Source organism: Bacillus sp. F9_6S_D1_P_5, assembly GCF_054823925.1.
This window is the reverse complement of sequence record NZ_JBTREW010000015.1, coordinates 1-57671: the sequence shown is the minus strand read 5'-3', so window position 1 is coordinate 57671 and position 57671 is coordinate 1. Positions and strand designations below refer to the sequence as shown.

Genomic DNA, 57671 nt, shown 5'->3' with positions numbered 1-57671 from the left:
GAAAACGACATTTGGCCGCCGTACATTTGCAATTGGTGGAAATGAAGAAGCAGCAGCACTATCAGGTATTAATGTTACGAGAATTAAAGTAATGATTTACGGTCTTTCCGGAATTTTGGCAGCGCTTGCAGGTATTGTCTTAACATCACGACTAGATTCTGCACAGCCAACTGCAGGTACTTCTTACGAATTAGATGCAATTGCAGCAGTTGTATTAGGTGGAACAAGTCTTTCTGGGGGAAGAGGCTGGATCGTTGGTACATTCATCGGTGTACTTATTATCGGTGTACTAAATAACGGTTTAAATTTATTAGGCGTATCTTCTTTCTTCCAACAAGTTGTAAAAGGACTTGTAATCTTACTAGCTGTATTAATTGATCGTCGAAAAGAAGCGTAATGGAGGGAAAGTTCATGAAGAAATGGTTACTTATACTCGTTGCATGTATTATGGTCATTACTGCTGGTTGTTCAATGGAACCACCAGAATGGGCAAAGGATTCTGGCGATAAAGGTCGAAATAAAACTATTAAAGTTGGATTCTCTGTTTCAACTTTAAACAATCCATTTTTTGTGACTTTGAAAAAAGGGGCAGAAAAGAAAGCGAAAGAAAGCGGCATTGAATTGATTGCTGTTGATGCGCAAAATGATGCAGCAAAGCAAACGAACGATGTTGAAGATTTAATTCAAAAAGGTGTCGATGTAGTTGTTATTAATCCAACCGATTCAGATGCGGTTGCTTCAGCGGTAAGTGCGGCAAATGCAGCGAATGTCCCTGTTATTACTGTAGACCGCGTTGCAAATTCGGGTAAAGTTGTTTCTCACATTGCCTCTAATAATATTGAAGGTGGTCAAATGGCTAGTGATTACATTCGTGAATTAGTTGGCGAGGGAGCAAATGTTGCTGAATTAGAAGGAATTCCTGGCTCTTCTGCTGCTCGTGAGCGCGGGAAAGGATTCCATAACGTAGCGGATAAGTCTTTGAAAATAGTTGCAAAACAAGCAGCTGATTTTGATAGAGCAAAAGGATTATCTGTTATGGAAAACATTTTGCAAGCAAATGGTGATATTAAAGCCGTGTTTGCGCATAACGATGAAATGGCATTAGGTGCACTTGAAGCATTGAAGTCTGCTGGGAAAACGGATGTAGTCGTTGTTGGGTTTGATGCAACAGAAGATGCTGTAAAAGCGGTTAAAGATGGGCGTATGACTGCAACAGTTGCTCAAAAACCGGAATTAATCGGGGAGAAGGCGATGCAAACAGCAAAAGAGATAACGCAAGGTAAAAAAGTAGACAAATCTATTCCGATTGAATTAGAGCTTATTAAGAAAAACAAATAAATATAAAATGAAAATTAGGAAGGAAGAATAACAAATGAAATTCTTTATTGATACAGCAAACATTAATGAAATTAAAGAGGCAAATGCATTAGGCGTAGTAGCTGGAGTAACGACAAACCCATCACTTGTAGCAAAAGAAGGCGTAGATTTCCATGAGCGTATTCGTGAAATTTGCAGCTTTATAGAAGGACCTGTAAGCGCAGAAGTAATTAGCTTAGAAGCTGATAAAATGATTGAAGAAGGAAAAGAGTTAGCGAAAATTGCTCCAAACGTTGTTGTAAAAGTTCCGATGACAACAGAAGGTTTAAAAGCAGTAAAAGCATTCTCTGACTTAGGAATTCGTACAAACGTTACATTAGTATTCTCTGCAGTTCAAGCATTACTTGCAGCTCGCGCTGGTGCAACATACGTTTCACCATTCTTAGGTCGCTTAGATGATATCGGTCATAACGGCATGGACTTAATTCGCCAAATTGCAGAGATCTTTGCAATTCACGGCATTGAGACAGAAATCATTGCAGCATCTGTACGTCACAGTGTTCACGTAACTGATGCAGCATTAAACGGTGCACATATTGCAACAATCCCAGCAAACGTAATTGCTTCATTAGTTAAGCATCCATTAACAGATCAAGGAATTGAGAAATTCTTAGCTGATTGGGAAAAAACACAAGAGAAATAATAGAAAATCAAGAATCCTAGTTTAATTGACTAGGATTCTTTTTTATTTAAAAGAATTTTCATGCAATTTTGCATATTGTCTTTTAAATTTGTTATATAAACTATTTAATATATACAAATCACTCTTTATTTTTCATATTTTGATATAAGGAGATAGAGGGTCTGACCAGAAAACTGGAGGGCATGATTCTATAACAGAAAGCTAATGTTTATAGAATTATGCCTTTTTTTCCCGCATTAACGGCCAGTAAGATTCCCACCTCAAAATTCAGCTAGAACAAAGAAGTGAGGTGGGAAATCAACTGCCCGTAAATGCCCGATTGGTTCAACTAATAATCAGTGGGGATGGACAAACTCCCCACTGATTAAAGTTTCACTTTATATAGGGAGGGAAGAAAGTAGAGCATTTGATTTAAATGCAATTATTTATCTGAATTTTAAGTTTTATAAAAGGAGAGAAATAGAATGAGAAGAAAAGCGCCATTTAAAGTGTTATCATCATTAGCAATTGCGGCAATTATCGGATGCACATCTGTAATGAGTACTCCGCTAGCGTACGCAGAAACACCAGCAACAGAGAAAGACAATGTATCTACAACACCAATTGATTACAATTTAATTCAAGAAGATCGCTTAGCGGAAGCGCTGAAGGAAAGAGGAACAATAAATCCAGCCTCTTCTAAAGAAGAGACGAAAAAGGCTGTAGAAAAGTATATTGAAAAGAAACAAGGCGATCAGGCAAATAAAGAAATTCTACCAGCGGATAATGCTAAAGAGGCATCTGATTTTGTAAAAAAAGTAAAAGAGAAGAAAATGGAAGAAAAGGAGAAAGTAAAGAAACCTGAAAAAAATGTGAGTCCTGAGCAAAAGCCAGAACCAAATAAAAAGCAATTGAATGGACAAGTCCCAACTTCTAAAGCAAAGCAAGCGCCTTATAAGGGATCTGTTCGAACTGATAAAGTATTAGTATTACTCGTTGAATTTAGTGATTATAAACATAATAATATTGATCAAACGCCAGGGTATATGTATTCGAATGACTTTAGTAGAGAGCATTATCAAAAAATGTTATTTGGTAATGAACCGTACACGCTATTTGATGGTTCGAAAGTAAAAACGTTTAAACAATATTATGAAGAGCAATCAGGCGGAAGTTATACGACGGATGGATATGTAACGGAGTGGCTAACCGTTCCGGGGAAAGCGGCTGACTACGGTGCTGATGGTAGTAGTGGGCACGATAATAAAGGACCAAAAGGTGCACGTGATTTAGTGAAAGAAGCTTTACATGCAGCCGCTGAGAAAGGATTAGATTTATCTCAGTTTGACCAATTTGATAGATATGATACAAATGGTGATGGGAATCAAAATGAACCTGACGGTGTAATTGATCATTTAATGGTAATCCATGCAGGTGTTGGTCAAGAAGCTGGTGGCGGTAAATTAGGTGATGATGCAATTTGGTCACATCGTTCAAAATTAGCAATAGATCCAGTAGCGATTGAAGGTACAAAATCAAAGGTAGATTACTTTGGTGGAAAAGTAGCAGCGCATGATTACACAATTGAACCAGAAGATGGAGCAGTAGGTGTATTTGCGCATGAATTTGGACATGACCTTGGCTTACCGGATGAATATGACACGAAATATACTGGAATGGGTTCACCTGTTGAAGCGTGGTCATTAATGAGTGGAGGTAGCTGGACAGGGAAAATTGCAGGAACAGAGCCAACTAGTTTCTCACCACAAAATAAAGACTTCTTACAAAAGAATATGGGTGGCAACTGGGCAAAAATTTTAGAAGTAGATTACGATAAAATTAAGCGTGGTGTAGGAGTTCCTACATATATTGATCAAAGTGTTACGAAATCCAGTCGTCCAGGCGTTGTACGTGTTAACTTGCCAGGTAAAAGTGTTGAAACGATTAAACCGGAGTTTGGAAAGCATGCATATTATAGTACAAGAGGCGATGATATGCATACAACATTAGAAACACCATTCATTGATTTAACAAAAGGAACAAATGCAAAATTCGATTATAAAGCAAATTATGAGTTAGAAGCAGAGTGCGATTTTGTCGAAGTGCATGCAGTAACAGAAGATGGAACGAAAACATTAATTGATAGACTTGGAGAAAAAATAGTCCAAGAAGATAAAGATACAACAGGTGGAAAATGGATTGATAAATCATATGATTTAAGTCAATTTAAAGGGAAAAAAGTGAAACTGCAATTCGATTATATTACAGATCCGGCTGTAACATATAAAGGTTTTGCGATGGATAATGTAAATGTAACTGTTGATGGACAAGTTGTATTTTCTGATGATGCAGAAGGACAGTCTAAAATGAATGTAAATGGTTTTGTTGTTTCTGATGGAACAGAGAAGAAAGCTCATTATTATTACTTAGAGTGGAGAAACTATGCGGGATCAGATAATGGATTAAAAGCAGGGAAAGGTCCAGTTTATAATACAGGCCTTGTCGTTTGGTATGCAGATGATAGCTTCAAAGATAACTGGGTTGGGGTGCATCCAGGTGAAGGGTTCCTTGGTGTTGTAGACTCGCATCCAGAGGCATTTGTTGGCAATTTAAACGGAAGACCAACTTACGGTAATACAGGTATGCAAATTGCAGATGCTGCCTTTTCATTTGATCAAACACCAGCATGGAGTGCAAATTCATTAACACGTGGCCAATTTAACTATTCTGGATTACAAGGTGTGACAACTTTTGATGATTCAAAAGTGTATAGCAACAAACAAATTGCAGACGCAGGAAGAAAAGTTCCAAACCTTGGACTTAAATTCCAAGTTGTTGGACAAGCAGAGGATAAATCAGCAGGCGCTGTTTGGATTAAACGTTAATAACATAAAAGCACATTCTTCATATAAAGAATGTGCTTTGCAATTTGTACAGTAAGTTATTATTTTAGCTTATGTAATACAAGTGTCTGTTCATGTGTAGTGTATCAAATTATGTGGGGAAAGGAAATATTTCCGAGGAAATTGTCGAAGTATCGTCGGTATTTATACACTTTTTTTGTAAAAGAAGAAATGTAGTATTGTCTTTATACATAAGTTTATTTACAGTATTACTTGGTTATATGCAAAAGTAATATATATTAGGTGAAAAAAAGACAATGATGGAGTTATCCCATCATTGTCTTTTTTACTTTGCTTTTTGCTTTACTTTTTACTTTGCTTCTTACATAAATCATTCCAGCAAATGTTAATAAGAATGCAGTTCCAATAACGAAGCTGACGCTAGGGGATGCCCCGATTGCTCCAACTGTAAAGGATCCAGCAACAACTCCTAATGAGAAGAAAGCATAAAACAATCCGAATGCTTTTCCGCGTTTATCATCTGTCGTATTTTCAACAAGTAATGCATTTATTGATGGGAAAAGGATAGCGAATCCAATGCCATAAATCATCATAACGATAAAGAGCATACCTTTTGTTGCGAATAATCCAAGTAAAGATAATGCTAATGCCATTACTGCAATACCAATTAACATTAATTTTGAACGATTAAATCGATCGTAAATACGGTTTGTTGGCAGCAAGAAGAAGAGGATAGCAGTAATGCCGAATACACTTAACATCATACCTGTTGTAGATGCTTTAAGGGCTAATGCCTCAACTTTCACTGGTAACATATAAGTGACAATTCCTTGTGAAAACATTAGTGTGAAAGCACCAATATATGCTTGTAATAACGGTTCTGATTTCAATAGTTCAAACATATCCTCTTTGTTCATCATTTGTGTTCTTGAAGTATCTTTTCTTGATACGTTATTTGGTAAGAAGAAGAGAGATACGATTGTACCAAGAACCATTAAAATAGAAATGGTAATGAACACCCACTCTATACCAGCAGTTGCTTTCATAATCCCGCTGAAAGCAGGTCCTACAATTGCTGCTGTTCCAACAGCAGCACCAGATAGAGCCATTGCCTTACCTTGTCTTGCTGCATTTGTTTGTTTTGATAAAAACGTAAAGGCAGCAGGAATTAAAAATCCGTCACTAAAGCCATGCATAAAGCGCACAACTAATAGTTGTTCACCACTTTGAACAACAGTGTATAACAAGACTATGAAACTCGTAAGTCCCATGCTTATATAAAGTATTTTTTTTGCACCAAATTTATCGACAGCAGCGCCAGCAATAATATTACCAATCATATTAGCGAATGAGTACATGCCGACAACTAGCCCAATAATAAGAGGAGATCCTCCAAGACTTTGAGCGAACGTACTCATAATAGGTAATTGTGAAAATGTATCTAGAAACGCTACGATAACAATAAAGTAAATAAAATATTTCAAGCGATATTCACCTCTCCTATGTTATTATGGCATAATGCTAATTTCAACCGCAATGAAATTGAATTAACAGATGTGGAAAAAAGTACAAAGTGACAAAATATTGAACGTTATTTGTTAAAAATTAGTGGAAATGAGATTGTTTTTTTGAAATATATGGATAGAAGTATTATAATAGATTTGTAAACTTCACCAGGTTAAGTATATACATAGAGAGGGATGTATAAAATGAAAGCATTACTTTGGCATAATCAACGTGATGTACGAGTAGAAGAAGTACCAGAACCAACTGTAAAACCAGGAGCAGTTAAGATTAAAGTGAAATGGTGTGGTATCTGCGGGACAGACTTGCATGAATATTTAGCAGGACCTATTTTTATTCCGACAGAAGAGCATCCATTAACACACGTAAAAGCACCGGTTATTTTAGGTCATGAGTTTAGTGGTGAGGTAGTTGAAATCGGTGAAGGCGTTACTTCTCATAAAGTGGGAGATCGCGTCGTTGTAGAACCAATTTATTCTTGTGGTAAATGTGAAGCTTGTAAACATGGACATTACAATGTTTGTGAACAACTTGTTTTCCACGGTCTTGGCGGAGAAGGCGGCGGTTTCTCTGAATATACAGTAGTACCAGAAGATATGGTTCACCATATTCCTGATGAAATGACGTATGAACAAGGTGCACTTGTAGAACCAGCAGCAGTAGCCGTTCATGCAGTACGTCAAAGTAAATTAAAAGAAGGGGAAGCTGTAGCAGTATTTGGTTGTGGTCCAATTGGACTTCTCGTTATTCAAGCAGCTAAAGCAGCGGGCGCAACTCCTGTTATTGCAGTAGAACTTTCTAAAGAACGTCAAGAGTTAGCAAAATTAGCAGGTGCGGATTACGTATTAAATCCAGCTACTCAAGATGTACTAGCAGAAATTCGTAACTTAACAAATGGTTTAGGTGTAAATGTGAGCTTTGAAGTAACAGGTGTTGAAGTAGTACTTCGTCAAGCGATTGAAAGTACAAGCTTTGAAGGACAAACTGTAATTGTGAGTGTATGGGAAAAAGACGCAACAATTACGCCAAACAACCTTGTACTAAAAGAAAAAGAAGTTATCGGTATTCTTGGATACCGTCATATCTTCCCAGCTGTTATTAAATTAATTAGCTCTGGCCAAATTCAAGCAGAGAAATTAATTACGAAAAAAATCACAGTGGATCAAGTTGTTGAAGAAGGATTTGAAGCACTTGTAAAAGATAAAACACAAGTGAAAATTCTTGTTTCACCTAAATAATAGAGAATAGTAAAAAGTAGCCCTCTTCTAAAAATAGAAGAGGGCTACTTTTTTTCTATACTGAAAGGTGATAGACTTTCCTTTAACTACAGGTATTTTGTTTGGAAGGGGAAGTCTAATGCTTTCATTTATGTTGACATTGAAACGGATGTTAAAAGCTTGTTTACGAGCGTGGAAAGATAAAGAATTTCAAGTATTATTCGTATTAACATTTTTAACATTAACGTCTGGTACGATTTTTTATAGTACAGTTGAAGGATTACGTCCTCTTGACGCTTTATATTTTAGTGTGGTCACGTTGACGACTGTCGGTGATGGGAATTTTAGTCCGCAAACTGATTTCGGAAAGATATTTACAATCTTATACATATTTATTGGGATTGGATTAGTGTTTGGATTTATTCATAAGTTGGCAGTGAATGTACAACTGCCAAGTATATTATCGAGTAGAAAAAAAGAGTAAAGCATGTGGATGCTTTACTCTTTTAAAAATATACAACTAATTTTATTAATAAAACTTTCAATTATTAATAGTTATCATAGCTCTAAGATTTTATTTACTATCTGTTGGAGCACTTTGTCTGCTGTATTTCGAAAAAGCTCTGTTGAAAATTCTTTACATCTTTTTCTAATAGTTGATTCAAAAAGATCTCTATCTTCCGCCTTGCTAGCATGAAGAGCTTCAATACTGGCTTCTTTTACATCAGAATCAATTTTAATAGCTTCTATTACTTTATCCAACTCTGAACCAAGTTCTTTCCAGTCATAGTTATCTACTTTATTAGTTTTAAGGTTATTATTATTACCAAAATTCGCCCCATTTATTGAAGAATCTTTAATATCTCGAATTTTTATGGAATTATCTTCATTTCTCTTATTAAAACTATCTTTATTATGAGAGTTCACATTGGCTCCCTCTTGAATAGTAGTATTAATAACATTGTTTTCTCCATTTACCTTGTAATCATTTCCATAAACTATTTTCTGCTCTTCTATCTTCACTATATATTCCATATTTTTATTATTAAAAGAATTTTCTACAATAGATTTAGCCTTTTCTAGAAAGGACTTATCTGAAAAGTAAATTCGATAGTACTGACCTGAATTCATTTGAAAATTCAAATACAAATTATTACTTAAATACGATTTATAAACTGACCAAATATATAGCCCCGATCCAATCCCTCCAATGAACCCAGCCAATGGAATTTGGAACATAAAGAAGCAAGATATTAAAAAGATAACTATCGCAAGATAAGGGATTCTTAATTTCTTTTTACCCGTGTATACAACTGCTATATTACTTAAATGTAAAGTAATATCATTAAACTTCAAAATATTATTCTTAATCATAATCGTCTCAGTGACTATTTCTTTATCGTCTGAAGCAATTAAATTTGAAAAACTCTTCTCCATATTAATTCACTCTCTCCTAAAATAGTACTTCTGTCTCTAATAGTAAAAAACTACTAAAATAAAACTGTGTATATTAATATTAAAATATAAATGGTTTTATTTCAATATCCTAATATACCTTTTTGAATTCTGTATATCTATGCTAAAAATGAAGCAATACTTACTTTTTGATGAAAAATGAATCTTAGGAAAAGTGAACATTCTTCAATATAGAAAAGTGATAGACTTTCCTTTAACTACAGGTATTTTGTTTGGAAGGGGAAGTCGAATGCTTTCATTTATGTTGACATTGAAATGGATGTTAAAAGCTTGTTTACGAGCGTGGAAAGATAAAGAATTTCAAGTATTATTCGTATTAACATTTTTAACATTAACATCCGGTACGATTTTTTATAGTACAGTTGAAGGATTACGTCCTCTTGACGCTTTATATTTTAGTGTGGTCACGTTGACGACTGTCGGTGATGGGAATTTTAGTCCGCAAACTGATTTCGGAAAGATATTTACAATCTTATACATATTTGTTGGGATTGGATTAGTGTTTGGATTTATTCATATGTTGGCAGTTAATGTACAACTGCCAAGTATATTATCGTATAGAAAAAAAGAGTAAAGCATGTGTATGCTTTACTCTTTTTTACATTAGTTTAGACAAGTATTTGCAGTAGCTTAACAATACTTTATTACAATATAATTGCATTCATTCATTATATTCACTATGTATAAAGTTATAATGATATGAACATTTGCATATTTTAATTTAGTGATAGAAATTTCATGAAAGGTGGGATATTCTAGTCATAGGTTAACCGGACGACATCATAGGATCCTAACAAAAAAGTTTACAATAATTCAATTATAAAATGGAGGATTTCAGATGAAAAAGAAAGTACTTGCTTTAGCAGCAGCTATTACATTAGTAGCTCCGTTACAAAGTGTTGCATTTGCTCATGAAAATGATGGGGGAAGTAAAATAAAAATAGTTCATCGCTGGTCTGCTGAAGATAAACATAAAGAAGGCGTAAACTCTCATTTATGGATTGTAAACCGTGCGATTGATATTATGTCTCGCAATACAACACTTGTAAAACAAGATCGAGTTGCACAATTAAATGAATGGCGTACGGAGTTAGAGAACGGTATTTATGCTGCTGACTATGAAAATCCTTATTATGATAATAGCACATTTGCTTCACATTTCTATGATCCAGACAATGGAAAAACATATATTCCATTTGCAAAGCAGGCAAAAGAAACTGGAGCTAAATATTTTAAATTAGCTGGTGAGTCATACAAAAACAAAGATATGAAACAAGCATTCTTCTATTTAGGATTATCCCTTCATTATTTAGGAGATGTAAACCAACCAATGCATGCGGCAAACTTTACAAATCTTTCGTACCCACAAGGATTCCATTCTAAATATGAAAACTTTGTAGATACGATAAAAGATAATTATAAAGTAACGGATGGAAATGGATATTGGAACTGGAAAGGTACAAATCCAGAAGAGTGGATTCATGGGGCTGCAGTAGCAGCGAAACAAGATTACTCTGGAATTGTAAATGATAATACGAAAGATTGGTTCGTAAAAGCGGCTGTATCACAAGAATATGCAGATAAATGGCGCGCTGAAGTTACACCAATGACAGGTAAGCGATTAATGGATGCACAACGTGTCACTGCTGGATACATTCAGCTTTGGTTTGATACGTACGGAGATCGTTAAGTATTTAAAAAAGGTCAAATCTCACAATAGAGTATTTGGCCTTTTTTATCACTATACAATACATGGAGGTATGAATCGTGAAAAGTAAATTGCTAAAAAGTATACTTAGCGTTGGAATTGGTCTAGCGGCTTTATATAGTGGATCCTCGGCTCAAGCGGAAGTGTCTACAAATAAAAACGATACATTAAAAGTGATGACACATAATGTGTACATGCTATCAACAAACTTATATCCGAACTGGGGACAAAGCGAGCGTGCTGATTTAATTGGGGCAGCGGATTATATTAAGAATCAGGATGTAGTTATATTAAATGAAGTGTTTGATAATAGCGCATCAGATCGTTTGTTAGGGAATTTGAAGCAAGAATACCCAAATCAAACAGCGGTATTAGGTCGTAGTAACGGCAATGAATGGGATAAAACGTTAGGTAGCTATTCATCTTCAACTCCTGAAGATGGGGGCGTTGCAATCGTAAGTAAATGGCCGATCGTTGAAAAGATTCAATATGTATTTTCAAAAGGATGCGGACCAGATAATTTATCAAATAAAGGGTTTGTATACACGAAAATTAAGAAAAATGATCGTTTCGTTCATGTGATTGGGACACACTTGCAGGCTGAAGATAGTATGTGCGGAAAAACTTCACCTGCATCTGTACGAACAAATCAGTTAAAAGAAATTCAAGATTTTATAAAAAATAAGAATATACCAAATGATGAGTACGTCTTATTTGGTGGCGATATGAACGTGAATAAAATAAATGCAGAGAACAATAGTGATTCAGAGTACGCATCCATGTTCAAAACATTGCACGCTTCTATTCCATCTTATACGGGACATACAGCGACTTGGGATGCGACGACAAACAGTATTGCGAAATATAATTTCCCTGATAGTCCTGCCGAGTATTTAGATTATATTATTGTAAGTAACGACCATGCGAATCCGTCATTTATAGAGAATAAAGTATTACAACCGAAATCTCCACAGTGGACTGTTACATCATGGCTCACAAAATATACGTATGATGATTATTCTGATCATTATCCAGTAGCCGCAACTATTTCTATGAAGTAGTCCTAAAAAAGTTTCTTCTTAAATAGGAAGAAACTTTTTTATTTTGTAGAGGAAATTTCAACTTTCTTTCCAATATGTATAAGACATATAGAGAAGAGGAGAGAAAAATGTGGATCGAGGAATTTTTAAAGAAGTTCCATTACCGTGTGCATTTTTGGATGAAGTGGCTTTAGATAGAAATATTCAATCGATTATAGAATTAAGTGGAAATAAGAAGATTCGTATAGCGAGTAAATCGTTACGTTCTGTTCCGGTTATGCAAAAGATTTTATCTGCAAATGATCGATTTCAAGGTATTATGTGTTTTTCACCTAGGGAAGTTTTGTTTTTAATTGAACAAGGATTCAATGATTTATTGCTCGGATATCCTGCTTATGATGAAAGAGCGTTACATGAAATAAGTTTACTAACAAAGCAAGGGCTCATTATAACTTGTATGGTGGATTGTGAAGACCACATTGTTTATTTAGAAAAAATTGCAGAGAAGTCTAAAGGGTGTTTTCGTGTTTGTTTGGATATTGATATGAGTAGTCGTTTTGCAAAATTTCATTTTGGGGTCAAAAGATCACCGGTAAAAGATGTGCAGGGTGCTTTGAAAATAGTAAAAAGATTGAAGGAATCATCATTTTTAATACTAGATGGCGTAATGGGATATGAAGCTCAAATTGCTGGGGTAGGAGATCACATACCGAATCAACGAGTGAAAAGTAAAGTGATCTCATATTTAAAGAAAAAATCGGTGTTAAAAATTAAAGAAAGAAGAGGACATATCGTAAAAGAAATACAAAACTTAGGTATTGAACTAAGGTTTGTAAACGGGGGAGGCACAGGAAGTATAAAAACAACTGAGCAAGATAATTCAGTTTCAGAGATTACAATAGGCTCTGCTTTTTATGCCCCGAAGCTGTTTGATTATTATAAAGAGGTGCAATTTCATCCAGCTGCTGGATTTGCTTTATCGGTTGTGCGTAAACCCGCCCCGTTTATTTACACTTGTCTTGGTGGGGGATATATTGCCTCAGGTGCAATTGGGAAAGATAAAGAACCTGAGGTTTGGAGGCCAAATGGTGCCAAACTATTAGCTTTAGAAGGTGCTGGCGAAGTGCAAACACCGATTTTTTATAACGGTGAGGAACGAGTAGAGATAGGAGATTCTATCTTGTTTCGCCATAGTAAAGCTGGAGAGTTATGTGAGCGGTTTCCGTTTTTATATCGTGTGAAAGAGGGAGAAATTGTTGGGGAGTATGCAACATATCGGGGGGATGGCCAATGCTTTCTATAAAGGGACAGAAATGGAGAAATTGGACAGGGAATGTAGAAGGAACGCCGCACTATACGATGTATCCAGAAAGTATACAAGATGTAGTAGAAGTTGTAGAACTTGCACGGAAAGAAGGGAAGAAAATTCGTGTTGTCGGTTCTGGACACTCGTTTACACCTCTTGTGCAAACGGAAGAAATTTTAATTTCTTTAGACGAATTGAAAGGTATTGTGAATATTGATGCAGAGAAGATGGTTGCCGAAGTATGGGCAGGAACAAAGTTACATGATTTAGGGAAGTTACTTGCAGAAAAAGGTTATGCGCAAGAAAATTTAGGGGATATTGATTCACAATCTATTGCAGGAGCGATTAGTACAGGGACTCATGGGACGGGTATTACCTTTGGGAGTTTATCAACACAAGTTATAGAGATTACGGCAGTTTTATCTACAGGTGAGAGTATAGTTTGTTCGGAAACTGAGAATATGGAATATTGGAGAGCCTTTCAGTTATCACTTGGAATGTTAGGTATCATTGTAAAAATAAAATTGAAGGTTATTCCAGCCTATTCACTCGTTTATAAAAGTGAAAAACAGTCATTATCTACTGTAATGAACAAGCTAGAAGAATATAAAAAAAATCGGCATTTTGAATTTTTCGTTTTTCCTTATTCAGATGAAGTACAAGTGAAATTTACAAATGAAACAACGGATAAAAAAAGTGATTTGAAATGGCATAAACTAAAGGTAGAGTTGCTTGAAAATAAGATGTTCTCTTTGTTATCTAAAGGATGTAAATGGTTTCCTTCTATAAGTAAAGGAGTAAGTCGATTATCAGCTAAAGCTGTACCGAATACAAAAATAATTGGTCCGAGTTATGAAGTATTTGCTACATCTCGCGCGGTTCCATTTTATGAAATGGAGTATAGTGTTCCTTCAAAATATATGCGGATCGTTGTAGAAGAAATATCAAATCTTATTGAAAAGAAAAAGTATAAAGTGCACTTCCCAATTGAATGCCGTTATGTGAAAAGTGATGATATATGGCTCAGTCCAGCGTACGGAAGAGATTCAGCGTACATTGCTGTTCATATGTATAAAGGTATGAAGTATGCAGCTTATTTTGGTGAGGTGGAGAAAATTTTTCTAAAGTATGAAGGACGCCCGCATTGGGGAAAAATGCATACGTTAACGTACGAAAAATTACAAAATATATATCCGGAAATGCATTCGTTTCTAAAGGTGAGAAAGTTACTAGATGAAGCAGAAGTGTTTTCAAATCCTTATACAGAAAAATTATTTACGATTATGAAAAAAAGCTGACAAAGTATTACTTGTCAGCCTTTTTTAGTATGATCGCATTTCTTGTTTGACTAATGCGCTCGTAAAATAGTAACTTATCACGACTAAATACATGTAATAAAACATGAATAATAAATAGACCGTTAATGCCAATTTGGAATAATAGTATAACTAGTAATACTAAAGGCTCTGTATGATTTAAGATAGAGCTACTAGAAAGAATATAATTGATTCCGCCTAAAATGAAATAGAATATACCGTAACGAATGAATAATTCTTTTAGTGTAATACGCTCTGCTTGGCCTTTAATGTAAATTCGAAGCAATGCTTTTCCTATTGTTCTTCCATTTGTAAAGTATGGAATGATAATAAAGTAAATGAAGACTGAACATGTAATGAAAAGGAGTTCGTATACATTTGTATAAGATTGGATGTTAGCAATCAATAGTGAATTTCCTTTGTTTTTAATGAAAGGTACAACGATAGATAGGAAAATCCAATCAATTTGCATAGCGATGAGACGACGAATAAATCCAACTGGTTTCGTTTCTAAATCAATATGAATATCTAATTCGCTTGTTTTTGGAAGGAAGTACGTAAATATTGGTGCAATGATAAAACCAATTACGCCGCCTAGTGTGTTTAAAAACAAATCGTCAATATCAAATAAGCGATAGGCACAATTATAAATACCATATAATCCAGTTACTTGTGTTAATTCAAAGAACAGTGAAAGGCAAAAAGAAATGCACACTGTTTGTAAGAAGCTACGTCGGAAATAATAACGTAAGTACATACCAAATGGAACGGTTAGTAGAACGTTAAAAGCAACTTGTAAAAACGCAGATTCCTTTAATAAATAGAAGTACGTAGCTGGCTGCGTTAAAATTGCCGATGTATGATTACGAATCTCCTGTATGAAATAAAATGGCGAGAGTTGCATATGTTGTGTGTTAGCCGGTTGTAGGCTACATGTATCATATGTTTGTGGCAAAGGTAAGATAACAAGAAAATAGGCATTTAATACATAGAGTAATAGTGAATATAAAATAAATGAACGCCACTTATTCAAATAACCGTATTTGCGATAATTAAATATTAAAAAAGGGATTAATAGAAACATCGCTAAAATAGGGAATAAAATAAATGCTGTTTTTATTGGAAATAAATATGCAGTCAAAATGAAGCTCCTTTCAATGAAAATTCGTTTATCATTATAACGTTAAAAGAACCGTAAAACAAAATTAAAATATTTCGAAATAGAAAAAATTACAAATTTCTACGAAATTAAGTTATACTAAATTTAATATAAGGATATTATGATTATTATAAGTTGAGAGAGGGTACAAGATATGCGATATGAGCTTTTTTCAGTAAGTGGAGATCATATTATAACTTTTGAAAGTGCATGGCGTTTTCAGGAGGGAGAACAGATTTTTGTTCATGATGATCAAACAAAACGAAATTTTATTATTATCCGCCTAACGCATGATGTATTTCAACAAAATAAACATGTTATTCGTTTGTATTGTCAAGAAAAGAAAGTATACGCATAAAAGGGCCCCTCTTACTGCACAAAAAAGTAAGAGGGGTTTTATCATTATAAAGGTATAAAAAAAGCGAGTCTTCCTAGTTTAATAGAATGACGCGCTTTTCGCTTTGTAAGTTTCATTTTATAAGAAAATAAGAGTAAGTACACCTACGATAATACAATAGAAAGAGAAATATTTTAAATTTCCTTTTGCCATAATGTTCATAAACCATTTTAACGAAATATACGTCATGATAAATGTCGCGATAAATGCAACGATATATGGTACGAATAATGTGTCTAGATTTGGATCTTTTGCAATGTCTGTAATACTTAGTAATAAACCACCTAAGCTAACAGGGATGTATAGTAAGAATGAGAAACGAAGAGCTGTTTCTTGCTTCATACCAAGTAACATAGCTGCTACGATTGTTGCACCTGATCGGCTTATTCCAGGAATTAATGCGCAAGCTTGTGCTAATCCGACAATGATTGCATCTTTCATAGAAAGATCACCATCATTTTTACGTCCACGCAAGTTTCTAATAATCCAAAGGCCAACAGCGGTAATAAGAAGGGAAATCCCAACCATTTTCACACCTTTTAAGTACTGGTCGATGTAATCTTTAAATAAAACACCAATAACACCTGCTGGAATGGTCGCAATAACAAGGTAAATAATAAAGAAGAAATCTGATTTTGCGTCTTCTGCTCTTGTAAATATATAAGATAGACCATTCTTAGTTAGACGAATTAAATCATTTCTATAAATAAGTAATACAGCTAATAATGAAGCTGAATTAACAAGTAGTTCGAAGCTAAACCCTTCTATTTTTAGTCCTAGCAAGTGCTGTGCTAAAACGAGGTGACCACTTGAAGAAATTGGAATGGGTTCTGTTAGCCCTTGGAACAGACCAAGAATTAAATATTTTAAAATGTAGTGAAATTGTTCCATAATAACCTCCTTGTTTAATAGTCGAAAGAAACAACTTGTCCATTATAACAAAGATACAGATGAATATTGAGAAGAAATAAATATTCAAAATATAATAAAAATCCCTTATAACGGTATAAGGGATTTTTATTATTAATGAGAAACTACTGTTTCTTCAAGGCTGTTCGTTAATTGAACATCGACTTTCTCTGCATCATGAATGTGATTCATAATAGTAGTATTTAACTTTTGGAACATTTGTTGTGTATTAGCAAATTCTCGTAATATATCATCATTACAAGATTTTTGGTTTTCGATAGCTTTAATAACATTTGTAGCACCGCTTTGTAGCGTTTGAATCATAATTAAAATGTTTTCAATTCTAGCGTTTGTATCGGCACTCATTTCTACACCTTCATCGACTAAATGCAAATTATCTTTTGTGTTATCGTATGCTTTTTCAATTTCTTCTTGAATTTTTTTCGTTAAGTTACCGATGTTTTTTGTACTTTCGGCTGTACTTTCCGCTAGTTTTCTTACTTCATTGGCAACGACAGCGAATCCTTTACCGTGCTCTCCAGCACGCGCAGCTTCAATACTCGCATTTAAAGCAAGTAAATTTGTTTGTGCTGCAATGTTTTGAATGACTTCTACAATTTGCTCGATTTCTTTTGAGCGTTCACTTAAGTGATTCATACTATTAGACGTGCGCTGAGATTGTTCACCTAATTTGTTAATTACAATAAGTAAACGATGAACAGATTCTTTTCCTTCATTAGAACAGTCAATAATTTCTTCAATTGATTGAATTAAGCTTTGTTCCTTTTGTAACATTTCATTATTCAATTCATTGGAATGTGTTGTACGCGTTGAAACATTTTCGAAACATGAGCTTAATTGTTGAACTAAATTTTGGAGTGTATTGTGCTGGTTATTTACAAGTTTATGTTCTTGAACAACGCTTTGTACACGATCGTGGATAGAAGAAATAGTCTCTTGTTGTTCGATATCCTTTTGTTTTAATTCTGCTTCTAGTTCTTGTATACGACTTTCTAATTGATCAATTTTATGTTGGAGTGATTTCTTTTGAGTAAACATATATTTATTTCAACCGCCTTTAGAAGTTATATTTTCTCTATATTTGGATTTTAGCATCTTTTATAATTTTTAAATATAGGAATTGTTAAATATTTAAGAATCTATTACATTTTATGCATAATTCCCTTTTTTTCGTCATGAAAAATAAACTGTATTTAATGGTATTGTAAACAAACTGTAAAATAAATCATGTATAACTGTATAAGAAGGGAGTCGGATTATGAACTATTTTAAGCGAATCAGTAGTCTAGTATTAGCAGGAATTATAGGTCTTTCTAGTACAGTCGCTGTTAAAGCAGAGTCAAACGACGAGAAACTTAACAACATGCAACAGCAATTGCAGCAAAACGATGCAGAAATGCAAAAGAAAGAGCAAGAGAAGCAAGCTGTTAGTAAAGAAATTCAAGGTATCGAAAACGAACTACATAATTTAAATAATACAATTGCAAAAAATAAAGAGGATCAAGCTGCTATTCAACGTAAAATCGATGAAACACATAAGCAGATTGAGCAAAAAAAGAACGAAATTGTCGTTTTAGAGGATAAAGTCCTTGCTCGTAAGGATATTATGAGAAAACGTATGGTTTCTGTTCAAAACAGTTCAAATACGAGTTTAGTAGTAGAAGTTGTAGTAGAGTCAAAGAACTTTGCAGACTTCTTACAACGTATGAATGCAGTTTCTACTATTTTAGAAGCTGATAAAGAAATTTTACGTCTACAAGAACAAGATCTTCGTCAAATTGAAGAGGATAAGAAAACAATTGATGAAAAAGAAGCATCTTTAGTAGTAGACAAACAAAAATTAGCAAAAGCACAAGCTGAGTTGCAAGATAACTTGAAAAAACGTCAAGCTAACTTACAAACAGTTCAAGCTAAATATAATCAGGTTGCAAGCCAACTTAATTTAGCAGCAGAAGAAAAAGCTAAAATTGAGTCAAATATGAAGGCAGTACAAGAAACAATTGCTCGTGAGCAAGAGGCAGCAAGAATTGCAGCAGAAGAGCGTGCGAAAGCAGAAGCAGCTGCAAAGGCTGAGCAGGAAGCTTTAGCGAAAGCACAAGCGGAAATTGCTGAAAAACAAAAGCAAGAAAAAGCTAATAAACCAGCTGAATCTGTTGCTAATAATAATTCGAAGGTAGAACCTGCGCAACCTTCTAAGCCAACTGCTGGCGGAAGAGAAATTTATGTAGAAGCTACAGCTTATACAGCAGATCCAGCTGAAAATGGTTATAAAGCAGGAGAGCATGTTAAATCAGCAATGGGACATGATTTAACTGGGAATCCAGGTATGAAATTAATTGCAGTAGATCCTAAGGTTATTAGACTGGGATCACGCGTATATGTTGAAGGATATGGTGAAGCTATTGCTGGGGACACTGGTGGAGCTATTAAAGGTCACAGAATTGATGTTTTAATGCCAGATAAAGGTTCATCAAGTGCTTGGGGCAGAAGAACAGTTAAAGTTACAATTTTAAACTAATACGTAATCCAACTTTACAATACGTAAAGTTGGATTTTTTTTACAAAAATAATGTTAAGTTGAGTTTACATTTTGTTAAGGGTAGCATACAATATAATTGAGAGGTGGTAAATTTGACCATTTTAAACAAAGTGAAGGAACTAAGAGCTCGCTTTAATTTTTCGCAAAGTGTATTAGCAGAAAAGGTTGGAGTGACGAGACAAACAATCGCTGCAATTGAAAAAGGGGATTATGTTCCTTCCTTGTTATTAGCACTTACAATTTGCGATGTATTCCAGTTAAAGATGGAAGATGTGTTTGTTTTAAATAAGGAGGGGAAAAAGGATGAATAGACTTTTATTTTCCTATATGTTAAATGTACTCTTAATGGTATTAGCAGGTTGGGCGTTTATTGAGTTGTATTATTTTACTATCGAAGTTGCTAATTTTATTCAAACGGAGAGAGTACCCTTTGAAGTTTCGGTGAGTGTAATGCCACTAGTATTGCTTTTAATATTTGGTATTGTATCGACTGTTCTTTATAAAATTCAAAAGAAAAAATATAAAAAGCTCTCGTATTGGATGTTTCCACTATTATTTCCTCAAGAAGATGAGCGGGAAAAGGCAATTACAGAAAAGGCTTGTCGTACTACATTTATGTCATTATGGTACGTGTTGCCTTGCGCGGTTGGTTTTTTAACTCTTTCACCAATTGTTAATCTATATGTTCCTGCATATCCGGTATATATTGCATTTAGTATTTTCTTTATTCAAATGACGATTTTCCACGTATCCTTATATCGAAATAAAATCGCTTAAAAAGAAACCTTCTTGTATCGGCAAGAAGGTTTCTTTTTAGCTTATACTTGTACATATAGCAATATTATCTTATCATTTTATATAGAGTAAGATTTTGTAAGGGAAAGGAATTGTATATGAATAAGCAAAGAATTTATAGTATAGTAGCAATCCTTCTATTTGTTGTAGGTGGTGTGTTAATTGGAAAGCCATTTTATGATGGATATCAGGCTGAAAAGAAACAGACTGAAAATGTACAGGCTGTTCAAAAAATGGATTATGAAAAACATGAGACAGAATTTGTAGATGCTTCGAAAATTGATCAACCAGACTTGGCAGAAGTAGCGAATGCATCATTAGATAAGAAGCAAGTAATTGGTCGTATTTCGATCCCGAGTGTTTCATTAGAACTTCCTGTTTTAAAATCTTCTACTGAGAAAAACCTATTATCTGGTGCAACAACAGTAAAAGAAAATCAAGTAATGGGAAAAGGGAACTATGCATTAGCAGGACATAACATGTCTAAAAAAGGTGTTTTATTTAGTGATGTAGCCTCTTTAAAAAAAGGCGACAAAATTTATTTGTATGATAATGAAAACGAATATGAATATGCGGTTACTGGTGTATCTGAAGTAACTCCTGATAAGTGGGAAGTTGTTGAGGATCATGGGAAAGATGAAATAACGCTTATTACATGTGTATCTGTGAAAGATAATTCTAAGCGTTACGTTGTTGCTGGTGATTTAGTAGGAACGAAGGCGAAGAAGTAAAAAGAAGGTCAACTCTTTAAAGAGTTGACCTTCTTTTTTACTAATGTTGAGAAATAATAGAATATTTTGGTGGGCATTTAAGTATTTATCTATTCGTGTATAATAAAGTTAGAATTCAAGATTTTGGGAGGAACAAGAGTGAAACAACAGGTGAAGAAACTTCTTTTAACAACAGGCGTAGCGTTATTGGTAGCTCCGATTTCAGCTTATGCGCATCCGGGACGTACAGATGCTAATGGGGGGCATACGTGTCGTACAAATTGTGAGAAATGGGGATTACAGTACGGGGAGTATCATTATCACAATAAACCAGCTTCTAGTAGCGGTGCAACAAGTCCAGCTACTAGCACTAATAATAATGGTGCTGTAGAAGCTGAAAGACAAGCAGAAGCGCAGCGCAATGCTGAGGCTGAAAAACAACGTGCCGCAGAGGCGCAGCGTAAAGCTGAAGAAGAGAGACAACGTGTAGCGGAGGAACAAAGAAAGGCAGAGGAAGAGAGACAACGTGTAGCTGAAGAGCAAAGAAAAGCAGAAGAGGCACGTAAGCGAGAGGAAGCACAGCGTCAAGCTGATATGGAAAAAGGGCAGCTTGAGGGACAAAAGAGTGGAGAGACTGATTTTAAAGCAGGGAAAAATGATGTGGAATCACATTTAGCTGGAAAATCAGATACATATAAAGAAGCATTCAAAATTGCTTATGCTGCATCTTGGTCTTTAGAAGAGCAGAAGAAAACGCATTTTGAAAAAGGAAAAGAGCAAGGTTTAGCACAAGAGACGATGGAAGAAAGTCAAATTGCTCCGGAGTTTAAGCCGAAATTTGCAGAAGGTTTCCAAGTAGGGAATAAAGAAAGAACAGAAAAAATTGAAAAAGAGCAAGCTGAACTAGGGGAAAAGGCAGGTAAGGAACTAGCTGGAAAGAATCCTGGAAATAGAGAGAAAGGTGTGTACGTGAAGGCGTATGAAACAGCTTATGAAAAGGGTTATAAGTCTACAAAAAAAGCAGTAGAAAAGGCTGGCTATAAGTATGCATTTGAAAACTATGATTTGAAAGTTCCTGCTAAGTATGAAAAAAATGAATCGTTAAAGAAATGGTTTATTGAAGGATTTAAGTCAAATAAAAAAGCAGCAGAAATTAGAGAAGAAGGATATAAAAAAGGTGACAGTTGGCTTGCATTCTTCTATAAGAATTTTGTGCCAAGTGAATATAAAGAACATAAAGAGCTGTACGAACAAGCGATAGAAAAAGGTAAGAATGCATAAAAAAGATGAGGGAGATCCCTCATCTTTTTTTTAATCCATCCATTTCACTAATTTTTTAGAAATTAATAATAAAACACAACCTAATACAATTGCTACAGCTCCGATTACGGTGAATACTTCAGCATATCCAAGTGAAGTTGTAAAGCTTGCAAGTTGTCCGCCTAAAATGTTAGCGATACCTGAGCTCGCTAGCCATACTCCCATTAATAAAGAAGCAAGTTTTACTGGGGCAAGTGCACTAACCATTGATAGTCCAACAGGTGATAAGAATAGCTCACCTAACGTATGGAAAAGATACGTAAAGACGATAAATAGTAAGTTTGCTTTTTCTGTAATGTTATGTTCATCACTACCTGTTTTTAATGTAGCGATAACGAGAATGATATAACCGATACCGAGCAAGATCATACCAAGTCCCATTTTAGTTGGGATTTTTAAATCCCCGCGCTTGCGAGTTGCAAGTTTTGCCCATAATGCCGAAATGACTGGAGCAAGTAAAATAATAAATAATGGATTGACCGATTGGAACCAAGATGTTGGAACTTCCCATCCGAACACAGATCGGTCTACAAATTTGTTTGTATATAATGTTAATGAGCTACCAGCTTGTTCAAAGCCAGCCCAGAAGAAGACAACGAAGCATGTTAAAATGACGATAACTGCGGTACGTTGTTTTTCTTTTTTTGTTAACGGTGTATCTCCTACTGATGGTTGTCCAGCAGCTGCTTGCAAATCGCGAGTTGGTTTTTTACCGATATCACCAAGGAAGCGATTTGATAGTGTTGTAAATAAAATTTGTCCAATGATCATTCCGATTGAAGCGGCTAAGAAACCGTAACGGAATCCGTAATGTACAACGCCATCAACCGTTGTTTTAAATAAATTTTCTGATAAAAATCCGCAAACGAGTGGAGCTAAAAATGACCCGACGTTAATACCCATATAGAAAATGGTAAATGCACTATCACGTTTTGGATCGTTCTCTTCGTATAATTCTCCAACAAGTGTAGAGATATTCGGTTTGAAGAATCCGTTACCGATAATAATAAGCGCTAATCCGAGGTATAGGCCTAATTGGTTTTGCATGGCAAATAGTGTAAGGTTACCGATTGCCATTGTTATACCACCAATTGTGATCGCTTTTCGTCTACCTAGGAACCGGTCTGTTAAGTATCCACCAATCATTGGTGTGAAATAACAGGCTCCAGTATAAAATCCGTAAATGGAGAGTGCCCATGCGGGACTAAACCCAAGACCACCGCTTACTAAAGCTGTCGTTAAATATAATGTTAATAATCCTCGTAATCCATAGTAACTAAATCTTTCCCACATTTCTGTAAAGAAGAGTAAGTATAAACCTGGAGGATGTTTCTTTTTTCTTTGTTGTTCTCTTTCTAGTTGTATCGCTGATTCCATGTTATTTTCCTCCTGACACAAACAAAAACAAAGTTAATAATTTTGTATATTTAATATTTTACCTTATTAACTATTATAAGTCAATAAAGGTTGATTTTTCAGAAGAAATTGGAAAAGAGATATAGCTATAGAATGGGTGTTTCTTTTATGTTAGACTATGGACTATGTTTTCTTTGTAAGGATGCGGTTTATTGCACTTTTTTATATGTGAAATTGATTTCATAAAAGATGAAATTAAAGAAGGAGAAAGAAATGAAATTGTTACAGAAAAAAGAAATTTTACTTATTAGTCTTATGTTATTCTCGATGTTCTTTGGCGCGGGGAATCTTATATTCCCACCTTTCCTTGGGTATGAAGCAGGAGAACATGTGTGGATTTCATTAGTAGGGTTTATTATATCAGCAACAGGTCTGCCTATATTGGGAGTTATTGCGATTGCAAAAGCAGGAAGTTTTCAAGCGTTAGCGGGTAGGGTTCATTCTTCATTTGCCATTATTTTTCCGTGTATCGTGTATTTATTTATTGGACCAGGACTTGGTATACCACGTGCAGGAAGTTTAGCTTTTGAAATGGGGCCAGGTCAGTTCTTCCCAGAAGCAGGAAGCATAATTTTATTATGTTACACGGTTATTTTCTTTAGTATCGTGTACTGGTTAAGTTTATCACCATCTAAATTAATGGGGTTGTTCGGAAAGGTTTTAACACCGTTATTATTAGGTATGATTGCCCTTATCTTTATAAAGAGCATGTTTACATCAGTAGGTAATGTAAAAGAGGCTGCTGGAAACTATGGACAAGCCCCTATGTTCCAAGGGTTTTTAGATGGGTATTTAACGATGGATGCATTAGCAGCTTTAATTTTTGGGATTGTTATTGCAAATGCCCTTCGTACAAAAGGTATTGAAGATGATAAAGGTTTAGCGAAATATATGAGTATTGCTGGAATTGGGGCAGGACTATTACTATCTATTATTTATGTCATACTTGGATATGTTGGTTCAATTAGCGGTTCGTTAGGTCCATTTGATAATGGGGCGAACGTATTAGCACAAGTGATGACGACGTTATTTGGACAAGGTGGAGTCGTTTTATTAGGTCTTATTTTTACGATCGCTTGCTTATGTGTTTCAATTGGACTTGTTACATCTTGTAGTCAATTTTTCGCAAGTGCATTTCCGAAAGTGGCGTATAAAGTGTGGGCATTTATATTAAGTTGTATTAGTATGATTTTAGCTAATTTAGGATTAACACAAATTTTAAAAGTATCAGTACCGATTCTTGGATTTATTTATCCAGTTGCACTAACGCTTATTATTTTAGGGTTATTCCATAAGTATATTGGAAAGTATGCATACGTATATGCAGTGACAGTTGGGATTGTAGCCGTATTTAGTGCAATTGATATTTTCAATAAAAATGTGATGATGAATCAGTGGACATCAGTATTGAAATACATTCCGTTTTATATAGAAGGTGTAGGATGGATTGTTCCAGCTATTATAGGTGCTTGTATTGGCGTTATCATGAGTAGTGTTTTCAATAAGAAGAAATAAGTAAGAGGTGTTTTCCTATTTTGGAAAGCACCTTTCTTTTTTGGAAAAATGGTATTGAAAATGAATAGACTAATAGTATGATAAAGTTAATTGGTAATATATAGGTTTTGAATGAATGGTGAGGGGGGAGCGTATGAAGGAAGATTTAAATAAGAAAATAGAAGCGCTCGAAACGGCAATTGAAACAATTCAAGAAGCACTCTTTGAATTGAAAGCAAAACAAAAAGAAATAGAAGTAGAAAATGCTCAGCAACATGTTAGTAAGGAAAAGAAAGAATATATTGAAACGGTAACGGAAGAAAAACCAAAAGAAGAAGTAGTTACAATAAAAGAGCCCGTGCAAGAACGGGAGGTAAAACAAGTAGATATATCTGCTTTTAAACCAGAACCATTTAATATTATTCAGTTTTGCCAAACGTGGTTACCACGCATATTTGTCGGTATTATGTTACTTGGAGTAATCTGGTTATTTAAAGCAGGGGTAGATGCTGGATTATTAACGCCAGCAATACGAATTGTGTTTGGTATTGTCCTATCAATCGGTTTTTATTATATAGGGGATATTCAAATTAAACGAGAGCGGCAAGCGTTAGGGTTAGTATTAGCAGGAGGAAGTATTACGGGTATAGTTTTAACGACATTTGCGGCACATTATTTATATGGCTTTATTCCAGCAAGTGTTGCATTTGTATGTAATATTGCATGGGTCATTTTAGGTATTTATGTAGCGAAGAGGTATCAATCGGAATATCTTACTATTTTCGTAGCGGTAGGAGCTTTCTTCGTGCCATTCTTATTAAATAGTACGACTCCTAATCCGTATATTTTCTTTGGATATGAGACGATATTAACAATTAGCTTATTATGGTATGCGCTGAAAAATCGTTATCAGTATTTATATATGATTTCTTATGCTGTTGCCGCTATTGTTCTTTTTGTCTTCTTTGCTGTTATGTCAATGTTAGTAGAGGATTTACAAGTACAGTTAACAGTAGTTTATGGTTTAATTCACTTACTATTATTTTGGCATATGTTTACGGAGAGAAATTTTATAGTAGAACCACGCTTGGCAATATTTAGTGCGAATGCAGTTTTCTTTATATTAGCCATTTCAAAAATACCCGAATTTACAACATGGGGATTAATGATTAGTGCACTCGTACACGCTACTATGTTCGCGTTTGAATATAGGAAGAATCGACATTCTACGTTTACAAATCTTTTATTTGGTTTCGCAATGGGGGCATTTAGTTTAGCGATTTTATATGAGTATAGTTTAGTGAATGCAGCGATTGTACTATTATTACAAGGTTTCCTCGGCATGGTGACTTCTATTAAAGGAAAACAACAAATAAAATTGTATGTTAGTGCGACGGTTTACGCAATTGGAATGATACAGACTATTTTTAGCCTATTTGATCAATTTATTTCAGCAGGCTTTGTTGCTCATCTTATTTTAATAGGAACGTTCTATTATTGCATGAGACAAGCGAAAGAAGTATTAGCAAGCTTTGGCAAGTATGTGTATTCTATAGTACTCTATTGGTTTATGGTGATTGTATTTATTACAATTACTAGAATCGGTGAAGTTTTGTCCACAGATGGAAGTATAATAAGTGTATCTGTATCGTTATTATGGATGGTATATGCATTATTTGCAGTTTGGTTTGGACGGAATAAAAATATGAATGAAATATTGTATGCTGGCTTAGTCGTGTTAGTCGTAACGATAGGAAAGCTATTCCTTCTAGACTTACCAGAAGTTTCAATGATGATCAGGGCAGTGTTATTCTTAATAGTAGGTAGTATAGGTATCGTTATTTCAAGAATGTTTTTCTCAAAAGAAGAGAAGTAAAAAGAAGGCAATCCATATCCGGATTGCCTTTTTCATTATTTCTTATTAATCGTTACAGTCTCACTATATTTCGCTGTTGTATTTTGGCGTAGACGAAGTGTTGCTTGTCCAGTCGTATTTGGGTTGATTTGCACATTTACAATCTTCTCAGCAGAACCTAAGCTGTTTGTTGTGAAAGAAAATGCACTACTATATCCAAAAGTAGTTGGCCAAGTACCATTTGAATTTTGAACTTTTGCTACTTGTGTACCGCCAGTAGTGAATATACCTAAAGAATAATTATTGTATGTCGTGTTTGGTAATAAGTTATTTACTTGAATTTTCATTTGGAACACTTCATTGTTTGGTAGAATGCTAGGGTGTGTAACTACGTAGTCATTTGCTGTTACTGCACCGTTATAGCCATATGAACCAGGTTTAAAAGTATTTGTATTAAACCATTGATAACCTGCATTTGGCGCACTCCAAGGTTCAGGTTGTGGCTCAGTTGATAAGCTTGGTTGTTCAAATGTTTGTAAAGTTGTAGGTAAGTCAAGTTGTAAACCATTTACTTGATCTAAACTTGTAAATGTTTCTTTATTTGATAGCCAATTTACGATGTTTTCTAGTAAGATAGCATCGTTTTCTTCTTTATATCCATCGTAAGTTTTCTTTGTTTGGCCAGAATCTTCACGAACGTATTTTGGCGATGCATCTTCAACAGGAGAAGAGTCACCAATAAAGGCAGCTTTTCCAAGTCCTATTTTAGCGATAGCAGCATAAGGTCCCTCTGCAACACCACCGCCGTTATAAACACCGCTATCAACAGCATTATTCCACTTTGACGGGTTTTCTGGAAGATAAACAAGTCCTTTTGCTAGTTTTGGATTTGTAATTGCTAGAGTAGAACCAGCATGCATTGCTACAGATGAAACACCTTTTGTAATTCCAAATGATTGTTCAGGTGACACAATGTTTTTAGCTGAAACATCACCAATAGCATTATAGCGGAAGCGAATACCGAAGTTGTCAGATAGCCAATCAGAGCTTTCTACTCCTTGCATAGCTTGTGAGTTTACTTCCTCAGTAGACATTCCTTTTGCAGGATTATCCCAAGCGCCGCGTCTATATCCATTAAATACTTCAGAAGAGTCCCAGCGATTTTTATTACGATCTGCATTGTAATGATCGGCAATGAAGAAGATACTGCCGCCATTTTTCACGTATTGTAACATTGCATCTTGTTCAGATTTCTTGTAAGGAATGTTAGCTTCTGGAACGATAAATACATTGTAGTCTTTTAAATCTTCATACGTAATTGGTGTTGATTTACGTAGTTCTTTTACATGATAGCCGTTTTGAGCAATACCATTTCCGAAATCAGAAAAGCCACCATCAATAACCCAGTCAGCGGTTCCGGCAGTTTGACCGTGTGTATTATCGAATAATACTTTTTTCCCATTGTTTTGATTTACAACTTTTGCAGCAATTTCAGGAGCTGGGTCTACAGAGCTTTCTGCATAAGTAGACGGTATGAACGAAGCCCCTATACTTAGTGTAATTGCTGTTGCTAAAGAAAATGTAATCCATTTTTTATTCTTCATAGAAGAATCCCCCTAATAATAAATATATGTGCTTTAATAATGTAATTTATTTTTCTGTAAAAATAAAGACGGAAAACATAAAAAATATTAAAAAATTGTAAAAATAACGTGAATTTTGTTGAGAAATATTTATGTAGATTTAAAAACATCCCTTCCAAGTAATAAGGAAGGGATGTTTTGTTTAACTAATTTTTGAATTAGGCGTTTCATCAATCTTATGAAACCCTTTCATGTAGTACACGATAGCTAAGCCGATAAGCCAAATAGGACCGACGATTAATGCGATTCGTGTATCTTCTGAATACGCCATTATACCTAATACGAGTGCAAGGAAAGCGAGTGAGAAATATGAACTTAATGGGTGTAAAGGCATTTTATACGATAACTTTTGTTTGTTTTGCGTAGGCAAATTTTTACGGAACTTGATTTGAGCGACTAATATAATGCCCCAAGTCCAAATCGCGCCGAAAGTGGAAATACTAGTGAGCCATGTAAATACTTTTGCGGGCACAAGATAGTTTAATATAACACCAACGAGTAAGACGGTAGCTGTTGCTACAATTCCTTGACTTGGAATCCCGTTTTTATTTAAACGACCGAATCTTTCAGGAGCTTTTTTCTGCTGAGCTAATGTATACAGCATACGGCCTGTACTAAATAAACCACCGTTACAAGAAGAAAGAGCTGCTGTTAATACGACAAAGTTAATAATCCCTGCTGCTTTTGCAATACCGATTTGCTGGAATGTTAATACGAATGGACTGCCTTTCTCACCAAGTTCGTTCCATGGATAAATTGCCATCATAACGAATAGAGCCCCAACGTAGAACAGTAATATTCTCCAAAATACGTTATCGATTGCTTTTGCGATTGTTTTTTTCGGATTTTGCGCTTCACCCGCTGTAACCCCAATTAATTCAACGCCTAAATAAGCGAATAACACCATTTGCATGGAGAGTAGTAACCCAGAAAAACCATTCGGGAACCAGCCGCCATGTGACCAAAGATTGGAAATGCCGGTAGCGATACCGCCGTTTCCAAATCCGAATAAAATAATACCAGCTCCAACAATTATCATACAGATAATTGTGACAATTTTGATGAGAGCAAACCAAAATTCAAGTTCTCCAAATACTTTTACGGATAAAAAGTTGAAAGCACTCATTAATAATAGAGCGAGTAAAGCCCAAGTCCAGCGCGGAATATCTGGGAACCAGTATTGCATGTAAATGCCAGCTGCTGTAATTTCAGCCATACAAGTAACAACCCATAAGAACCAGTAGTTCCAACCGGTAATATAGCCAGCTAGTGGTCCAAGGTAATCATAAGCATATTTACTAAAAGAACCGGCAACAGGTTGTTCAATTGCCATTTCTCCGAGTGCTCGCATAATGAAAAAAATAACGAGTCCAGCAATCATATAGCCTAATAGAATAGAAGGGCCAGCTAGCTTAATAGCAGAAGCGGATCCTAGAAATAGTCCAACGCCAATAGCTGAACCGAGTGACATTAAAGTAATATGTCGTTCTTTTAAACCGCGGTTTAAAGTTCCAGATTTGTTTGTGTGCTGCATAAGAAGAATCCCCCTTGTAGAGTGAACGATATTTGAATGTGTTCGCTAAATGTTTAACTATTTCAAATTATAAAACATTTCTATCTGTTATGCTACAAAAATAATCACGATGAACTGTACTACATCTGTGCTTGTAAGACTTAAACTTAAAATTCGAACTATTATTGAATATATTGACTCTTCTTTTTATTGATTGTTAAGATTAAGTATTATATTTTCTTACATACTAGTAAGAAAAGAATGTGTGATAATAATTCAGATGTAGGAAGGGTACATAACCATGTTTCAATTACAAAAATATAACACTTCTGTGAAGCAAGAGCTTTTAGCTGGCATCACAACTTTTTTTACATTTGCGTATATTCTTGTCATCAATCCGAAAATATTATCTGATGCAGGTGTACCATTTGATCAAGCTTTTACGGCAACTATTATTGCGACGGTTGTAGGGACGCTATGTATGGCGTTTTTAGCTAACTATCCAATTGTTATTGCTCCAGCTATGGGAATGAATGCGTATTTTGCTTATTCTGTTGTTCAACAGGCAGAGGGGATTACATATGTCATTGCGTTTTCAGCAGTATTTGTAACAGGTATCATTTTTCTTTTATTATCATTCACTTCATTTAGGCAAAAGCTAATTGTCGCAATTCCTGACAGTTTAAAACATGCGATTGCAGGTGGGATTGGGTTATTTATTGCTTTTATTGGATTACGTCTATCTGGAATTATCGTTGATCATCCATCTAACTTAGTTACGATTGGTGACTTCCATTCTCCAGCCGTTATTTTAACTTTAATTGGTTTGATTTTAGCGGCGGTATTAATGGCATTGCGTGTGAGCGGTGCATTATTTATTAGTATGATTGTGACAGGAATTATCGCCTTCTTTACAGGGCAACTGAAGTTTACAGATAAAATTGTTGCGATGCCTCATTTACCAGAGGGGATTATCGTTTCAAATCCAATCAACGCCTTTTCAGATGTCATTGAATATGGATTATATGGCGTTGTATTTTCATTTTTACTTGTACTGTTATTTGATACAACAGGTGCATTACTCGGCTTAATTAAACAAGCAGGTTTAATTACAGATAATACAGAGAAGCGTTTTGGTAAAGCGTTTATTGCGGATGCAATTGGCGGGACTACAGGCTCTATCTTTGGGACAAGCCCAACAGCAGCGACGATTGAATCGTCAGCTGGTATTGCTGCAGGTGGTAAAACAGGATTAACAGGTATTGTAGTAGTTGGCCTAACGGTTATAACGGCATTCTTCAGCCCTGTTATTGCTTCTTTATCAAGCGTAGCCGCTATTACAGCTCCTTCATTAATTATTGTAGGTAGTTTAATGGCGCAAAGTCTTCGTGATATTAATTGGAATGAATTTGATGATGCATTACCAGCATTTTTAATCTTCGTTGGTATTCCGTTAACGTCTAGTATTGCAAATGGAATTGCAATTGGATTTTTAGTGTATCCAGTCTTAAAAATTGTGAAAGGAAAAGGGATGGAAGTACATCCGTTACTATACTTATTTACAATTTTATTTGGATGTCATTTATTCTTATAATATAGATATAGGAGAGGGAGCTTCTTATGAGAGGCTCCTTTTTTGTGTATAATAAAGTGAAACTATAATCAGTGGGGCAGTTAATTTCCCGCCTAACTATTTTGCTCTAGCCGAATATTGAAGTAGGGGTGTTCCTGCTTATAAATAGCGTGATAAAGTGAAATTATAGTCAATTAAGCAAAATATAAATTACTTAATGGAATATATATGTTACAATAAGGGCAGAGGAGGAACATGAATGGCTGTAAGTAAAATAAAAGTCGCGCGTGTTCAGTTAGATTTAACACAGCAACAATTAGCAGAAAAAGTAGGCGTTACAAGGCAAACGATTAGTTTAATTGAGAAGGGGAAATACAATCCGTCTTTAGATTTATGTTTAAAAATTTGTTATGCGGTAGATAAAACATTGAATGATTTATTTTGGGAGGAAGAGGAGTGAGGGGATGAGGATTGTGAAAGATGAACGTTTAATGATTGAGGGGCTAAAACATATTAGACTTGTTTTCATCTTACAAAATATCGTCATACTAGGTATTGTTTTTTATCGCTACGTTTTGCAAGATGCAGGATATGAAAGTGTTTCAGATTTATTAATGGTATTTATGTGCGGGATAATAGTTATTAACTTTTTAAACTTAAAAAATTCGGTGGAAGTGTATGAGCATACAGGGGGAGTATCACACAGTTATTTCATGAAACTATTATTAATTCCTGTAGGTATTGTTATTGGGATTTTAGCTATTTGTATCGTTGTAACACCAGATATTTCGATAAAAGAAATTAGTATAACAGGACTTATTATGTTTGCTTGTTTTTTAGTTCCTGGTTTGTTTATATACATATATATGAAAAGAATAAAAAGTGAAGATTGAAGTATAAGAAAAGCTTTCCGATATTGCGGAAAGCTTTTCTTATATTTTTTTATATAGTACTTTATGAAGGCCAATCGGTTCAATTTCAAAGATTTTACCATATTCCTGGAAGCCTAAGTGCTTGTAATAGTCAGCTACAGTAATTCGGCCATTACACCATAATATATTTGCTTGGCGTTCTTGCAAGATTTGTTCCGCCTTCTGAATTAAGGAGCTTCCAGCACGTTTGTTTCGAAATTCAGGTAATGTGGCCATTCCTCGTAGACGATAATGAACACCTGCTAGTAAGTCAGGGTATAGTTCTTTTGAGAAGGAAGCGATACTAATCAGTTCATCGTTTATAAATGCGCCTAAGTGAAAGGTGTCTGTTTCATAATCGGAAGAGTATTTACAATCTGCTAATGTTTGATTCGGGCGTAAAATTTTTTGACGTAATACGTAAGTTTCAGATCCCTCAATATTTTTCACGGTAATCATATTAACATCCTTTCTTATAAGGCGTTTTCTGTTAATTGTATAAAGAAATAGGCAGGTGCGGCGAAAAGTCCGAGTATGCTAGCAGTTCCGAGAAGGAGTGAAAGTAAGAGGCAAGAGTATTTTATTCCATTCGATTTTTTCCATCCGTAACTGCAAATTTCAATGCTAACACCGATGAGAATAATGGCAATGAGTATTTCCGCTAATAATAAAAGAGCTAAAGTTACAATAGACATAATGTGATCCATCCCCATAATATGTGATAGTAACATTTTACCATATGAAATGAAAAAAATGCCCCTCAATTATGTGAGGGGCATTTTCTATTCTAATATGTTTTTTAGTGTATCGATATGTTCTTTTGAACCTGTTACAAGTAATGTATCACCGTGCTGTAGTCTCGTATCACCATGCGGAATTAATGCTTTATTCCCGCGATAAATTTGAATGACTAGTACATCGCCTAAAAACGGGAGGCGGCGAAGTGCCACGCCGTTATATTTATTGCTTCGTAGTTCAACTTCACGGACTGTTTCGTTTGCTGTTGTAATTAAGCGAACGAGACTTGGTTTATCAATAAGTGCACGTAATAGAATACGTGTAGAGTTAATTGTTGAGAACACAGCGATATGTTCTTGCGTTGCTTTTTCTTGTAGAAGAGGATCTTCTACACTTGCAATAACATGTTCAACACCTAGTTCTTTTGCGTGTTCTGCTAATAATAAGTTTTGCTCATCATCACTTGTTGCAACAACAACACGGTCTGCGTTAAATGCTGTTTGTTCAGTTAATGATGCGATTGTGATGTCGTCTAATTTTACGATAGGGAAGTCATGTGATGTCGCTTCCTCATCATTTATTTTATTTTGACGCATCATATAAAGTGTTACATCATAATCTTCTCGTTTTAAATCAAGTGATAACGGAAGGGTAATTCTGCTCGCGCCAATAATAGAAACTTTTGGTTTTGGTGTTTCTACTTTCGGGAACATCTTTTTAAATAATATAGGTGCAAAAATACAAGTAATAACTGCGCTTAAAATAAGTGAAGCAGATAAACTTGGACTGATGATCCCTAGTTTTTCACCAATTTGTGCAGCTGCAATAACTAAAGAAAGTGTCGATGTTAATAAGATGGCACTTCCTAGTACGATATTCCGTGGATACCATTTGCGTAAAACGAGTGATGGTAACAGCTTTGAAATAAAGAGTCCTACAATTAAAATTGGGATCATTAACATGCTAGAAGGTTCTTTAAAAATAGACCAAACCTCTAAATTTACACCAACCATTACGAAGAAAATAGGAATGAAGAAACCATATCCGATGGAATCAAGCTTTTCAACCATATCTTCATTTGGTGATAATAATGATACGAGTACCCCTGCTAAGAAGGCACCTAAAATATTTTCAGCTCCAACAGATTCAGATAACCCAACTAATATTAAGATGAGTGCAAAAACAGCTCGTGTATCAATTTGTACACTACCAGCTTTTAAGCTATCTAAGTATGGAATGTTTTTAAAGCGTTTTGCAACGAAGTAAATAACAATACCAGCGCCGAATAGAAGAAGAAGAAGCCACATGCTTTGGCCGCTTTCGGAATTTAATCCGACGAATACAGCGAGTAAAATCATTGTAACTAAATCTGCAATAACAGCGACTAATAAAATGATTTGTCCAATTGCCGTTTTTCCTAAGTTATTCTCTTTTAATGTTGGTACGACAACACCTAAAGAAATAGTTGAAATGATTAAAGTCATGAACATTGCATTATCTACAAATCCTAGCCATACGAATAGTAATGATAGGGCATAAGATAAGATGAAAATAAATAAGAAGATAATGCTTGCTGCTTGGAATGTGTTTGGTTCGTTTGTCGTATTCTTTTTCCCTTTTTGTTTAAAGATAGAAAAATCAATTTCTAAACCGCTTAAAAACATAAGGAAGATAAATCCTAGTGTCGATAAGACTTGAAGCCACATATCTGGCTCAATAATATTAAACCCACTTTTACCTACAAAGATTCCTGCAATGATTTCTGCAACAACGACAGGAAGTGCTTTTAATTTAAAGCGTTGTAACAAAAGGGGAACGAAAAACGCGATTGCAACGACAACCATAAGTGATAGAACAGAAGTGTGATGTTCCATTGCGTTCTCTCCCTTCAAATAAATATAGTACTTATTTAGCCATATAATAGGTAGAAAAGCAACGCATATGGATTCGATTTCATAAAGAAAGAGTTTTCTTAACATTTGTCATAATAAGTATATTTTTCATGATTCTGTTGTTAATTCCGTAAAGTGGATGTAATAGGGGAGGGAATAAAAAAAGACTGCTGAGAAACCTCAGCAGTCTTTTCATGTACATTACATTGAGAAGAAGATCCATACAGTTAAACCAACTGTTGCTGTTGCAACGAAGAAACTGTATATCATAGTAAGAATTTGAACTCTTCCTTCTCCTTCTTTTAAATGCATGAACATAATTAATTGTAACAACGCTTGCGCAACAGCCATTACGATAATAGTTGTTAAGATCGTTGAAAGTGGCAGGTTTGTATAAAGTGCCACATATAACGCTAGAAACGTTAGTGCAAGCGATAAAATAAATCCGAAAACGTGTGACCAAGGGAATCCGCTATGTGCGTGCCCGTTTGCTTGGTTGTTATTTTGACCCATTTACGCCACCATCCCGTTCAAGTAAACTAGTGTGTAAATAAAGACCCAAACAAGATCAAGGAAATGCCAGTATAAGCTGATAATGAATACTTTACGAGCTGTAACTGGTGTTAAACCTCGTTTTAAAATTTGGATAATAACACAAATTGCCCAAATGATACCGCCTGTTACGTGGGCTCCGTGCGTTCCAAGAAGAACGAAGAATGCAGATAGGAAAGCACTTGTTTGAATTGTTGCGCCTTCACCGATGTACAAAATGAACTCTTCGATTTCAAAGAATAGGAAACCTGCACCTAAAAGTAATGTAAGGATGAACCATCCAAGCATTGCTTTTTGATTGTGCTTACGCATTTCGTGAATTACAATACCACATGTGAAACTACTTGTTAAAAGTAGTAATGTTTGAATTAAAAGCGTTTTAAGTTCAAACAGTTGTGCTGGTGTTGGGCCATCTGCCGTACGACCAGCAAGTACTAGATAAGAGGCGAAAAGTGTTGCGAACAGCATAATTTCAGCCCCAAGAAAAATCCAGAATCCTAGGATATTCAATCTGCTTTGCTCGGATTGATATTCCAAAGGTAAGCTTTTATCTAAAGCCGCCATATCATTTCACCTCTCATGCTACATGTTCTGATTTTTTAATTTCATCAACACTGATATAGTAACCGTCATCGTAATCGAATGAACGATAGATTAAGCAAGCTAAAATACCAACGCCGCCGATTGCTGCAAGCCAGAACCAGCTAAATACTAATGCGAAACCTGCAAGACCGAAGAATAAAGACGCAATAATAGGCACACCAGAGTTACTTGGCATGTGAATTGGTTTAATATCTTCTGCTGCTGGTGTAACTGTTTCTCCGCGTTTTTTCATGTACCAGAAAGCATCAGCTTCTTTGATTTCAGGAAGTTGCGCGAAGTTGTAATGTTGTACAGGAGATTGAGTTGCCCATTCAAGTGTACGGCCATCCCATGGATCTCCAGTTGTGTCACGTTCACCGTGACGAGCACTCCAAATTACGTTGTAACAAAGAAGTAGGAAACCAATACCCATCATTACCGCACCAACAGATGCGATTTGGTTTAGCCATCCCCATCCAAGACTTTCAGAGTAAGTGTACATACGACGAGTCATACCGTCTAAACCTAAGAAGTACATTGGGAAGAAACAGATGTTGAATCCGCTCATAAAGATCCAGAATGTCCATTTACCTAGGCGTTCATTTAACATATGACCAGTCATTTTTGGATACCAGAATGTGAATCCAGCAAGCATAGCAAATACTGTACCTGCGATTAATACGTAGTGGAAGTGAGCGATTAGGAAGTAGCTGTTATGGTACTGATAATCAGCTGCTGCCATACCAAGCATAACCCCTGTAACCCCACCGACTACGAAGTTTGGAATAAATGCCAATGACCAAAGCATTGGAACTGTAAAACGAATACGTCCTTTATACAGTGTAAACAACCAGTTAAAGATCTTAACACCGGTTGGAATCGAAATCGCCATTGTCGAAATCGAGAAGAATGAGTTAACCGCTGGACCTGCACCCATCGTGAAGAAGTGGTGAAGCCATACGACGAAACTTAGTAAAGAAATTGCAACCATTGAGTATACCATCGCACTGTAACCGAATAGACGTTTACGTGAGAATGTACTAATGATTTCAGAGAAAATACCGAATGCCGGTAAAATAACGATATATACTTCAGGGTGACCCCATACCCAGAATAGGTTGGCCCATAACATCGGCATACCGCCGCTCGCCATCGTAAAGAAGTGAGCATCGAATAGACGGTCAAATGTCATTAATGCAAGAGCAACTGTTAATACTGGGAAAGCGAAAATAATGATAATTGTTGTAATTAAGATTGACCAAGTAAACATTGGCATTCTCATTAAAGTCATACCAGGTGTACGCATTTTTAAGATAGTAACTAGGAAGTTAATACCTGTCATTAACGTACCGAGACCTGAAATCTGTAATGCAATTGCGTAGTAGTTATTTCCTACACCAGAAGTAAACTCTGTACCTGCCATTGGGAAGTAAGAAGTCCACCCAGCGTCTGGAGAACCACCGATTACGAAAGCGATGTTGAATAACATTGCTCCGACAAAGAATAACCAGAAACTTAAAGCATTTAAGAACGGATATGCAACGTCACGAGCCCCAATTTGTAATGGTACTACAAGGTTCATTAATCCCATAACGAATGGCATCGCCATGAAAAGAATCATAACTGTACCGTGTGTTGTGAAGATTCCGTTATAGTGTTCAGCGTTTAAATAAGTTGTTTCTGGGAATGTTAACTGTGCACGGATCATTAAACCGTCCATACCACCACGGAATAACATAATAACCGCAGAGATAATATACATGGCCCCAATCTTTTTATGGTCAACAGTTGTTAACCATTCGTCCCAAAGCCATTTCCATTTTTTATACTTTGTTAGTACGAAAATGATTGCTAATGTCACAAGAACGATAGAAGCGTCTGCACCGTAAATAATCGGGTCACCTGTGACAAAGAATTCATCAAGCTTCACTGTGTTCACTCCAATCTGTTGGAATTATAGCTATTATTTTTTGTTTTTGTAGTAGTTGTAATCACAATATTCAAGTGATTTTGGATCTACATAACTTAAGTGATGACTAGAGAATGTCATACGACCAACTACACCAGGTTTAACAATTTCGTTGTACTTATCTTCTGTTAGTTTAGGAGCAGTTTGTTGTACTTCTTTAACCCACTTGTCATATTTCTCTTTAGTTTTTGCTTCAACTTCGAACTCCATGTGAGTGAATCCTTCACCAGAGAAGTTCGCGCTACGGCCTAGGTAAGAACCTGGCTTATCAGCTTGTAAATAAAGGTCCATAATCATGCCATCCATAGTGTACTTCATACCACCAAGTTCTGGTACCCAGAAAGCATTCATTGGGCCGACAGAAGTCAGTTTGAATTGAATTGGTACACCAGCTGGGATGTTTAAATAGTTAACGGTTTCAATTTTTTCCTCTGGGTAACTGAATAACCATTTCCAGTTTGCAGATGTAACATAAATCTCCACTGGTTTAATATGTTTGGACTCTTTCGGAACCTCTTCCGAAGCATAAGTTGCTTTTACTGTTGGAATCGATAATGCGATAACGATAATAACAGGAACAAGCGTCCAAATGATTTCTAATAATGTGTTACCGTGTTGTTCAGGTGGCTCATAGTCCATATTCTCTGGTTTTTCACGATAACGAATCAAGATGACTGTAAACAAGATGAATACAATTGCGATAATTAATGACATAAGCAAGAATGACCAAACAATTAAATCATACTGTGCTTTTGCAACAGGTCCTTGCGGATTTAATACTGCGAGTTTCTTATCACAGCCACCGAGGAACAGAAGTAATGATAACGGAAGAAGCGAAGCCAGCTTCCAAAACGTTTTCTTTAGTTGCACGATTGAAAATCTCCTTTCTCCTTGGATTGAAACTATGCCAATAAAACAATATAAACCTATTAATTTATAGATGGCAATAGTTTTTGTGATATTGTTAAAAAATAGACACAAATGCACACTTTTTAAGGTGAATATCATTTGTAACTTGATTACATTGTAAACTATTTTCCAGAGAAAAACGTGATTGTGAAAATTTTAAGATAAATAAAGTTATACCAAGATATCCAAGAAATAGAAAAAAACTATCTTATCATAAGAAAGATAGCTGAATATTTTGTATATTTAGTTTACCTCTTTTTTTAGACTTATTTGTTGTTCAAATGTGACAAATTTTTTATATTTAACTTGTTATAACATGTAATAAATAATCATAAATGGAATACCGCAATAAGGAGCAATCCTCTGATCTGGAATGAAAGCTAAACCGACAAATGTGAACAATAATTCACAGAATCTTTCTAGCAAACTAGTAAGAAGAAAGGTACAATGATAAGAGGTATGTCTGTAAAATAATCATTAATGGAGTTTTGTTTAAAATGAAAAAGTTAAAATATCTTTTTGTTTTTGGAATTATATTTGCCGCCGCGTTTTTTATAGCGAAAGATAAAATAATACAAAAGGCGCAAGTGTTCCGTTTAGAGTATCTATCTGAAATGAAAGAAGCGACTATGATTGAAAATGTTCCGTTTATAAAGCAATTACCAGAATTACCTCGTGGATGTGAGGTTACAAGTTTGGCTATGTTGCTGCAATACAATGGTATACAAGTAGATAAGATGCAACTTGCTAGCGAAATTCATCGTGTTCCATTTGAACAAAATGGTTTACGTGGAAATCCTTATGAGGGGTTTGTTGGAAATATTTACACGAAGGCAGAGCCAGGATATGGTGTATATAATCAACCTATTTTTAAGTTAGCAGAAAAATATGTTCCTGAAAAAGTAGTTAATTTAACAGGCAGAGACGTGCAAGATATGTATAAAGTAGTTAGTGCTGGTTCGCCAGTATGGGTCATTATTAATACAACGTTTAAACCACTAGCTGAGAGTAGTTTTGAAACATGGAATACAAGCTCTGGCGAAGTGAAAATTACATATTTTGAGCATAGTGTAGTTGTAATTGGATATGATCAAAACTTTGTGTATGTAAATGATCCTTTGAAAAATAATCCGCGTTTGGCTGTTCCTCGAGTAGAATTTGAGAAAGCTTGGGAGCAAATGGGGAAACAAGCAATTACTATTTTATAGTACTGAAAAAGTCATCTTTTTGATGGCTTTTTATTTTTAAGTTATTATAACGGAAAATTCAGAAGATTCTTTTAAAAGTTAACAATTCACGTTATAATAACATTTAACTTGGTGAAGAAGGGGCGAAGAGAAATGGATGTAGCGAAGGAACTCGTCGTATCGAAAAATCAATTGATTGAGTGGAGAAGGCATTTTCATAAGTATCCAGAGTTATCTTTTCAAGAAGAAAAAACGTCACAGTTTGTATTCGATATACTGCGGAAAATCACATATTTAGAAGTGTCACGACCTACTAAATATAGTGTAATGGCAAGGTTAATTGGTAAGAAACCTGGTAAAACCATCGCGGTTCGAGCTGACATGGATGCTCTTCCTATTCATGAAGAGAATGAGTTTGACTTTATTTCTACAGAACCAGGTGTGATGCATGCATGTGGCCATGATGGGCATATAGCGATATTACTTGGAGTTGTACATAAGTTAGTAGAGGCAAGAGAGAAAGTTGAAGGAGAGATTCGTTTTCTCTTCCAACATGCAGAAGAAAACTTTCCTGGCGGTGCAGAGGAAATGGTTGCAGCGGGTGTAATGGAAGGTGTGGATTATATTATTGGTGCTCACCTTTGGGCATCGTTACAGGTTGGTAAAATAGGTGTAATTTATGGTCCTGCAATGGCTGCCCCAGATGTGTTTAAAATTACAATAGAAGGAAAAGGTGGACATGCTGGGATCCCTCATGAAACTGTTGATAGTATTACAATCGGTACACAAGTCGTTTCGCAACTTCAACAAATTGTATCTCGCCTCACGAATCCGTTAGACTCTCTTGTAGTATCTGTTACGCAATTTCATGCTGGGACAACCCATAATGTGATTCCAGAACAAGCAAAGATTGAAGGGACAGTGCGGAGTTTAAAACATGAGTTGCGAGAAGAAACAGAGAAAAGGATTGAACGGATTGTGAAGCATGTGACGGAGGCTTACGGGGCGAAATATACGTTTTCTTATGAATATGGATATCGACCGGTAGTAAATGATTATGAAGTTACAGAGGTTATTGAGCAAACAGCATTACAACTTTATGGTCGGGAAGGAGTTACTCGTTTACAGCCGACGATGGCTGGGGAAGATTTTTCAGCGTTTTTACAAAAGGTTCCAGGGACATTCTTTTTTATCGGAGCAGGAAATAAAGAGAAAGGAATTATATATCCTCACCACCACCCTCGTTTTACGATTGATGAAGATGCATTACCAATTGGCGTGGAAATCTTTGTATCATCCATTATGAATTTTATAAGTAAAGGAGAATGAGATGAAGAAAATACACGTATTAGCGCTTATTCCAGTTTTTTGTTTAGTTATTGGACCTGTATTTGCTAATTCAGTTACTCCTTACGTACTAGGGATGCCATTTTTATTATTTTGGGTATTATTATCGGTGCTCATTACGTCTCTTTGTATGGGTCTTGTGTACGTATTTGATCCTGCGAATAAGGGGGATGTAAAATGACCGCATTACTTATCATTATTTTATTTTTGTTTCTCGCACTATTTTTAGGAATTCGGGCACAACATGGAAAAGATATGAATTTAGAGCAATGGTCAGTTGGAGGAAGAGGATTTGGCACTATTTTTGTTTTTCTTCTTATGGCAGGTGAAATTTATACGACATTCACATTTTTAGGCGGAAGTGGATGGGCGTATAGTAAGGGAGCACCTACTTTTTATATTTTAGGTTATGGTGCATTAGCTTATATTTTATCTTACTTTTTATTGCCGCCAGTTTGGAAGTATGCGAAAGAGCATAATCTTGTTTCGCAGCCAGATTTTTTTGTGAAGAAATATAAGAGTCATACACTTGGTATTATCGTTTCTATCATTGGGGTTATTTCGATTATCCCATATCTTGTTTTACAGTTAAAAGGATTAGGCATTATCGTTTCGGAAGCGTCTTACGGAAGGGTATCGCCAGTTATTGCCGTATGGATTGGTGCAATTGTCATAACGATATATGTAATGGTTTCAGGTATACACGGCTCTGCTTGGACAGCGGCTTTAAAGGATATTATGATCCTGTTTATCGTTATGTTTTTAGGTATATATTTACCGTACCATTATTATGGAGGATTTCAGCCGATGTTCGAAGCTGTAGAAGCAGCAAAACCAGGATTTTTATCTTTACCTGATGAAGGAATGAGTATTTCTTGGTTTATTTCTACTATTGTATTAACGGCTCTCGGTTTCTATATGTGGCCCCATACATTCGCTTCTGCTTTCTCTGCAAAAAATGAAAAAGTATTTCGTAAAAATGCGGCCATTATGCCACTTTATTCTTTAGTTTTACTTTTCGTATTCTTTGCGGGTTTTGCTGCTATCTTGCAAGTTCCAGGATTAAAGGGAGGGGATGTAGACCTTTCGTTATTCCGTCTCGCCCTTCAAACTTTTGATCCGTGGTTTATTGGGATTATTGGTAGTGCTGGCGTTTTAACCGCATTAGTTCCGGGTTCCATGCTTGTTATGGCGGCATCTACTTTGTTAGCAAAAAACATTTACCGAACAATGGTCCCATCTGCTTCAGATAGACAAGTTGCTAAAGCTGCAAAATTATTTGTACCTGTAGTAACGCTTGTTGCAGTGTTGTTTACATTTAAAGGTGGAGAAACAATAGGGGCACTTCTTTTAATGGGGTATAGTATAGTGACGCAACTTTTCCCTGCCCTTGTATGTAGTTTGTTTCCGAGTCAAGTTGTTACGAAACAAGGGGCAATTGCAGGAATGGGAATTGGGTTGTTAGTGGTCGCATATATTACTTTATCTGGTTCAACTTTAGCTACGATGTTTCCGGGGTTCCCTCAATATATAAAAGATTTAAATGTAGGAATAGTCGCATTGTTAATGAATATGCTTGTGATGTTTATCGTTAGTGGATTCACGAAAAACGTGTCTATAAAAGCAGACAATATAATAGTAGAAAAGTAATCCGTGAACTAGAGCTATCTTTGAAAAGAGATAGCTCTTTTTTTGTATATATTTTCTTCTATTAGCGGAATCTAACTAAAAACTTGTTGAAAAGGAAGTTAGGTGGGGACTTGTTAGAGCTAAAAGGTAACTTATTTGAAGTTATGAAAGAAATTAGGGATGAGTTAGGTTCGCCTAATGATTTAACAATTAGGGAAGTTGCCCTTGCTGGTAGTTTTACACGCTGTGCTGTTATTTTTTTATGTGGGTTAACAGATAAGGATAATGTTTATAAATATGTAGTTCGTACACTCCAATATGAAGAAATACAAAAAGAAGCAGTTGTCGTTCAGACGTTATTAGATCGTTTTATTTCTATTGCGGAAGTTGGTAAGAAGACAACGTTTCCGGATATTATAAATGCGATTTTAGCGGGAGATACGGTTATATTAATTGATAACATTCAAACCGCTATCGTGATTAATAGTAGAGCTTGGGAAAAAAGAAGTTTAGAACCGCCAGTAACAGAAGATTTAATACGTGGACCGAGGGTCGGATTAAATGAAGATATTAACGTAAATAAAATGTTAATTCGCCGTAGTTTACGTGACCCAAAGCTGAGATTTCAATCTTATATTATGGGAAAGAGATCCCAAAAAGAAGTGACGTTAGTATATATAGAAGACATTATTAATCCTTACATTGTAAAAGAGCTAGATCGGCGTCTTCAATCAATAGAGACAGATGTCGTTTTTGAGACTGGTACGATTGAGCAATTAATTCAAGATAATAATTTGTCACCGTTTCCGCAGTTTTTGAATACGGAAAGGCCTGATAATATTGTGGCCTCATTAGCGAAAGGAAAGGCAGCTATTTTGGTGGATGGATCACCTTTTGCCCTTATAGCTCCGCTAGTATTTGTTGATATTTTTCAATCTGTGGAAGATCACTATGAGCGTTGGGTAATAGGGACTTTATTAAGAATTTTGCGGATGGGTTCTGGTATAGTTGCAATTTTAATGCCGGCGATGTATGTAGCGCTCGTCTCATATCACCAAGGACTTATTCCTTCTAAATTGGCTTATTCAATTGCTGGGGCAAGGGAAGGTGTTCCGTTTCCCGCCTATATAGAAACGTTAATGATGGCATTAACGATGGAGTTAATACGAGAAGCAGGAATTAGGTTGCCGAAACCGATGGGACAAACAATTGGGATTGTAGGTGGTCTTGTAATTGGAGAAGCGGCGGTGAATGCAGGAATTGTAAATCCATTTTTAGTTATCATTATTGCGGTTACAGCTATTGCTACCTTCTCTCTCCCTGTATATAGCATTACGATTACGTTTCGTATTTTACTTTTCGTCTTTGTATTAGCAGCGACAGCTTTTGGGTTGTATGGAATCATTCTAGCTCTTATTGCACTTGCTATTCATATTACAAATTTAACAAGTGTTGGTGTACCGTATACGACTCCAATTGCACCTGCATTTTATAAAGATTGGAAAGAAGAGTTTATTCGTATGCCAAAATCGATGTTGAAAGATAGACCAGAATATTTACAAACGAAAGATTCTACAATACGTCCAAAGGAGCGAAAATAATTGAAACCATTTGAGTATGGCGATGAAGAGATTGGATCTCGGGAAATTGGGTTTGCGGTATCATCGACCATTATTGGTATAGGAGCATTGTCTATGCCACGAGATATTGCTAATCAAACTTTATTTTCGGACGGTTGGATTATTTTACTTTTGGGTGGATTAGTATGTGCAGTTTTAGGTTGGTTTGTAACGAGGGTAGCTATTTTATTCCCGAAACAAAACTTTGTTCAATATACAAGTGCGCATTTGACAAAGCCTGTTGCATACACAATTAGTAGCATTTTAGTATTAACGTTTGCTGCTTTGACAGCATATGAATCGAGAATGATTTCAATTATTTCTCAAACGTATTTATTTAGTGAGACACCGATACAACTACTGTCTTTCTTCTTCTTACTAGTTGTTATTTACGGAATAGCAGGATCAAGAGCGGCCTTATTAAGGTTAAATGTTCTATTTTTACCTATTGTTTTAATTGCTATAGTGCTTCTTTCTTTATTGAATATAAATTTAATGGAAATAAGCAATTTATTTCCAGCTTTTCAAACGGAAGTAAGTCAGTACGCTGTTGGGGTTAAAAATTCTATATTCACATTTATTGGATTTGAGGTAGCTCTGTTTTATGCTGTGTTGTTGAATGATAAGACAGCGAAAAAGGCACCAATGGCAGTTGCAAAAGCCGTGATAGTAAATGTGCTCTCATACATTTTAATTTATGTAACTTGTATTAGTGTTTTTACGTATATGACAACTCGTGGATTGACATATCCAACAATTGAATTAGGGAAAGAAATTGAAATTGGTGGAGGTTTTTTAGAAAGGTTTGATGCAATTTTTTTTACGACTTGGATTATTACTATTTATAACACTACAGCAATGTATTATGACGTCGCATCTTTATTATTTTGTGCCATGTTTCCGAAAGTGAAGAAACATATTTTTATTTTCGGAAGCGCGCCTCTGATTTTTATGCTGAATATGCTCCCTGGTAATTTAGATACGTTATCAAGTTACGGAACGTATTTAGCGTGGATAGATATGGGGTTTGTCGTATTAGCTCCTTTGCTAGTTTTTATTGTATATAAAATAAAAAGAAGGAATGGTAGAAATGAAAAACCTTCTTAAAATTATAATGGTTATGGTTTTAGCTGGATTTATAAGTGGGTGTTCTGAACTAGAAGAAATAGAAGAAAGAGGATTTGTAGTAGGCGCAGCTTACGATATTGTGAAGAAAAAGAAATCAAATCCGATTATGAAAGGGACGTATCAGATGGTGCTTCCCAGTAAGTTAGCACAACAAGGTGGACAGGACGATGGAGATAGTGAAAATTATATTAACGTAAGTGCGAAAGCAGATAGCGTCTTTGAGCAAATAAGAATAATTGCTAAAAAAATTAGTCGAACATTATTTTTTCCACATATACAAGTCATTATTTTTTCGGATGAATTACTAGCGAATCCGTATGTTTTGCAAAATACGTTAGATGTATATTTTCGTGATCATGAAATGAGAAGAAATATTCGTTTGTTCGTTTCCAAGAAAAATGCAGAATCTATTTTAAAACAGAGCGCCAAACCTGAAAACTTACCGGCGCAGTACATTGATATGTTAGCTGAACATCCTCCGAAAAACGCTCAAATGATTGAGGCGGCGAGAATTGGTGAGGTACAAGGGAAAATGATCGCGGATCGAAGTTTTGCATTACCTCTCTTAGGATTAACTAAACAAGGGGTACAAATGGAAGGAGCGGCATTGATCCGTGGAAAGGATAATAAGTGCGTTGGAACTTTGAGTGGAGAACAAACATTAGGAATGAACTATGTAATAGGTAAAAAAATTGGAGGTTTCTTTACTGTTCGTAAAAAGAATCAGCTCATTACATATGAAATTCATAAGTTGCGCCGAAAGATCCAGGTGTCTACTGAAAATGCTACAAAACCGAAGTTTGATATTCAATTGTCCACAGAAGGCATATTAGCTGAGTTACATTTTAATGAACCGAAACAAGTGATGAATGAAAAGCTTTTAAAGAAAGAGATTTCAAAGGAAATGAAGAAGCGTATTGAAAAGTCTATACAGCTTGTTCAAAAAAAATATAAGGTAGATGTATTGGAATTAGGAGAGGCATATAAGAGGCATAATTATAAAGAGTGGAAGAAAATTAGTAAGAATTGGGATCAAGGTCAGAATTATTTTAGTAATGCTGAAATTAATGTTCATGTTGATCCGACAATTGAACATTCAGGCTCAGCTTTACCGAAGAAAGTGAAGTAAGGTGATGGAAGTTGTTTACTGGATTAGGAATTAGTTGCACGATATTAATGGCGGTTCTTCCGGGAGCCATATACTTTATTCATAAGAAGCTCACAGTGTATGGAGCGCAGCCTTGGAATACTAATGCGAAAAAAAAGAAACCCGAATAAATTCAGGTTTCTTTCGTGCAAAGCAAATGTGAAGGGGGATACCTTCTATGTATGCTTTGCTTATACAAGCCCTAACCAATGTACCAATTGTGTAGAGAGGAATGTCACAACAATAGCGATAACGGTAGGGATTGCAAACGATAAGAATGTCCATTTGGCACTTTTTGTTTCTTTATATATGTTAACCAGTGTTGTTCCACATGGGAAATGAAGAAGTGAGAACAACATTGTGTTTAACGCTGTTAACCAAGTCCAGCCATTTTCTAAGAATAGATTTTTAATTTGATTAAAATCATCTATTTCGGTTAAAGCTCCAGTTGATAAATAAGACATTAATAAAATCGGGATAACAATTTCATTCGCTGGTAGTCCAAGAATGAACGCAGCTAGAATAAAACCGTCAAGTCCTAACATTTTAGCAAATGGATCTAGGAAGTTTACAAAATACATAAGTAGGCTTGTGTCACCGATAAAAATATTAGCAAGTAACCAAGTTAATGCAGCCGCAGGGGCAGCAACAACGACAGCTCGCTTTAAAACGTAGACTGATTTATCAAGTGTTGCACGTATAATTGTATTCCAAACTTTTGGCTTGCGGTACGGTGGTAACTCAAGTGTGTAGTGAGTTGGAACACCTTTTAAAGCTGTTTTTGATAGTACCCAAGAAACGGTTAATGTCATAATAACACCAATTACAACCATCCCAACTACAACACCAGCAGTAACTAATGTTTGCATACTACCTGTATAACCAGCAGCCATAAATAATGAAGCCATTAAAATTAACATCGGCCAGCGACCGTTACAAGGAACGAAGTTGTTTGTTAAGATTGCAAGCATACGTTCACGTGGTGATTCAATAATACGCGTTGACATGATGGCTGCTGCGTTACAACCAAAGCCCATTGCCATTGTTAAAGATTGTTTGCCATGTGCACCAGAGCGTTTAAATAAGCGGTCCATATTAAATGCAACGCGTGGTAAGTATCCGTAGTTTTCTAATAGTGCGAACATCGGGAAAAAGATGGCCATAGGTGGTAACATAACGCTAATAACAGCACCGATACCACGGAATAAGCCAAGTATTAAAATGCCATGTAACCATTCAGGTGCATGCGCTGCTTGGAACCAAGATGTTAAATATCCTTCGGCCCATCCGAAAAACTCAGCAATCATATCAGATGGTACGTTAGCACCGGCGATTGTAAGATAAAAAATGATAGATAAAATACCGAGCATAATTGGGAATCCCCAGATTGGAGATGTGAAAATTTTATCTAGTTTTTCGGAACGATACAATTTATCAGTATTTGTATATTGAACAGATTCTTTACATATGCTTGCAGATGTTCGGTAAATATCTCCGACAATATCATCTCGTATATCTTCTTTTGAAAGTGTTTGTGCATGTTGAATAATATAGTCCAATGGAAGAGCTTTACTGGCTGAGTGAGATTCCATTTATTACGACCTCCCTTACAAGTGGTTCGTTATGATGTTTTTGAAGTGTAGTTAAGAAATTTTTATCTCCATCTAATATACGTAACGCAATCCAACGTGCTGGATACGTATCGCCGAACACTTTATAAATTTGTGGTTCTAATTCCTGAATCATACTTTCGATTTTTTCGCTGTAAGAAATTTTAATTGGTGTTGGAATTAGCTTTTTGTTAGCTACTTTGGCAATGACATTTAGTAAATGACCGATACCTACTCGGTTACGAGCGGAAATCTTAACTACAGGTACACCGAGTGACTTTGCTAATTTCTTTTCATCAATAACGATGCCTTTTTTCTCAGCTTCATCAATTAAGTTAATACAAATGACTACGTTACTCGTCATCTCCATCACTTGGAGTGCTAAATTTAAATTTCTCTCCATAGCAGTTGCATCTATAACAACTACAGTTACTTCTGGTTTTTCAAATATAATATAATCCCTCGCTACTTCTTCATCCGCAGAATTTGAATATAGTGAGTAAGTTCCAGGTAAATCTATTAATGTATAGTTACTTCCGTTATGTTCATATTCCCCTTCAGCTTTTAAAACAGTTTTTCCTGTCCAGTTTCCGGTATGTTGTTTTAAGCCTGTTAACGTATTAAATAATGTACTTTTCCCGGTGTTCGGGTTGCCAGCTAAAGCAATACGATGTTTGCTCATCTGAAATCATCTCCTATTAATACCCCGAAAATAAGGGAACTTTCTTCCTTACGTAGTGCAATGGTTGTGTTGCTTACTTGATAAGCGACCGGATCTCCAAGTGGACTGCGCTGTAATACTTTAATTGTTGCCCCGGGGATGAATCCTAAATCTAATAAACGTCGTTTCATAGTTCCTTCTAATTGTATCTTCTCAATTTGTACAAACTCTCCTGTCTTGAATTCGGAAAGTGGTTTTGTATTAGCCGATACCATAAAAGTTACCTCATCTCTATATTGTTAGTTTAAGTTTAAAAAGTTTCCTTAGGTAAACTTTTTGTTAGTAATATAGTAGACTACATTGGATGATGCTGTCAATTGGTACTTTAAAAATATTCATTTATTTTTAGAATTGTTCCAATTTATTTAGTTGTACTAAAAAATATTACTGAAATTCTGTTTAATGTAAATAAAATAAGAGTGTAAAAATTGAAAAATACAATGGATTTGTAAATGTATTTTTAACTAAAAGGGGAAAAGAGTGAAAAACATTTACATTGAATTTACATTGTTAAGACTAAATTTACATTACTGCTTAATTAGTGTGGATTTTGTTGGATTCTTTAACTATAAATGTTGGGATTCCTAGCTTTTAAAGAGTATTATCGTCATTTACTTAAAATTAAAAATTGCTTAACACTCACATAATATTGTTGTCCTACAATGAATTTGTGTTCGAAAGAAAATGAATTCGAAAAGCGATAATCCAAATGGGGGTACAAGACATGGTTATGAAAAAAGGTATTAAATTTTCTTTAGCAGCTTTAGTGGTGGCAGGAGCGTTAGTTGGATGTGGGAAAGCAGAAGATACAGCTAGTAAAGAAACTGCTAAAGGAAGCGATAATACAAAACAAGAATTATCAGGTACGATTGCAGCAGCTGGTTCTACAGCTCTTCTACCTCTTGCGGAGGAAGCTGGAAAGAAATTCATGGAGAAAAATTCAAAAGTTTCTATTCAAGTACAAGGTGGCGGTAGTGGAACTGGGATTAACCAAGTAGCATCGGGTGCAGTACAAATTGGTAATTCAGATGTTCCATCAGGAGATAAAATAAAAGATGCTGAAAAAGCGAAAGAATTAGTAGATAACAAGGTTGCGGGTATTGCATTCGCACTTGTCGTAAATAAAGATGTAAAAGTTGATAACTTAACAGTGCAACAAGTACAAGATATCTTCACTGGAAAAGTAACAAACTGGAAAGAGGTAGGCGGGAAAGATGAAAAAATCAACGTAATTAACCGTCCGGCTTCATCTGGTACACGTGCTACATTTGAAAAGACAGTTATGAAAGAAGCAAAGATTAATGATGGAACTGGTACGACACAAGATTCTAACGGTGCAGTAGAGCAAGCGATTAACTCTACTCCAGGTTCAGTAAGTTATTTAGCGATGTCTTACATGGTTGGCGACAAAAAAGGTGCACTACAAACAGTGAAAATTGATGGTGCTGAACCAAAAGTTGAAAACATTTCGTCTGGTAAATATCCATTCTGGTCTTACGAGTACATGGTAACAAAAGGTGAAGCGAAAGAAGCAACGAAAGCTTACATTGATTATGTAAAAGGTAAAGACTTTGAAAAGCAAGTAGAAGATATGGGTTACATCCCAATGTCTAAATTAAATAAGTAATAAAGTTTATGGGGCTGGCTGCAAGGCCAGTCCTGTTCATTTCAATCTATGAAGTGGGGTCTGACCTGTGATGAAGGGGAAAAAACAAATTAATTACGTAAAAAGTGAATATATAGGAAGATCGCTTGTTACGTTTTGTGGTATTTTTATTGTTTTAATTACATTAGCTATTATTGCGTTTATTTGTGGTAAAGGTATTCAATCTTTTACACAAAGCGGTATTTCATTTACTGAGATGTTAACATCGACAAAATGGAATCCAAATGCTGACGAAGGAACCTTCGGGGCTTTGATTTTCATTGTAGGTTCAACAGTGGTTTCGTTAGGTGCGGTTATTATTAGTGCGCCAATTGCTATAGCTCTTGCTATATTCATGAATTTAATTTCGCCGAAGTTTGGAAATAAAGTATTGAAGCCTGTTTTAGAATTATTAGTTGGTATTCCTTCGGTTGTATACGGGTTATTAGGGGTTACGATTTTAGTGCCGCTATTACGTGATTCGTTTGGAGGAGTGGGCTTTAGTTTAATTGCAGGTATTGTTGTATTAAGTATTATGATTTTACCTACTATTGCTAGTATCGCTTCTGATGCAATACGCTCTGTTCCATTTGATTATTTAGAAGCTTCTTATGGTTTAGGGTCAACGAAATGGCAAGCGGTTAGCCGAGTGATTGTTCCTGCTGCGAAAAAAGGGATTTTAACAGGTATTGTTTTAGGTTTAGCGCGTGCTTTTGGTGAAGCATTAGCGGTTCAAATGGTAATCGGGAACACAATTAAATTACCAGAAGGAATATACAGTCCGACAGCAACGTTAACTGGTATTTTGACAATGGACATGACAAATACATTAAACGGAACTGCTTGGAACAATGCGCTATGGACTTTAGCGATGATTCTACTTGTTATTTCATTCCTGTTTATTTTAGTAATTCGAGCGATTGGGCAAAGAGGTGAGCGATAATAATGAATGCAAGAACGGTAAATAAAGTTTGGACAGGTATCTTTTATGCAGTTGCAGCTTTAGTTGTAGCTTTACTAGTATTCTTAGTGTTTGAAATTCTGCAAAAGGGATGGGGATTTTGGGATCCTAATTTCTTGTTTGGAGAACCAAGTAATACAAGAGCTGGTGGTGGGATTGGTCCACAGTTATTCAATTCCTTCTACATGCTTGTTATAACGCTTGTTATATCTATTCCTCTTGGTTTAGGTGCTGGAATATATTTAGCGGAGTACGCAAAACAAGGACGTTTTTTAAATTTTGTTCGTTTATGTATTGAGACAATGGCGTCTTTACCTTCGATTGTTGTTGGTTTATTCGGTTTGTTAGTGTTCGTTACTATGACAGGTTGGGGATACACAGTAATGGGTGGTGCCCTTGCGTTGACGATTCTAAACTTACCAGGTTTAACGCGTGTTTGTGAAAATGCGATTTCAGAAGTACCTTCTAATGTAAAAGAGGCGAGTCTCGGATTGGGCGCAACGAAGTGGCAAACGATCGCTCGTATTATTATCCCGTCGTCATTACCGCAAATTATTACAGGTATTATTTTAGCGGCGGGTCGTATATTCGGGGAAGCGGCTGCATTGATTTACACAGCGGGTTTAACATCTCCGATTTTAAATTCAGCAGCGGACTTCTCAAGTCCAGCGCATCCTTTAAATCCATTTAGACCGGCTGAAACGTTAGCGGTTCACATTTGGAAGTTAAATTCTGAAGGTGTTATTCCGGATGCGAAGTTGATTGCGACAAAATCTGCAGCTGTACTTATTATTATGGTGTTACTATTCAATGTTATTTCACGTTTAGTAGCATCTGTATTGCACAAACGTTTTACAGGAACGAAAAGAAAAAGTAAAACGACGAAGAAGGTAAAAGCAGCATAAATGATAAAAAAGAACTCTCTATTTATAAATAGGGAGTTCTTTTTGTATTTTAATATAGAAGGAATGGATGTAATGATTGTTGAATTTGTAATTGATTATATAGATAAATAGTGCGGATGAGAGGGGAAGTTAATTTGTTTTTTCTGCAAATGTCAGGTTTTCCTGGATCGGGAAAATCGACAGTTTCTAAGTATATAGCGAAGTTAACAGGTGCTGTAATTGTAGATCATGACGTTTTGAAATCGGCATTGTTACAATCGTTAGAAATGAAAGGGATTGAATCGACGGTTGTTGGAGGAGTATCATACGATGTTGAATGGGTTTTGATTGATTCTTATTTAGACCAAGGGCATAGTGTGATATTGGATAGTCCATGTTTATATGATGAGATGGTTGAAAAGGGAATGAAGCTGTCTAATAAACATGGTGTAAAATATAAATATATCGAATGCTATCTTAATGATATGGAAGAAATCAATAATAGGCTACAAACACGTAAGCGTATGGTCAGTCAGATTGGAAGAGTGGATTCGGAAGTAGCTTTTAAAAAGTGGTTAGATGGTAGTAAAAGACCTTTAAATAGTGAATATCTTATTGTAGATTCTAGTAAACCGCTAGAGTGGTATGCGGAAAAAATGATGGATTATATGAGTAGGTAGAGAAAAAAGCGTTATCTTCATGAATGAAGATAACGCTTTTCTTTTAAATATCAGGTGTTTCTGTAGAAGTATTTATTTTTCTGCGAGAGCGTCTTTTTCTCCCGATTTTATCTAATAGTTCATACATAACTGGAACGACTACTAATGTAAGAACGGTTGAGACTGCTAAACCACCGATGACAACGACGGCAAGGCTTTTTGATACCATGCTTCCTGCTTGAGATTGACCAAATAGGAGTGGTAGCATAGCAACGATTGTCGTTATAGCTGTCATAATAATTGGGCGTAATCTAGTGGATCCCGCTTCTAGTAAGGCTTCTCTTGTTTCCATTCCGTGTTCCCGATTTTGTTGCACTCTTTCTATTAATACAATAGCGTTTGTAACGACGATCCCGATTAACATTAATGCGCCAATTAAGGAATTTACATCAACAGGTGTTCCTGAAATGATTAATCCTAAAATACCGCCAACGGCAGCTAATGGCAAGGAGAACAAGATTGCAAAAGGAGCGCGCGCCTGTCCGAAGGTGATAACCATAATTAAATATACAATCCCGATTGCAATCCCCATTATTTTGAATAAATCTGTGAAGTTCTCTTGCATAGATTCAGTTGCACCTGCAATAGTTACTTTTGCGCCGCTAGGTAAATCTAAGTTAGCTATCGTTTCATTTACTTCTGCACTTACTTTACTTAAATCTTCATTTGAGGCCTCGGCAGTAATTTGAATCGTTTCTTTTCCGTCTTTATGGAAGACTTCTGTTTGGAGTTGCTTTTCTGAAATAGTTGCAATGTCTTTTAAAGGAATTGGTCCATTGATAGGTGATAGTATGTTTGTGTTTAAAATGTCTTCTTGTTTAGTAATGTTTTCTTTTTTGTGTTCTATTATAATAGTTGTTTTTTCATTATTGATTGAAACTTCACCAATAGGTGATTTCTTCATAAGGAAGGTTACTTGTTGTGCTACTAATTCTGGTGTTAATCCCAGTTGTTCGGCCTTTGTTTGATCAACGTGGATTTGCCATTCTTTCTTAGAGTCTTCTAAATTCGTTTTTACTTTAGAGAGAGCAGGCATATCTTTTAGTTTTGTTTCGACGATAGTAGCAGCCTTTTTTAAATTCGTTTCGTTAGTGGCTGTTACGTTAAATTGCAAATTGTTGCCGCCATCAGAGCTTGAATAACTCGTTTTTATATAATCAAGTTCAGCGGGCTCAAAAGTTTTATGTTCTTTTTTTAACTCTTTAATATATTGATCAATATCAGAGCCTTTCTTGAAGACTACAAATATACTGGCAAGATTATTTTTTGTCGTTTGCCCCCATTGTGCATCTTCTGCGCTAGATCCCATTCGCAAAATAACATCCGTTACATCCGAATTAGAAAGTAATTTCTTTTCGAAATCGAAGGCTTTTTGTTTTTGTGTTTCAGGAGCGTAATCAGCTGGGAAAGTCATGTTAATAGATAACATTGTGTCGTCTTCAGATTTTATGTTCGCTTTCGGTAGTAATATATAGGTAGCAATTGATCCTGCGAATAATAAAAAGGCGGTAAGTAGAATAATGAATTTATGCGAAAGAGCCCACTTTAATGTAGCGACATATCGTGGTGAAGAACTGGGCTTTCGATGTTTTGTTTTTTTGAGCAGTAAAAAAGCCATAAGTGGAACAACTGTTAGTGCGACGATTAAGGATGATAGTATAGAATATACAACTGCTAGTACCATAGGTAACATTAATTTTCCAATTACTCCTGATACGAGGCCGATAGGTAAGAAAACAGCGACTGTTGTTAAAGTAGAAGAAGTAATTGCGACGGCGACCTCTTTCGTTGCATGGAGAATAATATCTTTAGAGAAAGATTCTTTTTGTAAACGACGGAAAATATTCTCAATGACAACGATGCTATCATCGACGAGACGTCCAACTGCAACAGCTAAACCACCAAGTGTTAGTGTGTTAAGTGTGATGTTAGATTGGTGTAGTAAAAAGAGTGTTAATAAAATAGATAATGGAATACTGATAACAGCTATGAGAGTTGTTCGGAAGTTACGTAAAAAGATTAAGATAATTAGAGTTGCAGCAATTGCTCCAAGGATTACTTCTTTTCCCATACTAGTAACAGCATTTTCAACTTGCTCATGAGTTGATGCTAAAAGTTTAATAGAAAACTGATCTTTATATTGTTTACTTATATCTTTGATTTTTTTATCGATTTCTTTTCCGATTGCAACCGCATTTTTACTTGGCTCTTTCATGATGATTAATCCGGTTCCTTCTTCTCCGTTTATATGTGAGATTGTATCGTAGTGTTGTTTAAGTTCAATTTGAGCAACATCTTGCAATTTTACTTGAGGTGCAACGGTAATGTTTTTAATATCATCTACATTTTTTATATCTCCAATGACGCGAAGGTTATATTCTTCTTTATTAACGGTAACGGCTCCAGCCGGAGTGGACGTTTCTTTTCCTTGTAAAACTTTTAATATTTGCTCTGTTGTTACGTTTTTATCTTTTAATTGGTTTGGGTCTAGTATGATAGATAATTCAGAGGCTGATTTTCCGAAAAACATAACGTTGGCAACACCATCAATGCTTTCGAGTTGTGGTACGATTTCTTTTTCGATTTGTTTTTCATCTGCTTTTGAAAATCCGTTTTGCTTCTGGATAGCAATTTGGGCGAGTGGGATCATAGAAGTATTTAATTGGCTAACTATGGGTTTAGTTGCATCTTTAGGTAATTTAATTGTATTAATGGCCTTTTCGACTTCGCGTGCTGCGTCTTTCATATTTGCTTTGGATGTATACGCGATATCGATGCGTGATAATCCCTCGTGCGTAGAAGAGGTGATGCTATCGATATGTTCTAAATTGCGAAATTGTTTTTCGAGAGGATCAGTTACTTCTTTCGTCATCGCTTCAGCGTCGAGTCCTTGAGTTAAGGTGGTGACAGTGACTGCTGGATTATCGATGCTTGGTAAAAATTCCATAGGTAATTTAGAGCCGGAATAAACGCCGAGTATGGAAATGAGAAAAACCATGATGATAACAGCGGCGCGGTTTTTTAATGAAAACTTTGTTAACCTATCCATAAAGTAATTCCTCCATTGGTTTATTTATAGTTGAGTACGTCCTTTCTTACTATATAACAAAAAATGGATGTTTTTCATTAATTAAATGTAAAAAAATTCTAACAATAATCTCAAGTTAATGTTTTTGTGGGAATTTTATTATGTATTCTGCTATTCGCTGGACGATAAGACTCTTATCTCAAAATTCAGTTGGAGTCGAGCTACTTATAAAAACAACCGATTCGTCCATCTAATAGTTTGTATGTATCTCTTATAGAGAGGTAAATGATCGGGGGCTTTAATATAGAAGAGAATGAAAATCCAGGAAAGGGTTACGAAATACAGTTTGGTTAATTAGAGTGTATTGATATATAATTTCAATAGTGGTTTTCCGTAGTGGGGTGTCTTTATATAGAAGAAAGTAGGGTGGATATTTTTTTATGTTTTTTTAAAAAAACACTTGTTATTTTAAAATCATGATGGTATATTAATAAACGTCGCTGATGCGGAAACGCAGAAAACGACAAAAAAGAAATTTTAAAACGTAGTTGACATCGAAAAATGAAGATGTTAATATGATGAAGTCGCTTCTGAGCGGCAGACAAGTTCTTTGAAAACTGAACGAAACAAACAACGTGAAACGTCAATTTTTATTTTTAGATGCTAGACAAACTAACTTTATTGGAGAGTTTGATCCTG

The 57671-nt window shown here is 35.6% G+C and carries 51 protein-coding genes and 2 pseudogenes (1 of these 53 running past the window's edge); 33 read left to right on the top strand and 20 right to left on the bottom strand.

The genetic code is table 11. The annotated features are described in order from the left end of the window. The 4 genes from ACUXEY_RS18705 to inhA2 form a co-directional block, all read left to right on the top strand. Positions 1–397: the 3' portion of an ABC transporter permease subunit gene (locus tag ACUXEY_RS18705; protein ID WP_048525030.1), read on the top strand. 539 nt of this gene lie to the left of the window's left edge; the window shows 397 of its 936 coding nt (coding positions 540–936); its start codon lies off the left edge, out of view; its stop codon occupies positions 395–397. A gap of 14 nt (positions 398–411) precedes the next feature. Further along, positions 412–1338, top strand: coding sequence for a ribose ABC transporter substrate-binding protein RbsB (rbsB, locus tag ACUXEY_RS18700; protein ID WP_166705257.1), 927 nt, complete (start codon positions 412–414; stop codon positions 1336–1338). Positions 1339–1372: 34 nt separating this feature from the next. Next, positions 1373–2020: a fructose-6-phosphate aldolase gene (fsa, locus tag ACUXEY_RS18695; protein WP_000667666.1), complete on the top strand. Its 648-nt coding sequence runs from the start codon at positions 1373–1375 to the stop codon at positions 2018–2020. Positions 2021–2484: 464 nt separating this feature from the next. Then, complete coding sequence (gene inhA2 / locus ACUXEY_RS18690; protein ID WP_461301303.1) at positions 2485–4884, top strand: M6 family metalloprotease immune inhibitor InhA2; 2400 nt, start codon at positions 2485–2487, stop codon at positions 4882–4884. A gap of 284 nt (positions 4885–5168) precedes the next feature. Here inhA2 and ACUXEY_RS18685 read toward each other — a convergent pair whose 3' ends face one another. Further along, on the bottom strand, positions 5169–6347 hold the full coding sequence (locus ACUXEY_RS18685; RefSeq protein ID WP_000873242.1) for an MFS transporter: 1179 nt from the start codon (positions 6345–6347) through the stop codon (positions 5169–5171). 225 nt (positions 6348–6572) lie between these two features. On the opposite strand from ACUXEY_RS18685, the gene bdhA reads away from it, so the two are divergent. Both bdhA and ACUXEY_RS18675 read left to right on the top strand, forming a co-directional pair. Beyond that, complete coding sequence (bdhA, locus tag ACUXEY_RS18680) at positions 6573–7625, top strand: (R,R)-butanediol dehydrogenase (protein WP_033691573.1); 1053 nt, start codon at positions 6573–6575, stop codon at positions 7623–7625. Positions 7626–7743: 118 nt separating this feature from the next. Continuing rightward, positions 7744–8088 carry a potassium channel family protein gene (locus ACUXEY_RS18675; protein WP_029437480.1) on the top strand — a complete coding sequence of 115 codons (345 nt, stop codon included), beginning with the start codon at positions 7744–7746 and terminating at the stop codon, positions 8086–8088. A gap of 74 nt (positions 8089–8162) precedes the next feature. Here ACUXEY_RS18675 and ACUXEY_RS18670 read toward each other — a convergent pair whose 3' ends face one another. Beyond that, positions 8163–9041: a hypothetical protein gene (locus ACUXEY_RS18670; protein WP_461301302.1), complete on the bottom strand. Its 879-nt coding sequence runs from the start codon at positions 9039–9041 to the stop codon at positions 8163–8165. A gap of 268 nt (positions 9042–9309) precedes the next feature. Between ACUXEY_RS18670 and ACUXEY_RS18665 the strand changes: the two genes are divergently transcribed. From ACUXEY_RS18665 to ACUXEY_RS18645, 5 genes are all read left to right on the top strand, one after another. Then, the gene (locus ACUXEY_RS18665; RefSeq protein ID WP_461301301.1) at positions 9310–9654 is read left to right on the top strand and encodes a potassium channel family protein; all 345 of its coding nucleotides are present in this window, start codon (positions 9310–9312) and stop codon (positions 9652–9654) included. 264 nt (positions 9655–9918) lie between these two features. Beyond that, the gene (gene cerA / locus ACUXEY_RS18660; RefSeq protein WP_000731009.1) at positions 9919–10770 is read left to right on the top strand and encodes a phospholipase CerA; all 852 of its coding nucleotides are present in this window, start codon (positions 9919–9921) and stop codon (positions 10768–10770) included. Between the two features lie 77 nt (positions 10771–10847). After that, complete coding sequence (gene sph, locus ACUXEY_RS18655) at positions 10848–11849, top strand: sphingomyelinase C (RefSeq protein WP_461301300.1); 1002 nt, start codon at positions 10848–10850, stop codon at positions 11847–11849. 109 nt (positions 11850–11958) lie between these two features. After that, complete coding sequence (locus tag ACUXEY_RS18650; protein ID WP_166705253.1) at positions 11959–13131, top strand: amino acid deaminase/aldolase; 1173 nt, start codon at positions 11959–11961, stop codon at positions 13129–13131. After that, positions 13119–14432 (top strand): D-arabinono-1,4-lactone oxidase, encoded by a 1314-nt coding sequence (locus ACUXEY_RS18645; protein WP_461301299.1) that lies wholly within the window; start codon positions 13119–13121, stop codon positions 14430–14432. The genes ACUXEY_RS18650 and ACUXEY_RS18645 overlap by 13 nt, the downstream gene beginning before the upstream one ends. 7 nt (positions 14433–14439) lie before the next feature. On the opposite strand, the gene ACUXEY_RS18640 is transcribed toward ACUXEY_RS18645, so the two are convergent. Continuing rightward, the gene (locus ACUXEY_RS18640; protein ID WP_461301298.1) at positions 14440–15591 is read right to left on the bottom strand and encodes a VanZ family protein; all 1152 of its coding nucleotides are present in this window, start codon (positions 15589–15591) and stop codon (positions 14440–14442) included. A 172-nt stretch (positions 15592–15763) separates the two neighbouring features. On the opposite strand from ACUXEY_RS18640, the gene ACUXEY_RS18635 reads away from it, so the two are divergent. Further along, a complete protein-coding gene (locus ACUXEY_RS18635) occupies positions 15764–15967 on the top strand; it encodes a hypothetical protein (RefSeq protein WP_097917684.1) in 204 nt (67 codons plus the stop codon). 117 nt (positions 15968–16084) lie between these two features. On the opposite strand, the gene ACUXEY_RS18630 is transcribed toward ACUXEY_RS18635, so the two are convergent. Together ACUXEY_RS18630 and ACUXEY_RS18625 are read right to left on the bottom strand one after the other, a co-directional pair. Further along, positions 16085–16897: an undecaprenyl-diphosphate phosphatase gene (locus ACUXEY_RS18630; RefSeq protein WP_044791332.1), complete on the bottom strand. Its 813-nt coding sequence runs from the start codon at positions 16895–16897 to the stop codon at positions 16085–16087. A 132-nt stretch (positions 16898–17029) separates the two neighbouring features. Beyond that, positions 17030–17548 (bottom strand): annotated as a pseudogene (locus tag ACUXEY_RS18625) (methyl-accepting chemotaxis protein); the annotation flags it as partial. A 646-nt stretch (positions 17549–18194) separates the two neighbouring features. Between ACUXEY_RS18625 and ACUXEY_RS18620 the strand changes: the two are divergent. The 5 genes from ACUXEY_RS18620 to ACUXEY_RS18600 all read left to right on the top strand — a co-directional run bounded on the left by ACUXEY_RS18620 (position 18195) and on the right by ACUXEY_RS18600 (position 22261). Then, positions 18195–19454, top strand: coding sequence for a 3D domain-containing protein (locus ACUXEY_RS18620; protein WP_078419418.1), 1260 nt, complete (start codon positions 18195–18197; stop codon positions 19452–19454). Between the two features lie 113 nt (positions 19455–19567). Beyond that, a complete protein-coding gene (locus tag ACUXEY_RS18615; protein WP_461301297.1) occupies positions 19568–19786 on the top strand; it encodes a helix-turn-helix transcriptional regulator in 219 nt (72 codons plus the stop codon). After that, complete coding sequence (locus ACUXEY_RS18610) at positions 19779–20252, top strand: DUF2178 domain-containing protein (RefSeq protein WP_461301296.1); 474 nt, start codon at positions 19779–19781, stop codon at positions 20250–20252. The genes ACUXEY_RS18615 and ACUXEY_RS18610 overlap by 8 nt, the downstream gene beginning before the upstream one ends. A gap of 116 nt (positions 20253–20368) precedes the next feature. Further along, the gene (locus ACUXEY_RS18605) at positions 20369–21001 is read left to right on the top strand and encodes a class A sortase (protein ID WP_461301295.1); all 633 of its coding nucleotides are present in this window, start codon (positions 20369–20371) and stop codon (positions 20999–21001) included. A 138-nt stretch (positions 21002–21139) separates the two neighbouring features. Continuing rightward, positions 21140–22261 carry a YHYH domain-containing protein gene (locus tag ACUXEY_RS18600; protein ID WP_461301294.1) on the top strand — a complete coding sequence of 374 codons (1122 nt, stop codon included), beginning with the start codon at positions 21140–21142 and terminating at the stop codon, positions 22259–22261. 30 nt (positions 22262–22291) lie between these two features. On the opposite strand, the gene ACUXEY_RS18595 is transcribed toward ACUXEY_RS18600, so the two are convergent. Continuing rightward, positions 22292–23677: a peptide MFS transporter gene (locus ACUXEY_RS18595; protein WP_461301293.1), complete on the bottom strand. Its 1386-nt coding sequence runs from the start codon at positions 23675–23677 to the stop codon at positions 22292–22294. Positions 23678–23929: 252 nt separating this feature from the next. Between ACUXEY_RS18595 and brnQ1 the strand changes: the two genes are divergently transcribed. Both brnQ1 and ACUXEY_RS18585 read left to right on the top strand, forming a co-directional pair. Further along, positions 23930–25231: a branched-chain amino acid transport system II carrier protein BrnQ1 gene (brnQ1, locus tag ACUXEY_RS18590; RefSeq protein ID WP_461301292.1), complete on the top strand. Its 1302-nt coding sequence runs from the start codon at positions 23930–23932 to the stop codon at positions 25229–25231. Positions 25232–25364: 133 nt separating this feature from the next. Next, positions 25365–27086 carry a DUF2339 domain-containing protein gene (locus ACUXEY_RS18585; protein WP_461301291.1) on the top strand — a complete coding sequence of 574 codons (1722 nt, stop codon included), beginning with the start codon at positions 25365–25367 and terminating at the stop codon, positions 27084–27086. 35 nt (positions 27087–27121) lie between these two features. Here the strand turns inward: ACUXEY_RS18585 and ACUXEY_RS18580 are convergent, their stop codons facing one another. Then, on the bottom strand, positions 27122–28669 hold the full coding sequence (locus ACUXEY_RS18580) for a DNA-binding protein (RefSeq protein ID WP_461301290.1): 1548 nt from the start codon (positions 28667–28669) through the stop codon (positions 27122–27124). A gap of 181 nt (positions 28670–28850) precedes the next feature. Next, the gene (locus ACUXEY_RS18575) at positions 28851–30242 is read right to left on the bottom strand and encodes an amino acid permease (RefSeq protein ID WP_461301289.1); all 1392 of its coding nucleotides are present in this window, start codon (positions 30240–30242) and stop codon (positions 28851–28853) included. Positions 30243–30522: 280 nt separating this feature from the next. Between ACUXEY_RS18575 and ACUXEY_RS18570 the strand changes: the two genes are divergently transcribed. From ACUXEY_RS18570 to ACUXEY_RS18560, 3 genes are all read left to right on the top strand, one after another. Further along, positions 30523–31815 (top strand): NCS2 family permease, encoded by a 1293-nt coding sequence (locus ACUXEY_RS18570; RefSeq protein WP_098521332.1) that lies wholly within the window; start codon positions 30523–30525, stop codon positions 31813–31815. A 238-nt stretch (positions 31816–32053) separates the two neighbouring features. Then, positions 32054–32254: a helix-turn-helix transcriptional regulator gene (locus ACUXEY_RS18565; RefSeq protein ID WP_000301181.1), complete on the top strand. Its 201-nt coding sequence runs from the start codon at positions 32054–32056 to the stop codon at positions 32252–32254. Between the two features lie 4 nt (positions 32255–32258). Then, positions 32259–32687 (top strand): hypothetical protein, encoded by a 429-nt coding sequence (locus tag ACUXEY_RS18560; RefSeq protein ID WP_461301288.1) that lies wholly within the window; start codon positions 32259–32261, stop codon positions 32685–32687. Positions 32688–32726: 39 nt separating this feature from the next. Here the strand turns inward: ACUXEY_RS18560 and ACUXEY_RS18555 are convergent, their stop codons facing one another. From ACUXEY_RS18555 to ACUXEY_RS18520, 8 genes and pseudogenes are all read right to left on the bottom strand, one after another. Then, positions 32727–33164 carry a GNAT family N-acetyltransferase gene (locus tag ACUXEY_RS18555; RefSeq protein ID WP_461301287.1) on the bottom strand — a complete coding sequence of 146 codons (438 nt, stop codon included), beginning with the start codon at positions 33162–33164 and terminating at the stop codon, positions 32727–32729. Between the two features lie 14 nt (positions 33165–33178). Beyond that, the gene (locus ACUXEY_RS18550; protein ID WP_144615855.1) at positions 33179–33436 is read right to left on the bottom strand and encodes a DUF4022 family protein; all 258 of its coding nucleotides are present in this window, start codon (positions 33434–33436) and stop codon (positions 33179–33181) included. A 51-nt stretch (positions 33437–33487) separates the two neighbouring features. Beyond that, positions 33488–35317, bottom strand: coding sequence for a monovalent cation:proton antiporter family protein (locus ACUXEY_RS18545; protein ID WP_429601950.1), 1830 nt, complete (start codon positions 35315–35317; stop codon positions 33488–33490). Between the two features lie 219 nt (positions 35318–35536). Continuing rightward, positions 35537–35848 carry a cytochrome aa3 quinol oxidase subunit IV gene (gene qoxD / locus ACUXEY_RS18540; RefSeq protein WP_000531382.1) on the bottom strand — a complete coding sequence of 104 codons (312 nt, stop codon included), beginning with the start codon at positions 35846–35848 and terminating at the stop codon, positions 35537–35539. Beyond that, a complete protein-coding gene (gene qoxC, locus ACUXEY_RS18535; RefSeq protein ID WP_048527847.1) occupies positions 35849–36451 on the bottom strand; it encodes a cytochrome aa3 quinol oxidase subunit III in 603 nt (200 codons plus the stop codon). A 13-nt stretch (positions 36452–36464) separates the two neighbouring features. Beyond that, on the bottom strand, positions 36465–38399 hold the full coding sequence (qoxB, locus tag ACUXEY_RS18530) for a cytochrome aa3 quinol oxidase subunit I (protein ID WP_048527848.1): 1935 nt from the start codon (positions 38397–38399) through the stop codon (positions 36465–36467). Positions 38400–38432: 33 nt separating this feature from the next. Continuing rightward, positions 38433–39308: a cytochrome aa3 quinol oxidase subunit II gene (locus tag ACUXEY_RS18525; RefSeq protein WP_048527849.1), complete on the bottom strand. Its 876-nt coding sequence runs from the start codon at positions 39306–39308 to the stop codon at positions 38433–38435. A gap of 282 nt (positions 39309–39590) precedes the next feature. Next, a pseudogene (locus tag ACUXEY_RS18520) lies at positions 39591–39743 on the bottom strand (amino acid permease); the annotation flags it as partial. 101 nt (positions 39744–39844) lie between these two features. On the opposite strand from ACUXEY_RS18520, the gene ACUXEY_RS18515 reads away from it, so the two are divergent. The 7 genes from ACUXEY_RS18515 to gerLC all read left to right on the top strand — a co-directional run bounded on the left by ACUXEY_RS18515 (position 39845) and on the right by gerLC (position 47386). After that, positions 39845–40555 (top strand): C39 family peptidase, encoded by a 711-nt coding sequence (locus ACUXEY_RS18515; RefSeq protein ID WP_461301286.1) that lies wholly within the window; start codon positions 39845–39847, stop codon positions 40553–40555. 132 nt (positions 40556–40687) lie between these two features. Further along, a complete protein-coding gene (locus ACUXEY_RS18510) occupies positions 40688–41863 on the top strand; it encodes an amidohydrolase (protein ID WP_461301285.1) in 1176 nt (391 codons plus the stop codon). A 1-nt stretch (position 41864) separates the two neighbouring features. Then, positions 41865–42062: a DUF3311 domain-containing protein gene (locus ACUXEY_RS18505; protein ID WP_087983279.1), complete on the top strand. Its 198-nt coding sequence runs from the start codon at positions 41865–41867 to the stop codon at positions 42060–42062. Continuing rightward, positions 42059–43531, top strand: coding sequence for a sodium:solute symporter family protein (locus tag ACUXEY_RS18500; protein WP_461301284.1), 1473 nt, complete (start codon positions 42059–42061; stop codon positions 43529–43531). Before ACUXEY_RS18505 ends, ACUXEY_RS18500 begins: the two co-directional genes overlap by 4 nt. A gap of 143 nt (positions 43532–43674) precedes the next feature. Further along, positions 43675–45111, top strand: coding sequence for a spore germination protein GerLA (gene gerLA, locus ACUXEY_RS18495; protein WP_461301324.1), 1437 nt, complete (start codon positions 43675–43677; stop codon positions 45109–45111). Further along, a complete protein-coding gene (gene gerLB / locus ACUXEY_RS18490; RefSeq protein ID WP_429601940.1) occupies positions 45112–46236 on the top strand; it encodes a spore germination protein GerLB in 1125 nt (374 codons plus the stop codon). Further along, a complete protein-coding gene (gene gerLC / locus ACUXEY_RS18485) occupies positions 46220–47386 on the top strand; it encodes a spore germination protein GerLC (RefSeq protein WP_461301283.1) in 1167 nt (388 codons plus the stop codon). Before gerLB ends, gerLC begins: the two co-directional genes overlap by 17 nt. 209 nt (positions 47387–47595) lie before the next feature. Here the strand turns inward: gerLC and ACUXEY_RS18480 are convergent, their stop codons facing one another. Genes ACUXEY_RS18480 through ACUXEY_RS18470 form a run of 3 tightly spaced genes read right to left on the bottom strand, consistent with a single transcriptional unit; the run spans position 47596 to position 49950 of the window. Then, entirely contained in the window at positions 47596–48996 is a 1401-nt protein-coding gene (locus ACUXEY_RS18480; protein ID WP_461301282.1) for a nucleoside recognition domain-containing protein, read from the bottom strand. Continuing rightward, entirely contained in the window at positions 48974–49696 is a 723-nt protein-coding gene (locus ACUXEY_RS18475; protein ID WP_429606475.1) for a FeoB small GTPase domain-containing protein, read from the bottom strand. The genes ACUXEY_RS18480 and ACUXEY_RS18475 overlap by 23 nt, the downstream gene beginning before the upstream one ends. Continuing rightward, positions 49693–49950 (bottom strand): FeoA family protein, encoded by a 258-nt coding sequence (locus ACUXEY_RS18470; protein ID WP_000252989.1) that lies wholly within the window; start codon positions 49948–49950, stop codon positions 49693–49695. The genes ACUXEY_RS18475 and ACUXEY_RS18470 overlap by 4 nt, the downstream gene beginning before the upstream one ends. Before the next feature lie 509 nt (positions 49951–50459). On the opposite strand from ACUXEY_RS18470, the gene ACUXEY_RS18465 reads away from it, so the two are divergent. The 4 genes from ACUXEY_RS18465 to ACUXEY_RS18450 all read left to right on the top strand — a co-directional run bounded on the left by ACUXEY_RS18465 (position 50460) and on the right by ACUXEY_RS18450 (position 53905). Next, positions 50460–51362: a phosphate ABC transporter substrate-binding protein PstS family protein gene (locus ACUXEY_RS18465; protein WP_000245105.1), complete on the top strand. Its 903-nt coding sequence runs from the start codon at positions 50460–50462 to the stop codon at positions 51360–51362. A gap of 70 nt (positions 51363–51432) precedes the next feature. Then, positions 51433–52323, top strand: a complete 891-nt coding sequence (gene pstC, locus ACUXEY_RS18460; RefSeq protein ID WP_000676674.1) for a phosphate ABC transporter permease subunit PstC — start codon at positions 51433–51435, stop codon at positions 52321–52323. Positions 52324–52325: 2 nt separating this feature from the next. Next, positions 52326–53246, top strand: coding sequence for a phosphate ABC transporter permease PstA (gene pstA, locus ACUXEY_RS18455; RefSeq protein WP_166705237.1), 921 nt, complete (start codon positions 52326–52328; stop codon positions 53244–53246). A 134-nt stretch (positions 53247–53380) separates the two neighbouring features. Next, positions 53381–53905: a P-loop nucleotide/nucleoside kinase family protein gene (locus tag ACUXEY_RS18450; protein WP_166705236.1), complete on the top strand. Its 525-nt coding sequence runs from the start codon at positions 53381–53383 to the stop codon at positions 53903–53905. Between the two features lie 43 nt (positions 53906–53948). Here the strand turns inward: ACUXEY_RS18450 and ACUXEY_RS18445 are convergent, their stop codons facing one another. Beyond that, entirely contained in the window at positions 53949–56993 is a 3045-nt protein-coding gene (locus tag ACUXEY_RS18445; protein WP_461301281.1) for an efflux RND transporter permease subunit, read from the bottom strand. Between the last annotated feature and the right edge of the window lie 678 nt (positions 56994–57671).

Bases quoted from the DNA above. Each gene is read 5' to 3' on its own strand.
- rbsB (WP_166705257.1), top strand. From the start codon at position 412: ATGAAGAAATGGTTACTTATACTCGTTGCATGTATTATGGTCATTACT.
- ACUXEY_RS18595 (WP_461301293.1), bottom strand. From the start codon at position 23,677: ATGGAATCAGCGATACAACTAGAAAGAGAACAACAAAGAAAAAAGAAA.
- fsa (WP_000667666.1), top strand. From the start codon at position 1,373: ATGAAATTCTTTATTGATACAGCAAACATTAATGAAATTAAAGAGGCA.
- ACUXEY_RS18670 (WP_461301302.1), bottom strand. From the start codon at position 9,041: ATGGAGAAGAGTTTTTCAAATTTAATTGCTTCAGACGATAAAGAAATA.
- cerA (WP_000731009.1), top strand. From the start codon at position 9,919: ATGAAAAAGAAAGTACTTGCTTTAGCAGCAGCTATTACATTAGTAGCT.
- ACUXEY_RS18515 (WP_461301286.1), top strand. From the start codon at position 39,845: ATGAAAAAGTTAAAATATCTTTTTGTTTTTGGAATTATATTTGCCGCC.
- brnQ1 (WP_461301292.1), top strand. From the start codon at position 23,930: ATGAAATTGTTACAGAAAAAAGAAATTTTACTTATTAGTCTTATGTTA.
- ACUXEY_RS18580 (WP_461301290.1), bottom strand. From the start codon at position 28,669: ATGAAGAATAAAAAATGGATTACATTTTCTTTAGCAACAGCAATTACA.
- ACUXEY_RS18465 (WP_000245105.1), top strand. From the start codon at position 50,460: ATGGTTATGAAAAAAGGTATTAAATTTTCTTTAGCAGCTTTAGTGGTG.
- ACUXEY_RS18560 (WP_461301288.1), top strand. From the start codon at position 32,259: ATGAGGATTGTGAAAGATGAACGTTTAATGATTGAGGGGCTAAAACAT.
- ACUXEY_RS18565 (WP_000301181.1), top strand. From the start codon at position 32,054: ATGGCTGTAAGTAAAATAAAAGTCGCGCGTGTTCAGTTAGATTTAACA.
- ACUXEY_RS18605 (WP_461301295.1), top strand. From the start codon at position 20,369: ATGAATAAGCAAAGAATTTATAGTATAGTAGCAATCCTTCTATTTGTT.
- ACUXEY_RS18585 (WP_461301291.1), top strand. From the start codon at position 25,365: ATGAAGGAAGATTTAAATAAGAAAATAGAAGCGCTCGAAACGGCAATT.
- ACUXEY_RS18470 (WP_000252989.1), bottom strand. From the start codon at position 49,950: ATGGTATCGGCTAATACAAAACCACTTTCCGAATTCAAGACAGGAGAG.
- bdhA (WP_033691573.1), top strand. From the start codon at position 6,573: ATGAAAGCATTACTTTGGCATAATCAACGTGATGTACGAGTAGAAGAA.
- ACUXEY_RS18475 (WP_429606475.1), bottom strand. From the start codon at position 49,696: ATGAGCAAACATCGTATTGCTTTAGCTGGCAACCCGAACACCGGGAAA.
- qoxC (WP_048527847.1), bottom strand. From the start codon at position 36,451: ATGGCGGCTTTAGATAAAAGCTTACCTTTGGAATATCAATCCGAGCAA.
- gerLA (WP_461301324.1), top strand. From the start codon at position 43,675: ATGAAAGAAATTAGGGATGAGTTAGGTTCGCCTAATGATTTAACAATT.
- ACUXEY_RS18645 (WP_461301299.1), top strand. From the start codon at position 13,119: ATGCTTTCTATAAAGGGACAGAAATGGAGAAATTGGACAGGGAATGTA.
- ACUXEY_RS18665 (WP_461301301.1), top strand. From the start codon at position 9,310: ATGCTTTCATTTATGTTGACATTGAAATGGATGTTAAAAGCTTGTTTA.
- ACUXEY_RS18555 (WP_461301287.1), bottom strand. From the start codon at position 33,164: ATGATTACCGTGAAAAATATTGAGGGATCTGAAACTTACGTATTACGT.
- qoxD (WP_000531382.1), bottom strand. From the start codon at position 35,848: ATGGGTCAAAATAACAACCAAGCAAACGGGCACGCACATAGCGGATTC.
- ACUXEY_RS18510 (WP_461301285.1), top strand. From the start codon at position 40,688: ATGGATGTAGCGAAGGAACTCGTCGTATCGAAAAATCAATTGATTGAG.
- ACUXEY_RS18545 (WP_429601950.1), bottom strand. From the start codon at position 35,317: ATGGAACATCACACTTCTGTTCTATCACTTATGGTTGTCGTTGCAATC.
- ACUXEY_RS18550 (WP_144615855.1), bottom strand. From the start codon at position 33,436: ATGTTACTATCACATATTATGGGGATGGATCACATTATGTCTATTGTA.
- pstC (WP_000676674.1), top strand. From the start codon at position 51,433: ATGAAGGGGAAAAAACAAATTAATTACGTAAAAAGTGAATATATAGGA.
- ACUXEY_RS18610 (WP_461301296.1), top strand. From the start codon at position 19,779: ATGAATAGACTTTTATTTTCCTATATGTTAAATGTACTCTTAATGGTA.
- ACUXEY_RS18630 (WP_044791332.1), bottom strand. From the start codon at position 16,897: ATGGAACAATTTCACTACATTTTAAAATATTTAATTCTTGGTCTGTTC.
- ACUXEY_RS18620 (WP_078419418.1), top strand. From the start codon at position 18,195: ATGAACTATTTTAAGCGAATCAGTAGTCTAGTATTAGCAGGAATTATA.
- ACUXEY_RS18570 (WP_098521332.1), top strand. From the start codon at position 30,523: ATGTTTCAATTACAAAAATATAACACTTCTGTGAAGCAAGAGCTTTTA.
- ACUXEY_RS18635 (WP_097917684.1), top strand. From the start codon at position 15,764: ATGCGATATGAGCTTTTTTCAGTAAGTGGAGATCATATTATAACTTTT.
- ACUXEY_RS18480 (WP_461301282.1), bottom strand. From the start codon at position 48,996: ATGGAATCTCACTCAGCCAGTAAAGCTCTTCCATTGGACTATATTATT.
- ACUXEY_RS18575 (WP_461301289.1), bottom strand. From the start codon at position 30,242: ATGCAGCACACAAACAAATCTGGAACTTTAAACCGCGGTTTAAAAGAA.
- inhA2 (WP_461301303.1), top strand. From the start codon at position 2,485: ATGAGAAGAAAAGCGCCATTTAAAGTGTTATCATCATTAGCAATTGCG.
- ACUXEY_RS18500 (WP_461301284.1), top strand. From the start codon at position 42,059: ATGACCGCATTACTTATCATTATTTTATTTTTGTTTCTCGCACTATTT.
- gerLC (WP_461301283.1), top strand. From the start codon at position 46,220: ATGAAAAACCTTCTTAAAATTATAATGGTTATGGTTTTAGCTGGATTT.
- ACUXEY_RS18445 (WP_461301281.1), bottom strand. From the start codon at position 56,993: ATGGATAGGTTAACAAAGTTTTCATTAAAAAACCGCGCCGCTGTTATC.
- ACUXEY_RS18675 (WP_029437480.1), top strand. From the start codon at position 7,744: ATGCTTTCATTTATGTTGACATTGAAACGGATGTTAAAAGCTTGTTTA.
- pstA (WP_166705237.1), top strand. From the start codon at position 52,326: ATGAATGCAAGAACGGTAAATAAAGTTTGGACAGGTATCTTTTATGCA.
- ACUXEY_RS18505 (WP_087983279.1), top strand. From the start codon at position 41,865: ATGAAGAAAATACACGTATTAGCGCTTATTCCAGTTTTTTGTTTAGTT.